This window comes from Paracoccus sp. J56 (genome assembly GCF_019633685.1).
GTDB lineage: Bacteria > Pseudomonadota > Alphaproteobacteria > Rhodobacterales > Rhodobacteraceae > Paracoccus > Paracoccus kondratievae.
In genome coordinates, this window is sequence record NZ_JAFL01000004.1 from 56,170 (window position 1) to 111,404 (window position 55,235).

Below are 55,235 nucleotides of genomic sequence, written 5' to 3' on the forward strand. Positions count from 1 at the left end.
GGCATCATCGAGGCCGGGCAGGACACTGCCGCCCCGGACTTCGGCCGCAGCCTGACCGAGCCCCTCGGAAAATCCTGAAGCGTGCCCTAGCGGCGCGGAAAGACCGGGGCGGGGCCCAACGGCACCGGGCCAAGGCTCATCTTGCCACCAGAAAGGGTCAGGGGCAGGCGCAGTTCACCCTGATTCGCCGGGGGAAACTGAAAACCGTCCTCGTCGGGCAGGGGCAGGGTGGCGATGTTTTTCAATATCGTACCAGCCAGCACGACGGCCTTTGGCGAGATCAGCCCGGCATCTGCGGCCACCTGCAACAGCGGCTCGGCATCTGCTGTGTAAAGCGCGATCTGTCCCGCCGCATAACCCTGATCATCAGCCACGATTCTGCCCATCACCCGCATCCGTAATTTACCCAGCTGAATATCGGCAGAATCCAGCCGCAGCCCGAGTGGCAGAGGTTCAGGACCCGCCGCCAGACTTGCCGGTGCGGGCAGGGCGTCGAGCCAGATCTTGCCCGCTGCGTTCAGGCTTAACCGGCCGGGAAGAGACTGGAGAGCGGCAAATCCGGGCTCCAGCTCTGCAAGGCGCAGGTCCAGATCATAGGTGGCAGCCGTGCCCTGCGGCGCATCCTGCCCGACCTTGGTCAGCCGGGCATCGGCCTGAAGGGACTTGGCTAATTCAGCGCCATCAACTGACACCGGACCAGAAGTCAGCCCGACCGAGCCAACCCCGAACCCCTGCAACGGCTTGACGCTCAGCCGCGCCGATGCGTCAGCAAGCCCCAGTTCCAGCGGCCCGGCGCCGGGGTCAAGCGCCACTTGCGGCGGCAGGGTCAGCCGCATCTCTGTCAGGCGCAGCGGGTTCAGCCACAGATCAGCCCAGGGCAGGTCCACCGTCCCGGATGCCGTGCGGAGTCTCAGATCGGATACCCGCACGCCAATCCGCCCAGCCTCGCGCAGTTCGCGGGTACCGCCCAGCTCGACCGACGGCTGCTCGGCCGCCACCTGTTCAAGCTGACGGGCCAGCAATGTTTCCCCGCCCAGCCAGATTCCGCCCAGGATCAGGGCAGACAGGGCAAGAATGACAAGCAGTCGGCGCATCCTGATCCTCATCGCAAACCGGCATCTTGGAACGCCGGCCAGCCTGTCCTAAGTCTTTTCCTCCAGAACGATCTAGCACATCGGGGGTAAAGAATGGGTGAACGGCCGGAGCATTGGGTCTTTGCCTATGGCTCACTGATGTGGGACCCGGGCTTTCCGGTAGCCGAGATGATGCCGGGCCGGCTTGAGGGCTATGCCCGCAGTTTCTGTCTGCTTTCGGTGGTTTATCGCGGTACGGTCGATGTGCCCGGGCTGGTCCTTGGCCTGGACGCCGAACCGGGCGCCCATTGCCGGGGCCTGGCACTGCGCGTGGCCGAGCCGGACTGGGACGAAACCCTTGCCGGTCTGCGCGCCCGCGAACTGACGACCAATGCCTATGCCGAACTGACCCTGCCGCTTGCACTTGATGATGGCAGGCGGGTCGAGGCTGTCACTTATGTGATCCGCCGCGATCACGACCAATATGCCGGCGTAATTGACCTGCAGGAACAGGCCCGGATCATCGCCCGCGCACATGGCGGGCGCGGGCCGAATGCCGATTACCTGTTCAACACCGCCCGCCATCTTGAGCAGATGGGAATCAAGGACCGCGCGATGGAGGAGCTGGTTCGCAACGTCCGCGATCTGCTTCAGCCGCGCCGGGAATAGTATGGCCCGCCCTTCGTGGCGCTTGGCAGCCGCGATTGCGGATTCTACAGTCGAGCCGAACGCAGCAAGGGGGTCGAACTTGTCCCGCACCGACGCCGAACCGCCCGAAGAGACGCCCGCCGAAACCCGCCGCGCCCGCGCTGCCCGGCTGGCCGCGACGCGGAGGACCGGCGAAGCAACCGGCGGTCCCGCGCAGCCGCATTTCTCGCAGCCGGTGCGACAGATCCTGCTGATGCTGATCGTGCTGGCGCTGGTCGTCGCCGGGGCATGGTTCGCCTATGGCCGGATCGTATCTATCTTTCACTCGAATGAATATCTGAACGGGGTCATCCTTGCCGTCTTTGTCATGGGCGTGCTCGGGTGCTTCTGGCAGGTGGCCGAGCTGGTCAAATCGGTCAGCTGGATCGAGCGGTTTGCCGCCCGCCGCCGCAATGCGACCGGCAAGGGGGTCGAGACGCAGGACCCCGAAGGCCCGGATGACGCGCCGCGCCTGCTCGCCCCTTTGGCATCGCTGCTGGGGCAACGCGGGCCGGTTGGCGGGGTGATTTCGACCGAATCGTCACGCTCGATCCTCGAATCGGTGGGCACACGCATCGACGAGGTGCGCGATATCACCCGCTACCTTGCCAACCTGCTGATTTTCCTTGGTCTTCTTGGGACTTTCTACGGACTTGCCACCACGGTCCCGGCAGTGGTCGATACCATCCGCGCCCTTGCCCCTAAGGAAGGCGAGACGGGGATCGAGGTCTTTAACAAGCTGATGACCGGGCTTGAGTCGCAGCTTGGCGGCATGGGCACAGCCTTTTCCAGCTCGCTTCTTGGGCTGGCGGGTTCTTTGGTCGTCGGGCTGCTTGAGCTGTTTGTCACCCATGGCCAGAACCGCTTTTACCGCGAGCTTGAGGAATGGATGTCGGGCTTTACCCGCATCGGCCTGGGTGGGACCGAGGGGCAAAGTCTCGGCGAGGCCGCCCTTGTCAGTTTCCTTGAACGGTTCGAGACGCAGCTGACCGGGTTGCAGCAGTTTTACCACCAGCGCGACGAATTGCGCGATCAGGAGGCCTCGGCCGCTGATCGCCGCTCGCTCGCGCTGGCACAAGAGGTCGAGCGACTGACAGGGCTGCTGGGCTCTGACCGCGACCAGCTTAGCGCCACCCTTGCCGCGGAACGCGAGACCGCGGCGCAAGCACTTGCCGGGGTTGAGCGCGCGATAGTGGGGCTAAACGAGGGGCAGGCGAAACTGTTCGAGGCTCCGTGCCACGATCCGGCCCTGTTGCCCGCGCTTGAGCGTCTCGCCGATGGGCAGGCGCGGTTGATCGCCCTTGCCGAGGCGGGTGCCCCCGATGAAACGGCCCTGCAATCGAGCCTTGAACGTCTGATTGGCGAGCAGTCGCGGCTGATCACCCTTATCGAGAGCTCCAACGAAACATCCTCTGCCATGGCTGGGCGTATGGCGACACTGAGCCAGGCGCTGGAACGCCTGGCCGAGGGGCAAAGCCGCCTGCCGGAACAGGCCGATACCGGCCGCGCGCCCCCGAGAACCACCGCCGTCGACGATCCCGAGGCACGGATGCGGTTGCGCTCGATAGACGTGCAACTGGGCCGGCTGGTCGAAGAGGCCGCCAGCGGTCGCGACGGGCTGATAGCGGAGCTGCGTAGCGATCTGGCCGCACTGACCCGCGCCATCCGCAATCTGGAGCGCGGCGATGGGACTTAGCCGGGGCAACGGCAACCGCTTCTCGGCCAACATCTGGCCGGGTTTCGTCGATGCTATGACCGCGCTGCTGATGGTCATGATGTTCGTTCTGACCATCTTTCTGCTGGTGCAATCGGTGTTGCGCGAACAGATCACCACGCAGGACAGCGAACTGGACCAGCTTGGCCGTCAGGTGGCGGAACTGACCGACGCGCTTTCGACCTCACAAGCGCGCGCCGACTCGCTTGACCGTGACCTCAGCGCCGAGCGTGCACGGCTGCGGCAGTCCGAACAGGCAGTCGCCAGCGCCCGGGCCGAGCTTGACGCCCAGGCCGAGACAGCAAGGCTTGCCGCCGCCCGGCGAGAGGCGCTTGAAGCATTGGTCGCGGATCTGCGCCAAAAAAGCTCAGAGACGCAGGAGAAACTGGACGCGACCGAAGCCGCGCGGCTTGCCGATGCCGCCGCCGTCGCAGCCCTGCGCGAGCGGCTGGCAAAGTCAGAGACCGAGCTTGACGCCGCGACACTGGAACTTGAAGCCGCGCGCAAAAAGGCCGAGGAAACCCTGACGCTGCTTGCCGCCGCTGAGGTCGCGCGCAAAGAGCTTGGCGAACAGGTCGCAACTCAGGCAAGCGAGGCCGAGAAACAGGCGGGGCTGCTGAACCTTGCGCGTCAGAAACTCTCGGAACAAGAGGCGCTGTCGGTCGAGGATCGCCGCCGTATGGAGGCGCTGAACCGGCAGGTGGCCCAGTTGAACGAACAGCTTGGCAGCCTGCGCGCTGTGCTTGAGGCCACGGGCGAAGAGCGCCGCGAAGCCGATCTGCGCGCCGGGGATCTGGGTCGGCAGCTGAATGTGGCGCTGCTGCGCGCTGCCGAAGAGGAACGCAAGCGCCGCGCCCTTGAAGAAGAGGCCCGCACCAAGGCCGAGGAAGAGGCCAAAGATCTGGCACGCTACCGCTCGGAATTCTTTGGCCGGCTGTCACAGATCCTTGCAGGGCGCGAGGGTGTGCAGGTGGTGGGCGACCGTTTTGTCTTTTCCTCAGAGGTGCTGTTTGCGCCGGGCGAGGCCACGCTTTCGCCTGATGGCCGCACTCAGGTCACGCGCGTCGCCGAGATGCTGCGCCAGATCGCGAATGAAATCCCGACCGAGATTGACTGGATGATCCGCGTGGACGGCCATACCGACAATGTGCCGCTATCCGGGCTGGGACGCTACCGCGATAACTGGGAACTGAGTCAGGCGCGCGCGCTGGCGGTGGTGCGCTATCTGGTCGATGACCTTGGCTTTCCGGCAAATCGCCTTGCCCCTGCAGGCTTTGCCGATACCCGCCCGGTGGCTCAGGGCGACACGGCCGAGGCCCGTGCCCAGAACCGCCGGATTGAGCTGAAACTGACCGAACGCTAGGGCAGGGCGGTGATGCCCCGCCACAAAAGCGGTTTTTCTGGGGGGCTTAGTCTTCTGTGGCAGCAGTTTCGCGCGGCGGCCGGCCGATGATGTCGCGCAGCGCATCCAGTTCGATGAAATTGTCGGCCTGACGGCGCAGTTCATCGGCAATCATCGGGGGTTGGCTGCGCATGGTCGACACAACCGAGACCCGAACACCCTGACGTTGCAACGCCTCGACCAGCGGGCGAAAATCGCCATCGCCTGAAAACAGCACGGCATGATCAAGCCGGGGCGCCAGTTCCATGGCGTTCACGACCAGCTCGACATCCATGTTGCCCTTGACCTTGCGGCGACCCAGCCCGTCGATATACTCGCGCGCAGGTTTCGTCACCATGGAATAGCCGTTGTAATGCAGCCAATCAACCAGGGGGCGAATCGGTGAGTAATCATCATTCTCCAGCAGGGCCGTGTAATAATAGGCACGGACAAGCTTACCCCGCCGCTCGAACTCCTGCCGCAGCAGCTTATAATCAATGTCAAAGCCCAGCGACTTTGCCGCAGCATAAAGATTCGACCCGTCGATGAACAACGCCAGCCGGTCATCCTTGTAAAACACGATGCCCCCGAAATGAACCATAACTCTACTAGAAACACGAACTTAGTTCTTGTGGCACTGGGTGCAAACCTTCCCAGCTCGGTAGGGGCGCCCGGTGACAGCTTGAAATTCGCGCTGAATAAGGTCCTGAACTTACCACAAGTTGTGCCGGTGTCCATCAGTCGATTCTGGCAAACGCCCGCTGTGCCGTCAGGTTCTGGTCCCGATTACGTGAACGCAGCGATGGCTTTTCACTGTCCGCTGCCACCCGACGAGCTGCTTGCCCACCTGCACGGGATCGAGGCAGAGCTGGGCCGGACGCGTGATGGCGGGCGCTGGCAGGCGCGGGGAATCGACCTTGATCTGATCGCCGTCGGGGACATGGTTCTGCCTGATGCGGCAGGGCAGGATGAGTGGCGCAGCCTGCCCCCCGCAGAACAACCTTTGCGTGCACCCGACCGGCTGATCCTGCCGCACCCCCGTCTGCAGGATCGCGGCTTTGTGTTGGTGCCTTTGGCCGAGGTGGCCCCCGACTGGATGCACCCGCGCCTGCGCCTTACTGTCGCGCAAATGCTTGCTGCCCTGCCTCCCGGGGCGCTGAGGAGGATGGTGCCGGCAAGTTCTTGACATTTCCGTCGTCAAGGCCCAAATATCCGGCTCCGCCCCTGCACCCCGATTCCAGCTGATAAGGTGACCGATGGCCCGCGTTACAGTCGAAGATTGCGTCGACAAGGTTCCGAACCGTTTTGACCTGGTGATGCTGGCAGCCCATCGCGCGCGCGAAATCGCGTCGGGTAGCCCTCTGACCATTGATCGCGACAACGACAAGAACCCCGTCGTCGCCCTGCGCGAGATTGCCGATGAAACCCAGCCCGTGGACGAGCTGCGTGAGCGCATGATCGAAGGTCATCAGACCCAGATCGAGGTCGATGAGCCCGAAGAAGACGCGATGGCGCTGCTGCTGGGTGTTGAAATGGACCGCCCGAAACCCGCCGACGAAGAATCGGAAGAGCGCATGCTGCGCATGATGCTGGAAGCTCAGGGCAGAAACTGACGCAAAGGGTCTTCGGCACATCATGATCGACGTCGAAGACCTCATTGCACTTATCCGCAATTACAACCCGCGAACCAATGCCGAACTGGTCCGTGACGCCTACGAGTATGGGCGCCGCATGCACGAAGGCCAGTTCCGCCATTCAGGCGAACCCTATTTTACCCATCCGGTCGCGGTGGCCGCCATTCTGACCGAGATGCGGCTTGATGATGCCACCATCATCACCGCACTTTTGCATGACACGATCGAGGATACGCGCTCGACCTGGAATGAGGTGGCGCAGATCTTTGGACGCGAAATCGCCGATCTGGTCGATGGCGTCACCAAACTGACCAACCTCGAACTTTCCGGCGCGCATTCCAAACAGGCCGAAAACTTTCGCAAGCTTTTCATGGCGATGTCGCGCGATCTTCGCGTGATCCTTATCAAGCTGGCCGACCGCCTGCACAACATGCGCACCATCAAGCATATGCGCGCAGAAAAGCAGCTGCAAAAGGCGCGCGAAACCATGGATATCTTTGCGCCTCTGGCTGGGCGTATGGGTATGCAATGGATGCGCGAAGAGCTTGAGGACCTTGCCTTCAAGGTCATCAATCCCGAAGCCCGCAACTCGATCATCCGTCGCTTTGTCAGCCTGCAGCGCGAAAGCGGCGATATCATCCCCAAGATTACCGCCGATATCCGCGCCGAGCTTGAGCGCGAGGGGATCGAGGCCGATGTCTACGGCCGTGCCAAAAAGCCCTTCAGCATCTGGCGCAAGATGCAGGAAAAGCAGCTCAGCTTTTCGCGCCTGTCAGATATCTATGGGTTCCGTATCATCACCCGGACCGAAGCGGACTGCTATCGCACCCTTGGCGTGATCCACCACCGCTGGCGTGCCGTGCCGGGGCGGTTCAAGGATTACATCAGCCAGCCCAAGGCAAACGGCTATCGCTCGATCCACACCACCGTATCGGGGCGCGATGGCAAGCGGGTCGAGGTGCAGATCCGCACCCGCCAGATGCATGAAGTCGCCGAGGCCGGCGTCGCCGCCCATTGGGCCTATCGGGACGGCGTGCGCACCGCAAACCCCTTTGCCGTCGATCCGGGCGAGTGGATTGCCAGCCTGACCGAGCGTTTCGGCGAAGAGGATCACGACGAATTCCTCGAGCATGTTAAGCTCGAAATGTATTCCGATCAGGTTTTCTGCTTCTCGCCCAAGGGGGATGTGATCCCGCTGCCAAAGGGCGCAACGCCGCTGGACTTTGCCTATGCGATCCATACGCGGCTTGGCTCGTCCTGCGTCGGCGCCAAGGTGGATGGCATCCGGGTGCCGCTGTGGACCCGGCTCAAGAACGGGCAATCGGTCGAGATCATCGCCGCCTCGGGTCAACGGCCACAGGCAACCTGGCTGGATATTGTCGTCACCGGCCGCGCCAAGGCCGCAATCCGGCGCAGCCTGCGGCAAGAGGACCGGACGCGCTTTATCCGCCTTGGCTCGGAACTGGTGCGGGTGGCGTTTGAGCATGTCGGCCGCAAAGTCAGCGACAAGGCGCTGCGCACCGCAGCCAAGACCATGGCGCTGCCCGATACTGATGAGTTGCTGGCACGCATTGGCAGCGCCGAGATTTCGGCCCATGACGTACTGACCACGCTTTACCCCGAGCTTGCCGAAAAGCGCAGCGAAATCGACGCCAGGCGCGCCGTTGCCGGGCTGGAGGCCGATCAGGAATTCACCCGCGCGCCGTGCTGCAACCCCCTGCCGGGTGAGCGGATCGTCGGCATCACCTATCGCGGCAAGGGGGTGGTGATCCACGCCATCGACTGTCCGGTGCTGGCGGAATTCGAAGAAAGCCCCGAACGCTGGGTAGATCTGCACTGGCGCGAAGGCCAGCACCCGGCCGCCTATTCGACCATGCTGTCCCTGACCATCCGCCATGACGCCGGGGTTCTGGGGCGTATCTGCACGCTGATCGGGATACAGGGGGCGAATATCTCGGATCTGGAATTCGTCGATCGCAAGCCAGATTTCTATCGCCTGCGCATCGAGGTCGAGCTGCGCGACAGGGAGCACCTGCACGCACTGCTGACTGCGCTTGATGCCGAAAGCGACGTGGCACAGGTCTCGCGCATCCGGGACCCCTTGGCCCATGTCACCTGAAAACGTGACCTGAGGCCCGGCCCACATGTTCAAAAGACGCAAGCCGCTGAGCTATGCTCAGATGTGGACCGAAATGTTCTATCCACGCTCTGGCTGGCGGCGGGCGTCGAAATATGTGCTGCACCGGTTGCGGCGTTTGCCGGACCAGCCGCATCGCGTGGCGCGCGGCTGGGCCTGTGGGATCTTCATTTCGTTCACGCCCTTTTTCGGCTTTCACTTCATGGGCGCGGCGGCGTTGGCCTGGCTGATCCGCGGCAATATCCTTGCCGCTTTGTTGGGGACCTTTGTCGGCAACCCGCTGACCACTCCTTTTATCGCGCTAACCTCGGTCGGACTTGGCCGTTGGATGCTTGGGGTTGAGGGCAAGTTCACCCCGCATCTGATCTTTGACGAATTCACCCGCGCAGGCAGCGAGTTGTGGAACAACCTGCTTGCCCCGCTGAGCGCCGAACGCACGGCCCATTGGGATCAATTGCAGCAGTTCAACGAACAGATCTTTCTGCCCTATGCGGTCGGGGGGATTCTGCCCGGGCTCGCCGTTTCGGTCGCGGCGCATTACATGACCGTGCCGCTGATCCGCGCCTATCACCGTCACCGCGCGAAACAGATGGCCGAGCGTATCGCCCGGGCTAAGGCCCGGCGCGAGCTTGAACTGGCCACAAAAGCCGCTGCTGAAAAACAGCCGTCTGGGCCGGAAAGCTAAAATCCCAGCCGGTCGCGCAGGGAATACCAACTCATTCCCGCGACAAGCAGCGGCCAGCGCAGCGCAGCCCCACCGGGGAAGGGGGGCGAGGGCAGGGCAGCCATGGTATCGAAACCTTCGCTCTGTCCCTGAACTGCCTTGGCCATCAGCCTGCCAGCAAGCGTCGCCAGTGCCAGCCCGTGCCCGGAATAGCCGCTGGCCGAAAGACAATTCGGCGCTGGCCGGGCAAAGCAGGGCATACGGTTCATCGTGATCGCCAGCGTGCCGCCCCAGGCATGGGTCAGCTTTACATCAGCAAGGTCGGGATAAATCTCAAGCAACGGCTTGCGCACCTTGGCGGCAATATCCGGGGGGAAACGGTAACTGACATTCTCGCCCCCGCCAAAGATCAGTCGCCCTTCGGTATCTAACCGCCAGTAATTCACCACGAATTTCGTATCATGCACGCCGATGGGGCGGGTCAGGACCCCGGCCTGACGCGCGCCCAAGGGCTCGGTCGCGACGATGAAATTGTTGATCGGCATGACGCGGGCCGCGACATGGTTATCAAGGTTGCCCAGATAGCCATTGGCGGCCAGAATCACATGGTCGCAGATCACGCGGCCCCTGGCGGTCTGAACCACGGTCTTTTCGCCAGCCCGGATCGCATGGCGGATATGGTGGACATGGCTCAGCTCGCGGATTTTTGCCCCTGCGGCATCGGCCAGCCGCGCCATGCCGATGGCAAGGTTAAGCGGGTGCAGATGGCCCGCACCGTGATCAAGCTCGCCCGCGATATAGCGGTCCGAAGGCACTAAAGCACGGAATGCCCCGCGTTCCATCAGCTCGATCCGGTCATAGCCATAGTCGCGAGCAAGCCTCTCGATCATCGCGCGGGCATGATCGAATTCCGCTGGTTTGCGAAAGGCATGGGCGATACCATCGGCGACCGGAACCCCGGCGCGCGAGGCCAGGTCGCGGGTCAGGCGTTTGGCCTCTTCGGCCATATCCCAAAGCCGGCGGGCCGCTTCGCGCCCGGCCATTCTTTCCAGCTCATCAACCTCAAGCCGCTGGCCGGAACCAATCTGGCCACCATTGCGCCCCGAGGCGCCAAAGCCGACGCGATGCGCCTCAAGCACCACGACATCGCGCCCGGCCTCGGCCAAATGCAAGGCCGCCGAAAGGCCGGTATAGCCTGCACCGACCACCACGACATCGGCCCGTTCTTCGCCCAGTTGTGCGGGAAAGGGGGGCAGGGTGTCCCGGGTCTCGGCATAAAGGCTCGGGGGGTATTCCCCGAGACGGTCGTTCGAAAACAAGAGGTTCATGGCCTGCGCCCTTACCGTTCCTTGCCATCCCCGGCCCGGATGATGCGCGGGCCGGGCCCCGGATCACACGTTCAGCAACAGGTGCTCACGCTCCCATGGGCTGATGACCTGCAGGAACTCTTTGTATTCATTGCGTTTAACGGCTTGATAAACGGCTATGAATTCGGCCCCCAGCACCTCGCGCATGGCGGCGCTTTCCTCCATCAGGTCCAGCGCATCGCCAAGGTTATAGGGCAGCTCATCTTCGGACATATAGGCATCGCCCAGGCATTCTGCGCGCGGGTTCTCGGCCTCGATCAGGCCCAGATAGCCGCAGGCAAGGCTGGCCGCGAGGCCAAGATAGGGGTTGCAATCCATGCCTGCCAGCCGGTTTTCGACCCGCCGTGCCTCGGGTTTCGAGATCGGCACCCGCAAGCCGGTGGTACGGTTGTCGCGCCCCCATTCAAGGTTAATTGGCGCAGCAAAATCAGGGACATAGCGGCGATAACTGTTGACATAGGGCGCCAGCAGCGCAATCGCCGCTGGCAGGTGCTTTTGCATGCCAGCGATGAAATGCATAAAGGCCGGCGTCTCGCGTCCCTGTTCGTCCGAAAAGATATTGCACCCGTCACTGGTCGCGATCACCGAATGGTGAATGTGCATGGCGCTGCCCGGTTCACCTTCGATGGGCTTGGCCATGAAGGTCGCGAAACAGTCATGGCGCAGCGCCGCTTCGCGGATCAGGCGCTTGAAGTAAAAGATCTGGTCGGCGAGGACCACCGGATCGCCGTGGTTAAGATTGATCTCGACCTGACCGGCACCGCCTTCCTGCAGGATGCCGTCGATCTCGAACCCCTGCGCCTCGGCAAAATCATAGATATCGTCGATGACCTTGCCGTATTCGTCCACCGCCGACATGGAATAGGCCTGTTTGGCGGCGGCGCGGCGGCCTGTGCGCCCCATGGGCGGCATGATCGGCTGGTTCGGGTCGATGTTGCGCGCGACCAGAAAAAACTCCATCTCGGGCGCAACGATCGGCTTCCAGCCTTTTTGGCGGTAAAGATCGACCACCCGCTTAAGCACGTTGCGCGGCGCGATCGGTACCGGGTTGCCAGACTGGTCCGAGACGTCATGAATGACCTGCAAGGTCACATCCGCCGTCCATGGCGCTGCGGTTGCGGTCGAGAAATCCGGGGTCAGGATCATGTCCGGCTCGGTAAACGCGCCCGAAGGGTTGTCGGCCCAATCGCCGGTAATCGTCTGCAAAAAGATCGAGTTCGGCAGGTAGAAACGCTCTTGATGAGCGAATTTCGAGGCAGGCATTGCCTTGCCCCGCGCCACGCCGGCGATATCGGCGACGATACATTCCACCTCATCAAGCCGCCGCCCGGCAACATAGTCCTGAGCCGCCTGAGGTGTTTCTTCGATCCAATGCGATTTCATGCGGCCCCCTGCCTGACCTGTTCGCGGTAAGCGCGTGGTGCCTTGAAAAATGCCTCGATCCGGTCGGCGATGCTGGCCGATTGCCGGGTGCCGCCCATGCGGGCGCGGGCCTGTTCCAGCAGCGGCTCGGGCACCGTGCCTTTGGCGCGATGCGCAATCAGCCCCTCGACAAAGCTGTCGTCAAACTCGGGATGTGCCTGCACGGTCAACGCGCGGTCGTCATAGACAAGCGCGGCGTTTTCGCAAAACGGGTTGCTGGCCAGCACCTCGGCACCTTCGGGCCGGTGCACCACCTGATCCTGATGCCAGGCGTTCAACGTGACCTTTTGCCCATTAAAGTCATAATCCTGTGCGCCGACTGCCCAGCCTTCGGGGTGCTTTACCACCTTTCCGCCAAGCGCCTGCGCGATAATCTGGTGGCCAAAGCAGATGCCGACCATAGGCACATGTTCGCCGTAGGCCTTGCGGATGAACTCTTCGAGCGGGGGGATAAAGGGATGATCCTCATAGACGCCATGGCGCGAGCCGGTCAAAAGCCAGCCTTGCGCAGCATGAACGCTGTCAGGAAATTCCATGTTTTCCACGTGATAGCTGGTAAATTCAAAGCCCCGTCCAGCCAGGAGCCGCTCGAACATGGTGTCATAGTCGCCCTTGTCGCCGCGAAGCTCCTGAGGCGACTGGCCACATTTGAGAATGCCGATACGCATGATAATTGGCCTGTCGATTGTCCTGACCAAAGCTAGTCGGGCGCGGCGCGGCGGGCAAGGGGGCTCACGGAACCGCGTTGCGGGGCGCAGAGGGCGCAATGGTCGCATCCCCCCTTGGCAGGGCTGGTTGTCGGACCGCCGCCGCGCTAGGCTTTGCCACAAAGGATCAGCAGAAAAGGACGCCGCCATGGCCGGACTTCGCCCCGATGTGGACCCCGATGGGTTGCAGGAATTCTCGGTCGTCTTTACCGACCGCTCGCTTAACCACATGTCGCAGAAGTTTCAGGGCGTGATGCGCGACATCTCTGCCACGCTGCGCGAGGTGTATGGCGCCGAGGCCGTGGCGCTGGTTCCCGGCGGCGGCACCTGCGCGATGGAGGCAGTTGCCCGCCAGTTTGGCCGCGACGCCCATGCGCTGATCGTGCGAAACGGCTTTTTCAGCTATCGGTGGAGCCAGATCTTGGAGGCAGGGGGCTTTGCCCGCCAGACCACGGTGATGATGGCGCGGCCGCAAGGCAATACGCCCCAGCCGCCCTTTGCACCCGCACCCATCGAAGAAGTGGTGGCCCGCATCCGCGAAGCCCGCCCCGATGCCGTCTTTGCGCCCCATGTCGAGACCGCAGCAGGGATGATCCTGCCCGACGATTATATCAAGGCGCTGGCCCAGGCCGCCCATGAGGCCGGCGCGATCATGGTACTGGACTGCATCGCCTCGGGCGCGATCTGGGTCGATATGAAGGCGACCGGGGTCGATGTGCTGATCTCGGCCCCGCAAAAGGGCTGGTCGGCTTCGCCCTCGGCGGGGATGGTGATGCTGTCGCCTCGCGCAATCGAACGGCTGGAGACGACGGTCAGCGACAGCTTTGCGCTGGATCTCAAGAAATGGCGCGCGATCATGCAGGCTTATGAACAGGGCGGCCATGCCTATCATGCTACGCTGCCGACCGACGCCCTGCTGGGTCTGCGCGATGCGATGAACGAGACGCGCGCGTTCGGCTTTGAAGCCGCGCGCGAGGCCCAGTGGCAGCTTGGCGATGCCGTACGGGCTGAGCTTGCACGGCGCGGCCTACGCTCGGTCGCGGGTGAGGGCTTTGCCGCGCCCGGCGTCGTGGTCTGCTATACTGATGATCCCGAGGTTCAAAGCGGCCGCCGCTTTCTTGCCGAGGGCTATCAGATTGCGGCGGGCGTCCCCTTGCAGGTGAACGAAGGCGAGGGGTTCCGCAGCTTTCGTATCGGTTTGTTCGGACTTGATAAACTCAAGGATGTCGAGGGAACGCTGGCCCGGCTGATCCCGGCTTTTGACGCGGTGCTGTGAGACAGTTTGACCAAAAGTCGCAGGCGATCCGGGAACAATTCCCGGGCTGAACGGTTGGTTTTGCGAAACCAGTTGCAGCCCTTTGAAAGGACGATGACATGGCCAAACGTGAACTTACCGCCGAAGAACTGAAAGCTCAGGCCCGCGACGCTGCGGACGAAGTGGGCCGCCATGCCCGCCGTGCCGCGGACGAAGCGAGCGAAGCCTATGAAAGCGCAAAAGAGCATGGCGCGGACCTTTATGAAACTGCCCGCGAAAAGGGCGCAGAGTTTGTCGAGACGGCCAGGCGCCGCGGCGCGGAATATGCCGAGGCCGTACGGGAGCAAGGTCACGAATATGCCGGACGCGCACGGGATGAGGCGCGCCGCCTTTATCGTCAGGGTCAGCGCCGCGCTCAGGACGTCGCCGTTCATGCCGAGGAATATTACGACGAATTCTCGGGCATGGTGCGTCGCAATCCCGCGCAAGCTCTCGGGATCGCCGCCGGTGTCGGCTTCCTGCTGGGGCTGATCGTTGCGCGCCGCTGAGGAAGCCGATGTTTGACTATACCAGGAACCTGCAACTTGCCGTCTCTGACAAGTTGCGCCGCGCCGGTCTGAGCGCCGGGGCAGGGGTCGCGCTGCTGATCGGCGCCGGCTTCCTGCTGGCGGCCTTGTGGACCTGGCTTGCATATCATCTGGGCTGGGGCGCGCTTGGCGCCTCGCTCACCCTCGGGATCGCCTTTGTCCTTATCGGGCTGGTGGCGATGCTGATTGCCCGCAAGGAGCGCCACCCGCTGCCCACCACCGACGATCTGAAGGCCGAGGTTGAACAGCGGCTGAGGATGGCCGCCGATGTAGCCGTTGCCAAGGCGACGGGTGCGGCAGATGCGGCCATGGACCGGGCGACGGACAAGGTCGGCCGCCTGATGGAACAGGCCGGGCAACGCGTCCATTCCTTTACCGACAATCTTTCCTATAAGGCCGACCGGCTGGCCGACAGGGCCGAGGCTCGGGTGTATGGCGCTGCACGCAGGGCAGGTGAGACCGCCGCCGACCGCCTTGGCCTGCCGGCCGAGATGCTGCAACAGGCGGCCGAGCGGACCAAGCAGGCCTCGCAATCGCGCATCGGGGCAATCGTGCCACTGATCGGCGCCTTTGCAGTCGGCATGACGCTGGCTTCGCGCCTGCAGGACTGGCGCCATCGCGACGAGGCAGAGAATGGCGAAGAATGGGAGGAAGAGGGTGACTGGCCCGAAGACCCCCGAGGAACCGCCTGAAATCTTGCCCAAAATATACTGATTTGAAAGGAAAAGACCCCGCGGGTGCGGGGTCTTTTCCTTTTGCGGTCCGGTGACCCACGGTCAGGCGTTCGCCTCGCGGATACGGTTGGCGGCATCCTTGTCATAGACGACGCCGGCCTTGTCAAAGAGCTGATCCAGCTCACCCGACAGGGTCATTTCGGTGACGATGTCGCAGCCGCCGACAAACTCGCCCTTGACGTAAAGCTGGGGAATCGTCGGCCAGTCGGAAAAGTCCTTGATACCCTGACGGATACCTTCGTCAGCAAGGACGTTCACGTCCCGATACTGGACGTTCATATAATTCAACACCCCGGCGACGCGGCTTGAGAAGCCGCATTGCGGCATCTCCTTGGTTCCTTTCATGAACAGGACGACGTCATTTGCGTCGATCGTTTCCTGAATCTGCTGGCGCGCATCGGTCATTCTGCTGGTCCTTCCTGAAGCGTCGCATAGCCGCGACGCCTGCGGTTGCTTCTCAATCAGGGGCTTTCGTGGTCAGGGCAAGCGCATGCAGCGCGCCGTTCGGGCCATCCATATGGCCGCGCAGCGCAGCGTAGACGGCGCGTTGCTGTTGCACGCGGTTCTGGCCGCGGAAGCTTTCGTCGATCACTTCTGCGGCATAGTGATTTCCGTCTCCGGCTAGGTCGGTGATGGTGATCTTGGCGTGCGGAAATGCAGCGCGGATCAGGGCTTCGATATCCTGGGCTTCCATCGCCATGGCTGGTCCTTTCACTGTTCTCCATGATGTAGGGGAAGCCTGCGCGGGCCGCAAGGTCGCCGCGACCCGCATCAGAGAGATGGGGCGCCGTCAAACCGCGGAAGGGCGCGCAGACGTTGCGATGCCTGCCGGCAGCAATTACCTGATAACCAAGATTATGTAAGTTAAATCCATTCCTGAAACTCGAAATTGTGTTACATTCCCCGTGTAAATTACTGAGTTTACTTTATCCTGTGCCGTTGTCCAGCAACCTGCGGACCAGTTCGAAGCTGTTCCTCACGCCCATCTTGCGGATCATGTTTGCCCGATGCACTTCGACCGTGCGCGGCGAACAGTTCAACGACTTGGCGATCTCTTTGCTGGTAAAGCCGTTGACCAGATAACCGGCGATGCGCTTTTCAGTCGCAGTCAGCAGACTTGCCGCGCCAAGGGCCGAGTCCAAAGACGGGTCCAGCGGCCGGTATGTCCAGATCGCCAGCCGGTGCGGATCGTTTTGATCAAGGGTCCGGCCCCGACCCTCCATCCAGACGATCTGCCCCTCCTTGCGGCGCATGAAGCGCTCATCATGATAAAACGGCTGCTCTTGCATCGCGCGCCGCGCCCGCTCGCCCACCAGCTCAAAATCCGTCTCGCCGGGATAGAGGCAGCGCATGGATTGCCCCTCAAGCTCTTGCGGGCGCCAGCCAAAGACCTTTTCGACCATCATGCTGGCCCGGACGATCACCCGCTCGGCCAGCACCAGCGTCGCATCGGGTGCATTCTGAAAGCCCAGACTGTCGTAATCGCGGGCCAGGTGCTGCCAGCGGGGTTTCTGCTGCATGGGCGGATACCTATCGATATACGTATTCCTACGGATAGAGCATTAACCGTCCATGCGACAGGTTCTTCTTGACGGGGAGGAAACCATCCGCGCCCGTCGGGAGGATCAACGGATCGAGGCGCACTCATGACAGGATCAAACAAGATTTACCCCAGCGCGGCGGCGGCGCTGGACGGGTTATTGCAGGACGGAATGTTCATCGCGGCCGGCGGTTTCGGGCTTTGCGGCATCCCTGAACTGCTTATCGAGGCGATCTTGCAGGCCGGGACCAAGGACCTGACGATTGCCAGCAACAACTGCGGCGTGGACGGGTTTGGCCTCGGTAAGCTATTGGATTCGCGGCAGATTCGCAAGATGATCTCATCCTATGTCGGCGAGAATGCCGAGTTCATGCGCCAGTATCTTTCCGGCGAGCTGGAGCTTGAGTTCAACCCGCAGGGCACCTTGGCCGAGCGCATGCGCGCCGGCGGCGCTGGCATTCCCGGTTTCTACACCCGCACTGGCGTCGGCACTGTTGTTGCCGAGGGCAAAGAGCATAAGGAATTTGACGGCGAGACCTATATCCTTGAACACGCAATCGTCGCCGACCTTGCCATCGTCAAGGGCTGGAAAGCGGATGAGTCGGGCAATGTGATCTTTCGCAAGACGGCGCGGAACTTCAACGTGCCGGCGGCGAAATGTGGCCGCATCTGCATCTGCGAGGTCGAGGAAATCGTGCCGACCGGCAGCCTTGACCCCGACCACATCCACCTGCCCGGCATCTATGTGCACCGCCTGATTCAGGGCCAGCACGAAAAACGCATCGAGCAACGCACGACTCGCAAGAAGGAGACCGCGTGATGGCCGGCGAAATCAAGGGCTGGGACCGCAACCAGATGGCTGCCCGCGCGGCAAAAGAGCTGCAGGACGGCTGGTATGTGAACCTTGGGATCGGCATTCCGACACTGGTCGCGAACTTTATTCCCGAAGGCGTACATGTGACGCTGCAATCGGAAAACGGCATGTTGGGGATCGGCCCCTTTCCCTATGAGGGCGAAGAGGACCCCGATCTGATCAACGCCGGCAAGCAGACGGTGACCGAACTGCCGCAAACCGCCTATTTCGACAGCACCGAGAGCTTTGCGATGATCCGTGGCGGCAAGATCGCCATGGCGATCCTTGGCGCGATGGAAGTGGCCGAGAACGGCGATCTGGCGAACTGGATGATCCCCGGCAAGCTGGTCAAGGGGATGGGCGGCGCGATGGACCTCGTCGCCGGGGTCGGCCGCGTGGTCGTCGTGATGGACCACACCAACAAAGCCGGTGAATCCAAGGTGCTGCGCGAATGCACCCTGCCCCTGACCGGCAAAGGGGTCGTGGACCGGATCATCACCAACCTCGGTGTGCTGGACGTGGTGCCGGGCGGGCTGAAGCTGGTCGAACTGGCCGATGGCGTCAGCGAGGCCGATCTTCGCGCAGCGACCGAGGCGACCATCATCGACTGAACAACAGCCGTGGCGGTCCGGATCACCCGGGCCGTCCCCTGCCCCTGCTTACGGACGCAGGCTCAATCGGCAAGGTGGTTGATAAATCGCTGAAACAGCTCGCCCTGACTGGAGATCCCCAGCCGGCGATAGATGTTTGAACGGTGAATCTTGACCGTGCCCTCGGTGATGCCAAGGTTTTCGGCAATCGACAGGCTGCTGTGGCCGCGCAGGATCAGCTTGGCCACTGCATATTGCGCGGGCGTCAGCTGATCTCCGAAAACCTCATGAAAGACCCGCTCGGCGACCGGACGCGCCGGCAGGCCCGCCATGCCACCCGCCCCGCCAGAGATCAGCGCCCAATGCTGGCGCAGACTGGCGGCAAGGATGGGTAGCATGGCGCGCAACCGCTGAAACTCTGCCGCGTCAAAGGGCTGGCCTCCGCGATTGCGCATCAGCGAATAGGTCGCGCCGAAACCGTCGGGCAGCGGGATGACAAAGCCGATTTCCTCGACCAGCGTGCCCGCCTCATCCGAGATGCAGGGATGGACCTCGCGCGACCAGGCGAAATCGGAATCATAGAACTGGTCCGGGGCCAGCTCGCGCATACGCCATAGCCCCTCGGCCCCGGCCGAAACGCTGGCCTGATAGAACGGGTCCAGCAGATAGGCCCCGCGCAGATAGCTGCGCAGCGCGCGCCGGTCCACCGTTTCGGAATAACCGTCATGGATGACCACCGGCGCATGGCCGGTACTAAAGGCAAAGGCGCAGCTCATGTCGAAACCGGCCGCGCAAGAGGCCAGCCGGTCCAGCGCCGTGCCATAATCCGCAACGCCCGCCTTTTCGATCAGGCCGGCAACGGCACCGGAAAATTGCTCTGCGATCACCGGCCTGCCCCGGCGCGTATAACTTTCGCCATATGGAAAATCATCCCCGGCGTCCTAGGCTCTCCCTATCCGGCCAAGGAGGAGGCCGGACCCATAAGCTTTATTGACGCAGAAACAGGCCGGACAGGCAAGTCCCGGCCAAGGAGGATCATGTGACGCGACGATTGACAGGCAAGGTTGCCCTGATCACCGGAGGAGCCGGAGGCTGCGGGCTGGCCGCATCCGAGCTTTTCGCCGCCGAGGGTGCAAAGGTCGGCATCGTCGATCTGCCGCAAAGTCAGGGTGAGGCCGTGGCACAGCAGCTGCGTGATCAGGGGTATGAGGCGATCTTTGCGCCCGCCGATGTCTCGGACGCGGCGCAGGTGCAGCGCGCGGTTGGAACGGTCGAAGCCGCTTTCGGCGCGATTACCGTCCTGATGAATCACGCCGGCATTCTGGCCGCCCTGCCCTTTCTTGAGACCAGCGAAGAAGAATGGGACCGCATCATGGCGGTGAACGTGAAAAGCATGTTCCTCGTCACCAAGGCGGTGCTGCCCGGCATGATCGCAGCGGGCGGAGGCAGCGTGATCTGTACCTCGTCGATCTCGGCAGTGGTCGGCACGCCGATGGAGGTGCTCTATTGCACCAGCAAGGGCGCCTGCCACATGTTTGCCCGTGCCCTTGCGGTCGAGTTCCGCGACAGAAACATCCGCTCGAACGCCGTCTGCCCGGGCTTTATCGCCACCGCCCATGGCCTGCGCGAGATCGACTTGCTGAAACAACACGGCGTCGATGTCTCGGAAGAGGCGATTGCCGCGGCGCAGGGACGGCTGTGCCGTCCTGATGAGGTCGCCAAGGCGGCACTGTTCCTGGCGAGCGACGACTCAAGCTTTGTGAACGGCGCACATATCTTTGCCGACAATGCCTATACCGCAATATGAACCAAAAAACGACAGGGAAACAACAGGATGACACATACCTCATCGCATGGAATGACCGTCAACGATTTCGGGCTCGACCATGCGCATTGGCGCAACTGGGTTGGCAACCAATCCTGCGTCCGTGCCGCCCGCGCAGCCCCGACAAGCGAGGATGAACTTTGCGCCCTGATCGCCGAGGCTGCAGGCAAGGGTATGAATGTGCGTGTCGCGGGTTCGGGCCATAGCTTTACCCCCGTCGCCCTGACCAGCGGTCTGCATCTGACGCTGGCCAATATGAAGGGCGTCAAACATATCGACCATGACAAGCGCCGCGTCACCGCCGCCGCCGGCACCACGATCAACGAGCTGGTCAAGGTGCTGAAGGCCGAGGGCCTGTCGATGATCAACCAGGGTGATATCGACAGTCAGGCGCTGGCGGGGGCGCTGACCACCGGTACGCATGGCACTGGTGCGCGGCTGCCTGTCCTTGCCGATGCAATCGTCGGGATGAAACTTGTGCAACCGGATGGTTCGATCCTGACGGTTGACGAAAGCACGCCCGACCTGCTGCTTGCCTCACGCGTGTCGCTGGGGGTGCTGGGCGCGATTTCGGAAATGACGCTGCAACTTCGCGACAGCTACAACCTGCGCGAAAGGATCTGGCGCGAAGATTTCGAAGCCGCGATGGATATGCATGACGAGCTGGCCGAAAAGCATCGTCATTTCAGCTTTTTCTGGTGCCCCTATGAGGAAAGCCGGCATTGCTATTGCCTGCCCGACACCTCGGCGACCTCAAAGACCGGTCGCACCACCGATGTCTGCGAGATGAAGGTTATGGATATCTCGGATGATCAGCCCTTTGAGGCCGGGTTTGAAAAGGTCGCCTATAGCTCTGACGTGTATCCCATTGAATATATCGCGAACTTTCACGAACTGGAGTATGCGGTGCCGCGTCAGCACGGCAAGGATGCCATGCGGGCGGTGCGCAGGCTGATGCTCGAATCCTTCCCCGAGGCGATCTATCCGGTCGAATACCGCTTTACCGCCGGGGACAAGGCATGGATGAGCCCGTTTTACCAGCAGGACAGCGTGACCGTCTCGGTCTCGGGCGAGCCGGGAAAGGACTACTGGGACTATCTGCGCGCGGTGGACCGCATCCTGCGCGATTACGGCGCCCGGCCGCATTGGGGAAAAATGCATTTCCTGACCGGCGAGGACGTGACCGAAATCTATCCGCGCGCCAATGAGTTTCGCGCACTGCGCCGCAAGCTGGACCCGCAGGGGATCTATCTCAACGACCATCTGAGCCAGCTTTTCCGCTGACAGCACGAACGGGCGGGAGGGGAGACCCGCCCATTCCCAAAGGGAGGGGAAAGGAAACATGGCCCATATCGGGACATTCGTCATCTACATCATCATGGCGTCGGCCGTGATCGGGGCAATCGCCTCGATCATCGACAGCGAAAGCCCGCTTGGACGGGAATTCAGCGCCGGGCTGCACGCCATCGGCCACATCTTTATTCCGGTCGCGGGGATCATGGCCTCGATCCCCTATCTGTCGGCCTTTGTGGATGCGGTGATCGGACCGGTCTTTCAGTCCGTCAACGCTGATCCGGCCATGGCTGCCACCTCGCTTATCGCGGTGGACATGGGCGGCTATCAGCTGGCCAAGGCGCTTGCCCAATCACCCGAGGGCTGGATCATGGCCTCGATCACCGGCTTTATGGCCGGGGCAACGATCATCTTCACGATCCCGGTCGGGCTGGCGATGCTCGACAAAGAGGATCACCAATACATGGCCGTCGGCATCATGTGCGGGCTCTTGTCGATCCCGGTCGGGGTGCTGACCTCATGCCTTGCGCTGGAGCTGATGCAGGTCGCCATCCGCCCCGAGATCGAGGCGACCGGCCCGGCCAGTTATCAGCTTGCGTTGGGGACCGGGCAGGTCTTGGCCAATATTGCGCCGCTTATCGTCTTTTGCGGGGTACTGGCGGCGGGGCTGAAGCTGTTTCCAGCTTTGATGATCCGGCTGTTTCTGGATTTTGGCCGGCTTATGTATGCAGCAATCACAATGGTTCTGGTGTTTTCCATCGTTGAGTATTTCACCAGCGTCTTTACCTGGCTGTTCGGCCATTGGGGCTTTGCCCCGATCATCGCCGATGCCGAGGATCAGTTCCGCGCGCTGGAAATCGCGGGCTATATCGGCATCATGCTAAGCGGCGCATTCCCGATGGTCTGGATGCTGAACCATTTCCTGCAAAAGCCCATGCAATGGGCTGGCGCACGGCTTGGCCTGTCATCGGCGGGAACGGCGGGCCTGCTGGCAGCCTCGGCCAATGTGCTGGCGATGTTCCGGCTGATCAAGGAAATGCCGCCGCGCGACAAGGTGCTGGTCATCTCATTCGCGGTCTGCGGGGCCTTCATGTTCGGTGACCATCTGGCGTTCTCGGCGAATTTCCAGCCGACGATCATCCTGCCCCTGCTTTTGGGCAAACTGGCCGGGGGGATCACCGGCTTTGCCCTGGCACTGTGGATCCTGAATTCGCAGACCCGGCAAAAGACCGTCATGAACGGGGCCAAGCCCTAAGCGGGCCCTTACGAATGCGAGCGAGGATCGACCGTCATCTGGCGGTCGATCCAGCACATCAGCAAGTCAACGATCTGCGCCTGCTCGTCGGGGCTAAGAGCCCGGCCGGGGGGAATGAGATGCCATTTCTCGAGACATGAGCGGCAGCAGCAGGCGGTCGCATGTTGGGCGACAAAGACCGGATGACCGCGCATCGGCGTCTGGCGGCCATCATTGCGCGGATGGGCGGGCGCAAGCCTTGCGGCGATGAAATCGCGGGCATGGGCGGCGATGGTGTCGCGGCCCTTGGCCTCGGCATAGGCGCGCTCTTTCTGACCAAGGCGAAAGCGGCTGCGAAACGCCGAACGGCCAAGCCGGTCAAAGATATCCTCTTTCGCCGTCATACCCACAGCCCGCAAGACGCCCGCCTAGGCCAGACGCTTGCCCAGCACCAGAAAGGTCATCATCCCCAGAGGCGGCAGGGTACGGCGCTCTTCCAGGGTCAGGCACTCCTCTCCCAGCACCGTCTCGATACGGAAATCCGAGTGCCAGCCAATCGTATTGGCCAAGGGTGCAAACAGCCGTTCAAGCCGCGCCAGAGTGCCATCTTCGCGGGCAAAGTGATTGGTGATGACGACCTGGCCGCCGGGTTTGCAGACCCGCGCAATCTCGGCCATCACGCGCTCGGGCTCAGGAACAACGGACAGGACATGCATGGCCGTCACGGTGTCGAAATGGTTGTCGGGAAAATCCAGCTTGCGCGCATCCATCTGCCGCAGTTCTTCGACCTGAGTCAGACCCTGCTGCTGCACCTTGGCGATGGCCTTGTCGAGCATGTCCTGACTAAAGTCGATGCCGGTCACCCGCATGTCACGGTTGTAATGCGGCAGGGACAGCCCGGTGCCGACGCCGACCTCAAGCACGGTCCCACCACGGCTGTTGATATATTCGACCGCACGCCGCCGCCCGATATTGGTTACGGCACCAAAGGTACGGTCATAGACCGGGGCCCAGCGGGAATATGAGGTTTGGACGGCTTCGATATCCATAGGCGTTCCTTATCGGTTTGACGGATGTTCGCAGTCGATCCAGGCCCAGATGACAATGGCGATGTAGCCAAGGCAGATCGCGATCAGCGTTTCCCATGCAAAGGTCAGCAGCGCCGCACCGACAAAGGCCACGCCGACAAGAAAAAACTTGACGTTCTCACGCGAAATCCGGGTTGTCTTGAAAGACCATGTGGGGATGCGGCTGATCAGCAAAAGGCCGATCGCAATCATGTAAAGGCAGATCAGCAAAGGTGGCAGCACGGGCCGGTCGGCAAAGGCAAACGACAGATACATGGGCAGCATGACGAGCAGCGCCCCGGCAGGCGAGGGCACGCCCTGAAAATAGGCGCTGCTGCCCTGTGTCTCTTCGGTTTTGGTCGAGACGTTGAACCGTGCCAGCCGGATCACGCAGCAGACGGCAAACAGCAGCACGCAGATCCAGCCCAGGCTGCGAAAATCCTGCAAGGCCCAGAAATACAGCAAGAGCGGCGGCGCGACGCCGAAATTCAGAAAATCGGCCAACGAATCCAGCTCGGCCCCCATCTTGCTGGCGGTGCCCAGCAGCCGGGCGATGCGTCCGTCGATGCCATCAAGAATGCCCGCCGCAAAGATCAGCAGAACGGCCAAGGTGTATTCGCCCTGCACGCCCAATCGGATGGCCGTCAGCCCCGCGCCGACCGCCGCGATGGTCAGCACATTCGGTAAAAGCTGAAACAACGAGAATTCGGCCTGCGGGCCAGAGGGCTGTTCGGTCATGCACCCCCTCCCTCACCAAAGGCGTCGAGCCTGGCGATGACCGTCTCCCCCGCGATCATGGTCTGGCCGATCTGGACCAGCGGCACGACGCCCGGCGGAAGATAGACATCCAGCCGCGAACCAAAGCGGATCAGGCCGAAACGCTCGCCCCGCTGCAACCGGTCCCCGGGCTTGACAAAACAGACGATGCGCCGCGCCACGAGGCCCGCGATCTGCACCACCGCCAGTTCGCGCCCGTCAGTCAGGCGCAGACGCAGGCTGTTTCGTTCATTATCGGCGCTGGCCTTGTCGAGCGAAGCGTTGAAGAACCTGCCCGGACGATAGGCAACAGTCAGCACCTCGCCCTCTGCCGGCGTGCGGTTCACATGGCAGTTAAAAACGCTCATGAACACACTGACACGGGTTAAAGGCGTCGCGGCCATCCCCAGTTCTGGCGGAGGCACCGCAGGTTCGATCAGCGAAACGATGCCGTCTGCCGGGCTGACCACCAGTCCGGGGCGCACGGGCGGCACCCGTTCAGGATCGCGAAAGAAGTAATAGCACCAGATGGTCAACCCGACGCCGACCCAGCCAAGCGGCCTCCACAGCAGAAAGAGCATCAGCGTTGCCACAGCAAATGTCGCGACAAAACGGATGCCCTCGCGGTGCATCGGCTTGATGACGGTGTCGCGCATCCGCATCCGGCAGCCCTCCCCCGGCTGATCCCCCGCGCCAGTCATAAAGGGATTGGCCCGGCACGCAATAGCGCAGACTGCCATAGATGCAGCCGGGCCAAAGGGCGTTTATCCCTCCAGGATGGTCAGCATCCGGCGCCCGTCGCGGACCAGTTCGACCACCAGCGGCAGGCGACCAGCGCCCAGCACCTCGGTCAGCGCCTCAAGCGTAGGCACCGGGCGGCGGTTGATTGCCAGGATCATATCGCCCGGACGGAAACCGCGTTGTTCAGCCGCACTGCCGGGAGTGACACTTTCGATCTCAAGCGCACCCGGCCCGCCCTCAAGCCGGCGTTCACGCAATTGCAGACCGGCAAGCGGCGTGCCCTCCAGCAAGGCGCTGGCCGCCTCGGCCCCGTCGCGGATGGTTGCGGTCAGCTCAAGCTCTTCGCCGTCGCGCAAAACGGTCAGGGTCATGTTGTCCCCAACCGAGAGCAGCCCGATATGGTTGCGGAAATCCGCGCCGTTGCGCAAAGCCGCGCCATCGACCGCCCGCACCACGTCCCCCGCCTGCAAGCCCGCCGCATCAGCGGCCGAGCCGGGCTCGACGCTGGCGATGACTGCGCCGCTCTGGATCACATCCTCGACCCCAAGGGCCGAGGCCAGATCCGGGGTCAGATCCTGTACGGTGACCCCCAGCAGGCCGCGACGCACCTCTCCATGCTCCAGAAGCTGCTTCATGATCGCCATGGCCATATCGGCGGGAATGGCAAAACCGATGCCGATATTGCCGCCCGCCGGGGCAAGGATCGCGGTATTCACACCGATAAGCCGACCCTTGCTGTCAACCAGCGCCCCGCCCGAGTTGCCGGGGTTGATCGAGGCATCGGTCTGGATGAAATCCTCATATCCGTCGCGGCTGATCCCGGTGCGGCCAAGCGCGCTGACCATGCCCGAGGTCACAGTCTGGCCCAGTCCGAATGGGTTACCGATCGCCATGACATAGTCGCCAACCTTTACCGCATTCGAATCGGCAATCTCGACCGCGGTCAGATCCCCGGCCTTGACCTGCAACAGCGCGATGTCCGTCGCAGGGTCGCTGCCGATCAACTCGGCCTTCAGGGTGCGGCCGTCCTTCAGTGTGACGGTGATCTCAATTCCGTCCGCGATGACATGGTGGTTGGTCAGCACATAGCCCTGGGCTGCATCGACGATGACACCAGAGCCCGCGCTCATGCGCTGACGGCGCATCGTCTCGGGCGGCAGGTTGAAAAAGCGGCGAAAGAACGGGTCGTTGTAGAGCGGGCTCACCGCCACAGCGGTTTCCGAGCGAACAGCGATATTGACCACCGCCGGCGTCACCTTCTCAAGCACCGGAGCGGCGGTCAGGACGCCGCGTTCGTCAAGCGTGAAGGCCGAACTGTCGGCCAGGCCCTTCTGCGGCGCCAGGGGGGCGGCGATCAGGGTCAGAAGGCAAAGGGCAGTGCTCAGCGCACGGCGCGTTTGCGGCATCGGACGGAAAGGCATGGTCTGTCCCTCATGGTTGCGCGAATGGGGCAGCCCCGATCCCGAAGCCGACCCGGCCGGAATTTATCGCGACTTACGCCACCAGAGTCGAGCCATCACTGTAAAATCGGTACAGGACCGGTGCCGATGATATTGCCGCAAATTACTAATATGAAACCTCACTGCCATACCGGAAAAATTGTACAAAAGGTGAATTCGATATCCGCTTTCCTTAATTGACAATGAGATAACTGCACGTCAAAACCAATTATGTCGTGTTTCCGGGCAGTTAAAGCCACGTCATATACTAACCACCACAAGCTTGTCACATCAAGGGGGCTGATAATGGCTGATCTCGACCTAAATACCATGTCGTTGAACGAGCTCAGGCAATTGCTTAAGGACGTTGACCGGGCGATTGATCAATATGACTCCCGCCGCAAGGCCGAGGCCCGCACCAGGGTCGAACAGATCGCCAAAGATTTCGGCTTTTCGCTGGGCGAACTGGTGCAGGCAGCGCAGGAAAAGTCTGTCAGCATTCCACGCTATCGTCACCCCGAGAACCCCGAGCTGACCTGGAGCGGTCGCGGCCGCAAACCGCGCTGGATCATTGAGGCTTTGAACTCAGGACAGTCGCTCGACAAATTCACGATCTGAACCGCTCCCGCTTCCGGCCGCAGGACAAGGTATTTGCGAATCAACGCCAGCACCGTCCATGATGCCGCTCATAGCCATCGGATTATGAGGCGCTGATGCCAAAGCAGTTGCATGAACCTGTCGATGCCGCTTTGGTGCCGCGTTTTGCGGGACATGCGACCTTTATGCGTCTGCCGGCCTTGACCAGCGCCGAGGGGTTGGATGTTGCCCTGATCGGCATCCCTTGGGATGGCGGTACCACCAATCGCCCCGGCGCCCGTCATGGCCCGCGCGAGGTGCGCAACCAGTCCAGCCTGATGCGTAAGGTGCATCACGTCACCGGAGTAGCCCCTTATGAGCGGCTGGCGGTGGCAGATCTGGGCGATCTGGTCGTGCAGCCCATCGACCTGATGGCGGCGCTGGAACAGATTGAGGCGGGCATCGCCGGTGTCTGCGCCGCAGGCGCCCTGCCCCTCAGCGTCGGTGGCGATCACCTGACTACATTGCCGATACTGCGCGCGATCCATAAGGCGCAGCCCGAACCCGGACCATTGGGGCTGGTACAGTTCGACGCCCATTCCGACACCAACGACAGCTATTTCGGCGACAATCCCTATACCCACGGCACCCCCTTTCGCCGCGCCATCGAAGAGGGCGTGCTGGACCCCCGGAGGGTCGTGCAAATCGGCATTCGCGGCTCGGTCTATTCGGCGGACGAACACCAATGGGCCAAGGATCAGGGCATCCGCATCATCTATATCGAGGAATGCGACCGCCGCGGCCCCGGGGATGTCATGGCCGAGGTACGTGACCTGATGGGCGATGCGCCGACCTATGTGACCTTTGACATCGACAGCATCGACCCTTCGATGGCCCCCGGCACCGGCACGCCCGAGATCGGCGGCCTGACCACGCGTGAAGCACAGGCCATGGTCCGCGGCCTTGCCGGGCTGAATATCGTTGGCGCCGATGTAGTCGAAGTCTCGCCCCCCTTCGATCAGGGCGGCATCACCGCACTGACAGGTGCGACCATGCTTTTTGAACTGCTTTGCGTCCTGGCCAGCAACCGCTGAGATATGTCACTCAGCCTTGCGGACGAAAGATGCGATGTTCGTTTTCGCGCTGATTGTGCGCAAACGCACATACCCGCACCTGTGCGAATGATACAGATTCGCGCGCTAGTAGGTTAACCAGTTCCCTGTCACCTTTTTTGACTGCGGATTTATATTTCCATAGACATTGATTACAGACTGAATTCTGCCCTGTTCCCACGTGGAACGGGGCCTTTTGCAAAGCAGGACCGTCCCCCGGCACAGGGGCGCGGTTTGCCACGGAACTGTCGGCAAGGCGTTACCTGATCGTCATGCGGCGACCCTAGTTTGCGCATGATCGCGCAACTTCAGGAATCGCCATGACCGCAACCCGTCTGCTTTCTGCTGTCTCGACACTCGCCCTTCTTGCAGGCCCTGCCCTGTCAGACAGCTTCAACCGCGTCGCATCTTTCCCCGTCACCGCCAATATGGCCGAGGGTGAGGATAAGGCTCGCACCTCTTCGGCCGAGATCATCTCGGCCTCTGCCGATGGCATGACGCTGATCTATACCGACAGCCCCTTGAGCGTGGTCGGGCTGATCGACATTACCGACCCACGCCAACCCAAACCCCTGGGCAATGTGGCGCTGAACGGAGAGCCTACTACCGCCCATATCATCGGCAGCCGTGCGGTCGTCGGGGTGAACACCTCGGAAAGCCGCGCCAACCCCTCGGGCCGGCTGGCGGTGATCGATCTGAAAAGCGCGACCGAGATCGCCTCTTGCGATCTGGGCGGCCAGCCCGATTCAGTTGCTGTCGCGCCGGATGGCAGCTTTCTTGCCGTCGCCATCGAAAATGAGCGGGACGAGGATCTGGGCGAAGGCGGCCTGCCCCAGATGCCTGCCGGTTATCTGGTGAAACTACCCTTGGCAGACGGCAGCCCCGATTGCGCCAGGCTGCAAAAAATCGACCTGACCGGCCTTGCGGACATCGCCCCCGAGGACCCCGAGCCCGAGTTCGTCGACATCAACGAAGCGGGCGAAATTGTGGTAACGTTGCAGGAAAACAACCACATCGCTGTCATCGGGGCCGATGACACGATTGCGCAGCATTTTTCGGCGGGCGAGGTCGTGCTTGAGAATGTCGATACCAGGACGGACGGGCGGCTGAGCTTTAGCGAAAAGACCGAACCGGTCCGTCGTGAACCCGACGGAGCGAAATGGATCGACGCCGATCATTTCGTCACCGCCAATGAGGGCGACTGGAAAGGCGGCTCACGCGGCTTCACCATCTGGAACAAGGATGGCACGGTGGTCTATGAATCCGGCGCTGCGCTGGAACATGCCATCGCCGAAATCGGCCACTACCCCGAGAAACGTTCGAAATCCAAAGGCGTCGAAATCGAAAGTGTCGAGTTCGCCCGCTTTGGCGACACGCCCTTGTTGTTCGTATTGTCCGAACGCGCCTCGGTCGTTGCGGTCTATGACCTGACCGACCCCGCCGCACCCAAGCTGACCCAGCTTTTACCCTCGGGCATCTCGCCCGAAGGGGCCGTTGCCATCCCTGCGCGCAACCTGTTTGTAACCGCCAATGAGGCCGATCTGGGCGAAGATGGTGCGGCGCGTGCGCATGTGATGATCTATGAACGCAGCGCCGATGAGCCGGCCTATCCTGTGCTGACCTCGGCCGGGACCGAACCTTTGATCGGCTGGGGGGCGCTTGGGGCACTTGCTGCGGCCCCGGGCCGCGAGGACCGGTTGTTTGCCGCCTCGGACAGCGTTTATGCGGCCATGCCGTCGATCTATGAAATCGACATTACCGCGAAACCGGCGCGGATCGTCACCCAGACGATCATCACCCGCGGCGGCGCTCCGGCGCAAAAGCTTGATATCGAGGGGCTGACCTCGGATGGTGAGGACGGTTTCTGGCTGGCGAACGAAGGGGATGCGAAAAAACTGGTCCCCCATGCCATCCTGCATGTGAATGCAAAGGGCGAGATCACCGAGGAAATCGCCCTGCCCGAAGAGCTGCTGCCCCATCAGACCCGCTTTGGCGCCGAGGGTATCGCAAAGGTCGGCAATACGCTGTGGCTGGCCATGCAGCGCGAATGGAGCGACGACCCGGAGGGCAAGGTCAAGCTGCTGGCCTATGACCTTGAGACCAGGGAATGGGGTGCGGTGCACTACCCGCTTGAGCCCAAAGGTCAGGGCTGGATGGGCCTGTCCGAAATCGCGGTTCGGGACGAGCACGCCTATGTCATCGAACGTGACAACCTGATCGGCGACAAGGCGGTGGTGAAAAAGATCTTCCGTGTCGCGCTGGCCGATCTGCACCCCGCAGCCCTGGAAGGGACACTGCCCACGGTCGCCAAGGAAGAGGTCCGCGACCTTATCCCCGAGATGTTGGCCCTGACCAATGGCTATGTGCTGGACAAAGTCGAAGGTCTGGCCTTCGACGCCAAGGGCAACGCCTGGGTGGTGACGGATAACGACGGCACCGATGACAGCTCGGGCGAGACGCTGTTTTGGAATCTGGGTCAGCTTTAGACCGCAAAAAAGGGGCCGGTCAGCCGGCCCCTGCCCCCAAAAGGACGGGGATGCGCTGTTCAGCCGCGAATGCCGGTTGCGAACATCGGCCCGCCACGCCAACGCGGAAACCCGTAACCATGGATTTCGACCAGATCTATATCCGCCGGCAATTGCGCAATCCCTTCCGTCAGGATCGCCTGCCCCTCGGCCGCCATTTCGGCAACCAGATGCGCGGCAATCGCATTACGTTCCATCGTTGCGACGGGGGCGATCTGACCGGCCAGCAGCTCGGTCACCGTTGACGAGGGCTGCGGCTTGCGATCGCCCGGTACGTAATCGTACCAACCACCACCGGTCTTTTGCCCTTTGCGCCCGGCGCGCACCAGAATATCGCCCAGCGTCTCGGGCACATCCTGTCCCGCCGCGCGGGCACCCTCGCGCTGCAGGTAGGCGATGTCGAGCCCGCCCAGATCCTGCGCCTCGAATGGTCCCATGGCGAAACCATATGCGCGCATGGCGGCGTCAATCTCGGCAATGGCGACGCCTTGACGCACCAGCGCCTCGGCCGCCGCGCGATAGCGTTTAAGGATGCGGTTACCGATGAAACCTTCGCAGATCCCGGCCCGGACGGGGATCTTTTTCAACAGCCGGGCAAGGGCAAAGCCGGTGGCAAGCACCTGCTCAGAGGTTTCGGGCACGGGCACGATCTCAAGCAGTTTCATCACATTGGCGGGGCTGAAGAAATGCAGCCCGATGAAACGCTCGGGTCCCGGCACCCCCGCCGCAATCTTGCGCGGGTCAAGGTAAGAGGTATTCGTTGCCAGAACCGCATCCGCCCGGCAGACCCGGCCCAGCTGTTCAAAGACAGCCTGCTTGACGCCGATTTCCTCGAACACCGCCTCGATCACCAGATCGACATCGGCCAATGCAGCATAATCGGTGGTGGCGGTAACGCCAGACACAAGCTCTTCGGCCTGCGCGGTGCCAAGCCTGCCGCGCCGTACCGCACCGTCAAAGATACCGCGAAGATTGGCGATGCCGCGGGCCACCGCATCATCGTCACGCTCGACCAGAACGACCGGCAATCCGGCCTCGCGCAGGGCGGCGGCAATGCCCGCGCCCATGGTACCACCGCCGATCACCGCAGCGCGGCGCAGGGGCAAGGGATCAACCGCACGCAGAGCGGCCGGACGTGGGGCAGTACGTTCGGCGAAAAAGACATGGCGCAGGGCGGCCGCCTGATCTGAACCGCGCAGCTCTAGAAAAGTCGCGCGTTCATACGCCATGGCCTCGGGAAACGGAGCTTCGACAGCTTTGCGCAGACAGTCAAGCGCCCGCAGCGGCGCGGCGGCACCCTTGGCCGCCTTGGTGACCGATTTTTCCTTTTCCGCCCAGAATGCCGCATCAGCCGCGGCAACCGGACGGGCCGAGACCGGTGCAGGCAGGGGGCGCGTCAGGGCCTCGCGCGCAAAGCCGACAGCGCCGTCAAGCAGATCGCCTGTGACCACCGCATCAATCAAACCGGAAACGGCCGCCTTTTGCGCGCGCATCGGGCGGCCCGAGGTGACCAGTTCGACGGCAAGCTCGGCCCCGGCAAGGCGCGGTGTGCGAACCGTGCCCGAGGCCCCGGGCACGATGCCCAGCGTCACCTCAGGCAGACCGACCGAGGCGTCAGGCAGCGCGACCCGGAAACGGCAGCCCATCGCCACCTCGAACCCGCCGCCAAGGGCCGAGCCGTGGATCGCCGCAACCCAAGGCTTGGCGGCTCCCTCGATCCGGTCCACCAGGTCGGGCAGATGCGGCGGCTGCGGTGGTTTGCCGAATTCGGTCACATCCGCGCCGGCGATAAAGGTGCGACCCGCACAGATCAGCACCACCGCCCGCACCTCCGGATCAGCGTCAAGCGTGCCGACCGCGTCCCACAATCCCTGACGCAAAGCCTGGCTCAACGCATTGACGGGCGGGTTATCCACGGTGACGACGGCGATTTCACCCTGGCGGGCGATGGTTACGGTCATGACTTCAAATCCCCAGATAGGCTTCACGGATGCGCGGATCGGCAATCAGCTCTCCGGCCGGTCCCTGCATGGTGACGCGCCCGGTTTCCATCACATAACCCCGATCCGCAATCCTAAGCGCACCAAAGGCGTTCTGTTCGACAAGCAGCACGGTCACGCCCAAAGATTTCAGCCCGCGCACCACGTCAAAGATCTGCTGCACGATGATCGGCGCAAGCCCCATCGACGGCTCGTCCAGCAGCAGGCAAGAGGGTCGGCCCATCAGCGCCCGCGCCATTGCCAGCATCTGCTGCTGACCGCCCGACAGCCCCCCGGCAGCAAGGTTGCGCTTTTCCTTAAGGATCGGGAACATCTGGAAGGCATCCTCCATATCCCGTTCAACCCGTTCATCGTTGTAAAGGAACGCACCAAGGCGCAGGTTTTCCTCAACCGTCAGATTGGTAAATATCTGCCGCCCCTCGGGCGACTGGGCCAGTCCGCGCGCCAATCGGCGAAAGGCCGGCACTGTGGTCAGCGGCTCTCCCCGAAAGGTGATCGTACCGGCCGAGACCGGCTGTACACCGGACAGGCAGCGCAAAAGCGTGGTTTTGCCAGCACCATTGGCACCAACCACGGTGACGATCTCGCCCGAATCGACATGCAGGTCGATGCCGTGCAGGACCTCGATGCGGCCATAGCGCGAACGCAAACCCTCAACCGTCAGCATCGGCAGCCTCCTCGGTTCCCAGATAGGCGGCGATCACCGCCGGGTTGCGGCTGACCTCGGCGGGCGCGCCCTCGGCGATCTTTTCGCCATGGTCCAGCACGACGATGTGGTTCGAGATGCGCATGACCATCTTCATGTCATGTTCGACCAGCAGGATGGCGACGCCCGAGGCCGCGACCTCGGCGATCAGATGGTCGATCTCTTCGGTCTCGACCGCGTTGCAGCCCGCCGCCGGCTCATCAAGCAGCAGAACCCGTGGCCGCATTGCCAACGCCCGCGCGATCTCAAGCCGCTTGAGCGAACCGTAAGAAAGGCTTGCCGCCTCGCGGTCCGCCGCACGTTCCAGCCCGACACGAGCCAGCAGCTCGCGCGCGCCTGCCTCGGCCTGCCGGGCCCGACGGCGCGATGACGGCAGGTTGAACAGATCGGCCAGCACCGTTCCGCGCTCTTGCAGATGAAAACCCGCAATGGCGTTTTCCAGCACCGTCATGTTCTGAAAGATCTGAAGGTTCTGAAAGGTGCGCGACATGCCCCGCTGGGCAAGGCGAAACGGCGCCATGCCGGTCACATCCTCGCCCTCAAGCAACACGCGGCCAGCGCCGGGCTGATAGACGCCCGAAATCATGTTGAACAGCGTGGTCTTGCCCGCGCCATTCGGCCCGATGACCGAGACGATCTCCCCCGGCTCGACCCGAAAGCTGACATCATGGACGGCCTTGATGCCGCCAAAAGCGATGCCGAGCCCTTCGACTGACAGCAGCGTCATTCGCCCCTCCCCCTCAGTCTGCGCAGGATCGAGGGCAAAAGCCCTTCGCGCAGAAAGATCATCACCAGCATCATCACAAGGCCCAGAACAAGCTGTTCATATTCGGCCAGCACCGTCAGCGCCTGCGGCAAAAGCGTCAGGATTCCCGCGCCAAAGACCGCGCCAAGAACTGAACCCGCGCCGCCCAGGACAGCCATGGTCACCATCTCGATCGAATGCATGAAGCCCGCGACATCGGGGGTGATGAACTTGTTTTGCAAAGCGACCAGTGAACCCGCGACCGAGGCATAGACCGCCGAAATGACAAAGGCCTGCAACTTGACCCGCGCGACATCGATACCGACGGTGCCCGATGCAACCTCGGAGCCATGAAGCGCACGCAGCGCCCGCCCGGTCGGACTTTGATAAAGGTTCAGCGCGATCCATGCGCCAAGAAGCAGTACTATACCGCAGAAGAAATACCAGAACTGCCCGTTCGAAAGGTTCAGCCCCCAGTCCTTGAGCACGCCCCTTAGCCCCAGCTCGGGGACGGCGATGCCATCGGGGCCGCCGGTCAGGTCGCGTTCATTGTTCAGGACCATGGACACAAGGATGCCAAAGCCCAGGGTGGCAACGGCAAGGTAATACCCCTTGAGTCGCAGAATCGGACGACCGACCAGATAGGCCAGCACAGCCGAGACCGCGGCCCCCAGCACCATGGCAAGCGCGGGGTGCAGGCCCAGATATTCGGGCGCAAGGGCACAGGCATAGCCGCCGATACCGGCAAACCCGGCATGGCCCAGGCTGATCTGTCCGGCATAGCCGGTCAGGATCACGATACCCGTCACCGCAAGCCCGTTGACAAAGATCAGCGCCCCGACCCGGTAGTAATAGCCCGAGGGAAAGAAAAAGGGCGTCACCGCGATCAATACGGCAAGCACCAGCAGCGTGGCGGATTTCACGGTCAGCTTTGGCATCACACCCGCTCCGTAGATCTGCGGCCGAACAGGCCCTGCGGCATAAAGAACAGGACCAGCAGGATGACGACAAAGGCCGCCGCCTCTTTGTAGGTCGAGGACAGATAGCCCGCCGTCAGCGCCTCGATCAGACCGATCAGGAACCCGCCCGCCAGCGCGCCCTTGGGGTTGCCCATCCCGCCCAGCATCGCCCCGGCAAAACCCTTGAGCGCAAAGCCGATACCGACGTTATAGGCGGTCAGCGTGATCGGCGTCGCAAGGACCCCGGCCAGCGCCCCGATCCCCGCCGACAGGGCAAAGGACAGGGTCATGACAAAGCTGGTGTTGATCCCGACCAGTTGCGCCGCCAGCCGGTTGTTCGAGGTCGCCAGCACCGCGCGCCCCAGCAAGGTGCGGGTAAAGAACAGCCACAAGCCGACGAATACAACCAGCGCGCCCCCGATCACCCACAGGCTTTGCGGCTGGATCGTCGCGCCGCCAAAGCGCAGCGGCGTATCCCCCGAAAAGGCCGGAAAACTGTGGATCTGCTTGTCAAAGACAAGCTGCGCCGCGCCTTGCAGAAAGACCGAGGCGCCGATGGTGATGATGATCAGCGAAACGACCGGGGCCCCCCGGGCCGGCCCGATCGCCAGCTTGTTGATCGCGACCCCCAGCGCGGCGGTGGCAATGATGGCAACCAGCGCCGCCAGCGGCAGGGGCAGCCCGGCGGCATGGGAAAACCATGTAATCATACCGCCCAGCATGACGAATTCGCCTTGCGCGAAATTCACCACATCCGATGCGTTATAGATGATCGTAAAGCCAAGGGCGACCAGCGCGTAGACCGCGCCCACCGTCAGCCCTGAAAACAGGAATTGCAGAAATTCAGACATGCCGTGGCTCTCTCGCTGGCTCTCCCGAGCGGGCGGAAACGGTCCCCGCATAGGCAGGGACCGCGCGGGATCATTCGACCATGGACCAGCTGCCGTCCTTGACCTCAAGCATACGGAAGGCCGACAGGTCGAGGCCAAGGTGATCTTCGGCCGACATGGTATAGATGCCCGTGGTTCCGGCCAGACCCTGGGTCGCCTCAAGCGCGTCACGGATCGCCGCAGGCTCGGACGAACCAGCGCGCGTCACCGCATCAACAAGCAGTGCAAACCCGTCATGGGCATAGCCGCCGAAAGTGCCGACCGGCTCTTTGAACTTGCCTTCATAGGCCGCCTTGTAAGCAGTCACGGCCGGTTTTTGCGGATCGTCATCGGCCAACAGGCCGGCGACCAGCAGCGCCGTACCGGGCAGGCGCACACCCTCGGCGGCCTCCTTGCCGGCCAGTTCGATGAACCCGTCCGAGGCAACACCGTGCGACTGGTAAAGCGGCAGCTCAATACCAAGCTGGCGATAGTTGCGCGTCACAATCGAGGGACCCTGACCAAAGCCCGGGTTCAGCACCGCCTGCACGCCTTCGGTGTTGCGGATCTTGGTCAGCTGCGCCGTCATATCGGCATCCTTGGGATCGTAGGTTTCGTCCGCGGTGATTTCGATGCCAAATTCGCCTGCCACGTCCTTGCATTGCGCCTGCATCGAGGCTCCGAACCCGTCAGTTCCCGAGATCATGCCGATCTTGCTGAAGCCGTTTTTCTGCATGTCCTCAAAAATCTTCTGACAGGCCATGCGGTCGGTATGCGGGGTCTTGAAGGTCCAGGGCTTGACCGGCTGGATGATGTCGATAGCCCCGGCCAGCGAGATAAAGGGAATCTCGGCATCCTCCGCCACCGACAGGATCGACATGGAAGTGCCGGTCGTTGTGCCGCCGATGATGGCCTGCACCTCGTCATCCTCGATCAGCCGGGTCGCAAAGGTGCGCGCCTTGTTGGCATCGCCGCCGTCATCATAAAGCACCAGCTCGATCTCTTCACCGTTGATGCCGCCTTTGGCATTCAGCTCTTCGACCAGCATTTGCAGGGTCTTGGCCTCGGGGTCACCAAGGAACGCGGCGGGACCGGTCGCCGAGACCGAAGCGCCGATCTTGATTTCGGCACTGGCCACCGAGGCGAGGCCAAGCGCGATCAGCGCGGCCGGAACGGTCGTCGTCAGGGTCTTTTTCATATGATGTCTCCTCCCAGAAACCTGTTGGTGGTTCAGCTTGTCAGCAGTTCAGGCCGCCACGGGCCGCCGCCACATGGCGCGACGGAACCGGCTGGCGACAAAGGCAGTGTCAGTCAGGCTGGCGTTCCCCGCCGGGTTGGCCCCGGTGACGTGGAAATCACTGAAGGCGGCCGATTGATTGACGTAGATATTGCCGGTCAGGTTAACCGACAGATTGACACCCGCCGCAGCAAAGGCCCTGGCGGCACGTTCGATGCGCGCCTCGTCCCGATCATATAGCGCCGCGGTGATCGCGCCTTTGCACCGCGCCAGATCGGTCGCCCGCTCCAGCGCCGTATCGGCATCCCTGACCGCGATGACAAAGGCGATGGGGCCAAAGCATTCCTGTTCGCAAATCGGATCACCGTCACGCAGCGCCAATAGCAGCGGGGTCGCAGTCCGCCCCTGCCCCAGCGGAGCCGAGGCACGCAGCACCCGGCCCAGCCCCCGCACCTGCTCGACCCGCTCCAGCGTCGCAGGGTTGGCAATGGCGCCGCAGATCCCGGCTCCTCGGGCAGGATCGGACAGCAGGTCGTCGATTGCCGCAGCCAGTGCCCGGCCGACCTCATCAAAGCTCTTGTGACCCTGATCGGTGTCTATGCCCCCTTCGGGCACATAGATGTTTTGCGGCGCGGTGCACATCTGCCCCGAATAAAGCGCCAGCGAGAAAGCCAGATTGGCGCAAAGCCCGGCAAAATCATCGGTTCCGGCAATGGTAACGGTGTTGACCCCTGCCTCTTCGGTAAAGATCCGGGCTTGCGTCGCATGGGCGCGCAACCACCCCCCGAAAGCGTTCGAGCCGGTATAGTCGATCAGCCGCACCGCCGGATTCATGGCAAGATCACGCGTGATCTCGGCCCCTGCCTCATCCACGGCCAGCAGGACCGAATCAGCGGGCAGTCCGGCCTCGGCCAGAACGTCACGCAGAACGCGCACTGTCAGAGCAAGGGGCAGGATCGCCCCCGGATGCGGCTTGACGATGACCGGGTTGCCGGTCGCAAGGCTGGCAAAGATGCCAGCATAGCTGTTCCAAGTCGGGAAGGTGTTGCAACCGATCGCCAAAGACAACCCCGCCGGCACGATCGACCAGTATTTTTCCAGCACGATCGGTGCGGCTTTGCCCTGCGGCTTTTCCCAACGTGCCTGTGGGACGAAACGGGTCATCTCATCCCAGGCCATGGCGACAGCCTCAAGCCCGCGGTCCTGCGCGTGCGGTCCGCCCGCCTGAAAGGCCATGGCGAATGCCTGTCCCGTGGTGTGCATGGTCGCATGGCCCATGAGAAAGCTCATGCGGTTAAGCCGCACCAGCGCCTCAAGGCAAACACCGACCCGGGCTTCGGGTCCAGCCTCGGCAAGCGCCCCTTGCGCGCGCCCGGCGGCGGCAATCAACTCTGCTGCATCAGCCGAGGGATAACGAATCCCCAGCGCACCACCATGGGGCGATATCTCTGCTCCGCGCAGCGCCTGATTCGGATGACCCGGCAGATCAAAGGCTTGCCCGCGCAGGGCCTGAAAGGCGGCCTCGCCCTCTTGCCGGGCGGTTTCGCCATAGAACTTGCCGCTTGGAATTTCGGGAAACGGGCTCCAGAATCCGCGATCACGCAGCGCCTGCAACGCAGCATCCAACAGCGGCCGATGACGGTCGAAAAGCTCTGTCACGGTGGTTCCCCCTCACCTGGTGAGATTATCATTGACCGGCCGGTCGGTTTATGCAACAAAAATTTTCAGGGAACCCCGGGACCGGGGCAAGGGAGTTTATCACATGACGGAAACCGTCCTGGCGGCCTTGGCCGACGGCGTGCTGACGCTGACACTCAATCGTCCCGACAAGCTGAATGCCTTTAACGAAGAAATGCACCTGGCCCTGCGTGCCGGGTTCCAGCGAGCCCATGATGACGCGGGTGTCCGCGCCGTCCTGTTGACGGGTGCGGGGCGTGGCTTTTGCGCCGGGCAGGATCTTGGCGACCGCGACCCGCGCAAAGGCGGCCCCGCCCCCGATCTGGGCCACACGCTTGAAACCTTTTACAACCCGACGCTGCGGCTGATCCGGTCCCTGGAAAAGCCGGTAGTCTGCGCGGTAAACGGCGTTGCCGCGGGGGCCGGGGCGAATATCGCCATCGCCTGTGACATCGTTCTGGCGGGGAAATCGGCCCGCTTTATCCAGGCTTTTGCCAGGATCGGTCTGGTGCCGGATGCAGGCGGCTCATGGTCGCTGGCCCGTATCCTGGGTGAACCGCGCGCCAAGGCGCTGGCCCTGACGGCCGAACCTCTGGGTGCCGAAAAGGCTGCCGAATGGGGGCTGATCTGGAAAGCGGTCGAGGATGAGGCGCTGATGGACGAAGCGCTGGCGCTGGCCAGATCGCTGGCTGCCGGGCCGACGCTGGGGTTGGGCCTGACCAAACGGCTGATTCAGGCGGCGGCAGTAAACAGCCTCGATCAGCAGCTTGATCAAGAGCGCGACTGCCAGCGAGAGGCCGGCCGCAGCACTGACTATGCCGAAGGCGTCACCGCCTTTCTTGAAAAGCGCAAACCGGAGTTCAGGGGCCAATGACCGACGCCGCCAAACCCGTCTCGCAGATGACCCCGCAAGAAATCGCCGAGGCCTCGGCCCGTGCGATGTGGAATGACGATTCTGCCAGCCAGCGGCTGGGTATGAGCCTTGACCATATCGCGCCGGGCGAAGCGACGCTTTCGATGACCATCACCGAAGCCATGTCGAACGGCCACGGCAATTGCCACGGCGGCTATATGTTCACGCTGGCCGACAGCGCCTTTGCCTTTGCCTGCAACAGCTACAACCAGCTTGTCGTCGCCCAGCACTGTTCGATCACCTATCTCGAACCGGGACGCATCGGCGACCGGCTGACTGCGGTGGCGCGCGAGGTTTCACGCCGCGGCCGCTCAGGCATCTACGATATCCGCATCACCAATCAGGACGGTGTGCATGTGGCCGAGTTCCGCGGCCATTCCCGCACCGTCAAGGGCACCCACCTGCCGGTCGAGCCCTGACCGCAACCTAATTCCCGAGGGGAGGAACAATGCAACCACTGGCGCCAGAAAAAAAGGAACTGGACCCGATCGAAACCGCCTCGCGCGATGAGATCGAAGCCCTGCAGTTCCACCGCATGAAGCGGTCATTGAAACACGCTTTCGAAAACTCGCCTTTCTATCGCAAGCGGTTCATCGAACATGACGCGCATCCCGAGGATCTGAAATCGCTCGCGGATATCGCCAGGTTCCCCTTTACCACCAAACAGGACCTGCGTGACACCTATCCCTTTGGAATGTTCGCGGTTCCGCAGTCCAGGCTGGTGCGTATCCACGGCTCGTCCGGGACTACGGGCAAGCCGACCGTGGTGGGCTATACCCAGGCCGATATCGACCATTGGGCGAATCTGATCGCGCGCTCGATCCGCGCAGCTGGCGGGCGGCGGGGCGATATCCTGCACAACGCCTATGGCTACGGGCTGTTCACCGGTGGCCTTGGTGCGCATTACGGAGCCGAGCGGCTGGGCTGCACCGTCGTCCCGATCTCGGGCGGCATGACCGAGCGGCAGGTGACGCTGATCAACGACTTCCGTCCGCGCATCATCATGGTGACCCCCAGCTACATGCTGTCGATCCTTGATGAATTCCGCCGGCAGGGCCTTGATCCGCGCGAATCCTCGCTTGAGATCGGGATCTTCGGCGCCGAACCCTGGACCAACTCCATGCGGCAAGAGATCGAAGAAGCCTTCGACATGCATGCCGTCGATATCTACGGCCTTTCCGAAGTCATGGGCCCGGGCGTCGCCATGGAGTGCGTCGAGACCAAGGACGGGCTGCATTTCTGGGAAGACCATTTCTACCCCGAGATCATCGACCCCACGACCGGCGAGGTCCTGCCCGATGGTGAGATGGGTGAACTGGTCATCACCACGCTGACCAAGGAAGGTTTGCCGATGGTGCGCTATCGCACCCGCGACCTGACCCGCCTGCTGCCCGGCACGGCGCGCAGTATGCGCCGGATCGAAAAGATCACAGGGCGCAGTGACGACATGATCATCCTGCGCGGCGTTAACGTTTTTCCGACCCAGATCGAGGAACAGATCCTGAAATGCACCGGCCTTGCCCCGCATTTCCAGATCGAGCTCAGCCGTTCGGGCCGGATGGACAGCATGATCGTCCATGTTGAATGCGCCCCCGGCCGCACCGACGATGCGGCCCGTACCCAGTCGGCCAAAGAGCTTGCCCACCACATCAAAAGCGTGGTCGGCGTCTCGACCAGGATCGAGGTTTGCGATCCGGGCAGCGTTGCCCGTTCGGAAGGCAAGGCCAAGCGGGTGGTTGACAACCGCCCCAGGACATGATGCCGCACCGCGTCATCGACATGACATGCGGTAACAAAGGCGCTAAGGCGTCGGGGGGCTAAGGCTCCCCGGTTTTCCCGCCCCAGAAAGCGGGCGGATGAATGACAAGAGGATGGCATGGCGCGGACACGGGCAGCCGATTTCGAGGAAAAGCAGCGCGTTCTTTTGGACAAGGCCGCCGAGGTCTTTGCCGATCTGGGAATGGAAAAAGCGTCGATGGCGCAGATCGCGGCGCATAGCCAGGTCTCCAAGGCCCTGCTTTACCATTACTACCCCAGCAAGGACGCGCTGATCTTCGCCATCATCATCACCCACCTCGAAGAGCTGGATGCCGCCATCGAGGACGCCGACGACGCCGATCTGCCGCCGCGGCAGCGTCTGCGCCAGCTGGTCGGCACTGTCCTTGACCGCTATCGCGGCGCGGATAACCAGCACAAGGTCCAGCTGAACGCGACCTCAGCCCTGCCGGATGAGCAAAAGGCCGAAATCCTCGCGGTTGAACGCCGTATCGTGCGCCGCTTTGCCATGGTCCTGCGCGAAATCAACCCCAGCCTCGACAACCCCGAGCGCCCGTTGCTGACCCCGGTGACCATGTCGCTGTTTGGCATGATGAACTGGGTCTATATGTGGTTCCGCGACGGTGGCCGCATCACGCGCGAGGATTATGCCGACGTCGCCACCACCCTGATCCTTGAAGGCATCAAGGCGGTGAAGTGACAACGGATCGGGTATCCATTTGACCGGATTGGCGCTAGGGTCGCCAGGTCTTCCCGCCGTCCCCAAGCCCAGGCCATGCCTGCATCGACCGCCTCTATCAGCCTTGCCGACAACAGCGATCTGGACTGGCTGATCAGGCAGCACGAGACGATCTATGCCAAGGAATTCGGCTTTGGCCCCAGCTTTCGCGACAGCATCGCGGAAAAAGTCGCAGCTTTTATCAAAAACAGCACCGATTTCAGCCGCATCTGGATTGCCGGGACAGACGGGCAACATGCTGCCTCGATTGCGATTTCCGAACGCCCCGAACGCTCTGCCTTCCTCAACTTCGTGCTGGTTCTGCCCGCATTCCGCGGCCATGGCCTTGCCCGCAGGATGGTCGCAACCGCCCTTACCCATGCGCGAAATCACGACATGACCGAAGTGCGGCTGGAAACCTATGACTGCCTGCAAGAGGCGCGGCGCCTCTATGCGCGGCTGGGGTTCGAACTGACCGAAGCCACCCCCGGCGTGATAGCCTGTGGTCAGACATTCACACGCGAATTCTGGGCGCTGAAGCTCTGATATCGGTAAGTGCCGGGCGACCCCAAAGCATCGCCCGGCTCAGTTCTGTTATTCCGCGGCTTCTGGCAGCGGCCATTCCTTGGCCACCATGGTCAGCACGTCATATTGCGCCACGACCTCGTCCTTTTGATTGGTCACGCGGCAATCCCAACGCACCTCGCCATGACCGGCGTTTTCGCGCGGATTGATCTCTTTGCAGGTCAACCGCACCTGCAACGTGTCGCCAAAGTAAACCGGGGTCAGAAAGCGCAGGTTGTCGACGCCGTAATTGGCCAGCACCGGGCCGGGGTTCGGCTCAACAAAAAGACCGGCGGCAAAGCTGGCGATCAGATAGCCATGCGCCACCCGGTCGTCAAAGAACGGGTTCGCCTTGGCCGAGGCCTCGTCCATATGGGCATAGAACGTGTCGCCGGTGAAATGGGCGAAGTGCTCGACATCCTCGCGGGTGATGGTGCGGGTCGCCGTGACCAGCTGGTCACCGATTTGCAGCTCGGCCAGCGATTTGCGGAAAGGATGGACGCCCTGTTGCGCCTCGGCCCCTTCGATCCAGCGCCCGGTCACTGCGGACAAAAGCCGTGGCGTGCCCTGAACGGCGGTGCGCTGCATGTAATGCTTGACGCCGCGGATGCCGCCCATCTCTTCACCGCCGCCAGCGCGGCCCGGACCGCCATGCACCAGCGGCGCCAGCGGAGAGCCATGCCCGGTCGAGCTTTTGGCCGAAGCGCGGTTGCCGATCAGCACCCGGCCATGGAAGGGAGCGACGCCCAGAACGACCTCTTCGGCGACTTTCGGATCATCGGTAAAGACCGAGGACACCAGCGAGCCGCGGCCCATCTGTGCCAGCACCACCGCCTCGTCCAGATCATCATAGGGCATGACGGTCGAAACCGGGCCGAAAGCCTCGACCTCATGCACCGCTGCGGCCTCAAAGGGTTTCGCGGCATGAAGCAGAACCGGGTTCATAAAGGCCCCCTGCCCCGCGTCCCCCGAGGTCAGGCGTACATCGTCAGGATCGCCCGCGACGATCTCGGCCGCCGCTTGCAGGTCGCGGATGCGGGCGCGGACCTCGTCGCGCTGATCAAGGCTTGCAAGCGCCCCCATACGCGTACCCTCATCGCCCGGCAGGCCGACGGCGGTACCCGCCAGCCGCTCGCCCAGGGCGGCGACGAGCGCGTCGATCTGGCCGCGCGGCACGATGACCCGGCGGATGGCGGTGCATTTCTGCCCGGCCTTCACCGTCATCTCACGCGCAACCTCGCGCACGAACAGATCGAACTCGGGCGTACCAGCCACTGCATCAGGGCCAAGGATCGCGGCGTTCAGACTGTCCGCCTCCATGGTAAAGCGGACAGAGTTGGCGATGACCGCCGGATGGGTCCTGAGCTTGCGCCCCGTCGCCGCCGAGCCGGTAAAGGTCACCGCATCCTGTTCGGTGACATGATCCAAAAGATCCCCGACCGAGCCGCAGATAAGTTGCAGCGCCCCTTCGGGCAGGATGCCGGTCCCGACAATGCGGCGCACCATCAACTCGGTCAGATAGGCGGTCTGCGAGGCAGGTTTGACCACGCAGGGCATCCCCGCCAGCAGCGTCGGCGCAATCTTTTCCAGCATCCCCCAGATCGGAAAGTTGAAGGCGTTGATATGAACCGCCACCCCCTGCAGAGGCGTCAGGATATGCTGGGCGCTGAAGCTTGTGTCGCGCGACAGCGGCTCGACCTCGCCATCAGTCAGAACCCGGGCGTTCGGCAATTCCCGCCGCCCTTTCGAGGCATAGGTCAGCATGGTGCCGATCCCGCCCTCGATATCGACCCAACCATCGGCTCGGGTCGCGCCGGTGTGCAGGCTTTCGGCGTAGAATTCCTCTTTCTGCGCCATCAGCGCCAGACCAAGCGCCTTGAGCATGGAGGCGCGCTCATGAAAGGTCATGGCGCGCAGCTTTGGCCCCGCCGCCTCGCGCCCATGGGCAAGTACGGCGGCGAAATCCAGGCCGGCAGAGTCGATCACGGCAACGGGCTCGCCGGTTGCGGCATCGCGCAGGGTCTGGCCCTGGCCGCTGCCCGGGGTCCAGCGTCCGCAGACATAGCTTTCAAGACGGCGCGGGTTGGTCATGGCGTTTCCTTAAGTCATTCGTCAAAGGGCCAGGGCCGCGCAGTCACCTTGTGGCGGACAGGCGGCCCAGGCCGGTTACAGGCCGAAAGCGGCCAGATGTTCAGAGGCCAGCGCCTCCCACCGCGGCAGCAGCGCCGCGTTGGGACTGTGGCGCAGGCCAAAGCGCGCCAAAGTGTCATAGCGGTCCGATTGCGTCAGGCCGAATCCTGCAGCCACCCGGGGCCGCCAATAGGCGACGGCGGCACGCGCTTCGGCGCGCCCCTCTTCGGTCGCGGCAATCTGGGCCAGACCCTCCAGCCCCAGTTCGGCATGACGCGCCTCACGCGGGGCGATTTCGCGAAAGACCTCGGCCAGCGGACCATATGAGACCCGGGTCAGTTCGGTCATCTGCACGCCGGTCGCCAGACCCTGCAGCACATTCATCACCACCGCATCGGTCCAGCCAGTGATCGGATAGTGAAAGACTGACAGCCGCATATCGCCCGGGCGGCGGGCCGCGCCCAGATCGGCCTCGCGCGGGACCCGGGCGGACCAGTCATGGCTGGCCTGATAGCGCGCCATATCGGTGCCAAAATCGCCCATCACCCGCAGAACCCGTTCGGCATGATCGGCTTTTTCAAGGGTGATGCGGCTGGCAGCGATGCGCTCTTTGATGCCGGGGGCAAAGTTGATCGCATTCGCAAACCCGGCAGAGGCAGCCAGTTCGCTGTCCACAAAAGACGACATCAGCCGCAAAAGCTCGCCGCGATAACGGGGCGGGACGTTGCCCGGTGCGGTCATGATGCCGCCCTGGGCAAGGTAGTCCTCGATATTCATGGTGTCGGACATTGTTTCCTCCCTGCCCTGCGGATCATTCGTCGTAGCTGACGACGACGCGGTCGCTGATCGGGTGGGCCTGACAGCTAAGGACATAGCCGGCGCGGACCTCGTAATCCTCAAGCGCGTGGTTCACCATCATCTCGACCTCGCCCTCAAGCACTTTGCAGCGGCAGGTCGAACAGACGCCGGCCTTGCAGGAATAGGGCGCGTCCATGTCATTGGCGAGCGCGGCGTCCAGGATCGTCTCGCCCTCGCGCGCGATCTGGAAACTGCGCGTCACCCCGTCGAGCGTCACCGTCCCCGCGACACCGTTGCCATCGGCACCCGAGGCCCCGCGCGACACCACCCGCGCCTTGGCCCGGCCCGGCTGGCTGCTGGCAAAAAGCTCGAACCTGATCTGATCGTCCCGCAGACCATGGTCGCGCAGCGAGGCGGCAACGGTCAGCATCATCCCCTCTGGCCCGCAGATGAACGCGGTGTCCAGCGCCTTGGGGTCGATCCAGTGCCTGAACAGCGCCGCCATCTTTTCGGCATCAATACGACCCGAGAACAGCTCGATCTCTTGCGATTCGGCCTTAAGCACATGCAGCACCGACAACCGGCCCAGATAGAGGTTCTTGAGATCCTCCAGCTCCTCGCGGAACATGATCGAGCTGGCCTGACGGTTGGCATAGATCAGCGTGAACTGCGATTTCGGTTCGCGCGCCAGCACCGTCTTGATGATCGACAGGATCGGCGTGATGCCCGAACCCGCAGCGACGGCGAGGTAGCTGCGCTCGGCCACGGGGTTCAGTTCGGTATTGAACTTGCCCATCGGCGGCATCGCCTCGATTTCGACGCCGGGGACCAGGTTCTCATTCGCCCAGGTGCTGAAGGCGCCGCCTTCGACGCGCTTGATCCCGACCTTCAGGCAGCCGTCGTCAACGCCGGCACAGATCGAATAACTGCGGCGCAGCTCTTCGCCATCAAAATCGCGGCGAAAGGTCAGGTATTGGCCCTGAACAAAACCGAACAGCGCACGATCCTCATCACGTGGCGCCAGGGTGACGACCACCGCGTCGCGCGTTTCGCGGCGCACGTCGGTGACCTTCAGCGGATGGAAGCGTGCCATGGGGGTATCCTTCCTGAAGCGGGGCGCATTCTCAGATGCATTTGAAATAGTCAAAGGGTTCCAGACAGTCCTTGCAGCGATAGCTCGCCTTGCAGGGGGTCGAGCCGAACTGGCTGATCCTTTCAGTATGGGTCGAGCCGCAGCGCGGGCAGGCGATCTTGAGGTTCGTGCCGGTCATCCGGGCGATGCGCCCGGCCAGTACCCCATCCGCCGCCGTCCCGTCCACGGGCGGTGCAATGCCATAGGCGCGCAGCTTTTCCCGGCCCTCGGGGCTGATCCAGTCGGTGGTCCAGGGCGGGGTAAGCTGGCGTTCCAGCCGCAGCTTTTCGATGCCGTGGCGGCGCAGCGCGGTTTCGATATCCAGGTTGATGACACTGGTCGCGGGGCAGCCGGAATAGGTCGGCGTGACCCGGACGACCAGCGTATCGCCCTGCCATTCCACGCCGCGGATAATGCCCAGATCAGTCAGGCTGATCACCGGGATTTCCGGGTCGGGCACCTCCGAGAGCCAGCCCCAGACCTCTTCGACGCCGGGTTGGGTCTGCGCGGCCATGGGCTTACCAGCTTGCACCGGGATAGGCGCGCTGCAGGAACTGCATCTCGGACAGGATATAGCCCAGATGCTCGGTGTGGATGCCCTGTTTGCCACCTTTATGCGCGAAACTGCCTTCGGGGATCTGCAAGGTCGCCTCGGTCAGCACGTGCTGTAGCGTCTGATCCCATGCCGCACGCAGGCTGGAGGGATCGGGCGCAATGCCACGCGCCGCCACTTCGGCATCCTTGGCATCACCGATGAACATCTCGCCCGCATAAGACCACAGATCATCAAGCGCCTCTTGCATGCGGCGGTGGCTTTCCTCGGTCCCATCGCCAAGCCGCACGACCAGATCGGAAGAGCGTTCGAGGTGATAGGCCACCTCCTTGCCCGCCTTGGCCGCGATTTCGGCGACACGCGGATCGGACGATGCCGCAAGTGCCTTGAGCAGTTCATGATGCCAGGCGTCGAACAGGAACTGACGCATCAGCGTATGGCCGAAATCGCCGTTCGGACGCTCGCAGATCAGCAGGTTACGAAAATCCCAGGCGTCCCGCAGATAGGCCAGATCGTCAGCCGAGCGGCCCTTGCCCTCGACCTCGCCGGCAAGGCTCAGCCACAGCTGGGTCTGGCCGATCAGGTCCAGCGCCACGTTCGCCAGCGCGATATCCTCTTCCAGCGCCGGAGAGTGGCCGCACCATTCCGAGATGCGGTGGCCAAGGATCAGCGTGCTGTCGCCAAGGCGTAGCAGCATCTCGGAAAAGGCCTCCTGCCCGGCGTCGGGCTGGGGTACCGCAGGATGGGCCGAGGCAGTCTGCGCCGCCTCTCGCGCCAGATCAGCCACATTGGGCGTGGTCATATCGGGCAGCGACGGCATCACATATGCCCCACTTCTTCGGGGATGTCGAAAAAGGTCGGGTGGCGATAGACCTTGCTGTTCGAGGGCTCGAACAGCGGCCCCTTGTCCGAGGGGCTGGAGGCGGTGATCTCGGACGAACGCACCACCCAGATCGAAACCCCCTCGTTGCGGCGGGTATAGACGTCGCGGGCGTTCATGATCGCCATTTCGGCGTCAGGCGCATGCAGACTGCCGACGTGGCGGTGGTTCAGCCCGTGCTGGCCCCGGATGAAAACCTCCCAGAGCGGCCATTCCTTGGACATTGTTCTCTCCCTAAATCTGGCTTGCGCGCATTGCTGGCCAAAGGGCCGGTTACTCGGCGGCGACGGGCGCGCGGCGCGCGGCCTGTTTCTCGGCATGGGCCATCAGCCCCTCGCGGAACCATGCGCCATCCTCCCAGGCCCTGACCCGGGCGCCCAGCCGGTCCTTGTTGCAGGGGCCGTTGCCGGCGATGACCTCAAAAAACTCGGACCAGTCCGGCTCGCTGAAGTCATAGCCGCCCTTGTCCTCGTTCCACTTCAGATCGGGGTCGGGGACGGTCAGGCCCAGATATTCCGCCTGCGGCACGGTCTGATCGACGAATTTCTGCCGCAGTTCGTCATTGGTGTTGATCTTGATCTTCCACGCCATGGACTGGGCCGAATGCACCGAGTCCTTGTCCGAGGGACCAAACATCATCAGCGCCGGATACCAGAAGCGGTTCAGCGCATCCTGCGCCATCCGCTTTTGTTCGGGCGTACCCTGCGCCATCTTCATCATGATGGCGTAGCCCTGACGCTGGTGAAAGGATTCCTCTTTGCAGATACGGATCATCGCACGGGAATAAGGACCAAAAGAGGTGCGTTGCAGCGGCACCTGGTTCATGATCGCCGCGCCATCAACCAGCCAGCCCACCGCGCCAATATCGGCCCAGGTCAGGGTCGGATAGTTAAAGATCGAGGAGTATTTCATCTTACCGGCGTGCAAAAGCTCCATCAGCTCGTCACGCGACACGCCCAGCGTCTCGGCCGCCGAATAAAGATAAAGCCCGTGCCCGGCCTCGTCCTGCACCTTGGCCAGCAGGATCGCCTTGCGTTCCAGCGTGGGCGCGCGGGTGATCCAGTTCCCTTCGGGCAGCTGGCCGACGATCTCACTATGCGCGTGCTGGCCGATCTGGCGGATCAGGGTCTTGCGATACCCCTCGGGCATCCACTCCTTGGGCTCGATCTTTTCGCCGCGGTCAATGCGTTCCTGAAAGGCGATCTCCTCGGGGGACATCTCCTCGCGGGCTTTCATCCCTTCGGATTTGACAAGCTGGGCATACATGCTGGTTTCTCCCCCTTGGTCACACGCGTTCGATAATGACGGCGATGCCCTGTCCGACACCAATGCACATGGTGCAAAGCGCATAGCGCCCGCCCGTGCGATGCAGATGATACATCGCCGTCGTCACAAGCCGGGCCCCCGACATGCCAAGCGGATGGCCTATCGCGATGGCACCGCCGTTCGGGTTCACATGGGCAGCGTCATCGGGCAGACCAAGATCCCGCAGCGTTGCCAGCGCCTGACTGGCGAAGGCCTCGTTCAATTCTATCACATCCATCTGGTCAATGGTCAGTCCCGCGCGCGCCAGCACCTTTTTCGCTGCCGGAGCTGGTCCGATACCCATGATGCGCGGCTCAACACCTGCAGCCGCCATGGCGACGATGCGCGCCCTGGGCGTCAGCCCATGCCGCTCTGCCGCAGCACCCGACAGGATCGCCAGCGCCGCAGCGCCGTCATTCACGCCCGAGGCATTGCCGGCCGTCACTGTCAGATCAGGTCCGTTGACGCCTTTAAGCCTGGCCAACGTCTCGGCCGTGGTGCCGGGGCGCGGATGTTCGTCAGTGTCAAAGACGACCGGCTCACCCTTTTTCTGCGGGATAGTGACGGGAATAATCTCATCGCGGAAGGCGCCTGCCTTTTGCGCGGCCTCCCAACGGGCCTGGCTGCGCGCGGCAAAGGCGTCCTGATCCTCGCGGCTGATGCCGAAATCGGCCGCGACATTATCGGCAGTCTGCGGCATCGAGTCGGTGCCAAACTGCGCCTTCATCCTGGGGTTCACAAAGCGCCAACCGATGGTCGTGTCATAGACCGCATTGCTGCGCGAAAAAGCGGTTTCCGCCTTGGGCATCACAAAGGGGGCGCGGGTCATGCTTTCGACGCCGCCAGCAATGACGAAATCGCAATCGCCCGCCTTGATCGCCCGCGCGGCCATACCGACCGCATCCATCCCCGAGCCGCAAAGCCGGTTCACCGTGGTCGCCGGTACGCCGACGGGCATCCCCGACAGCAGGACCGCCATACGCGCGACGTTGCGGTTATCTTCACCCGCCTGGTTGGCACAGCCAAAGATCAGGTCATCAACCGCCGACCAGTCCACGCCCGGATTGCGCTCCATCAGCGCTTTCAGCGGCAGCGCGGCCAGATCATCAGCCCGAACCGAGGCCAGCGCCCCGCCATAGCGGCCAATCGGCGTGCGCACCGCATCACAGATGAAGGCGTCCTGCATGCTCTCTCCCATTTTCACGAAAGACCGGCGATTCTCCAATTCGCCGACCGATTGGTCAGTTTATACACCCCAAAACATCACAAAGAAAGAGGTTTATTGGAGAATCGTGTAATGTTTCTGGGCGGGAAAAATATTATTCCGGATCATGCACTTACACCTGACAGGTCGTTAAGACGCGCCTCGGTTTCAGTGGTCTGAGCGGACAGAAAGCCCTCGCTGCCCTCAAAATGAGTGCCGATCCAGCGCTCGGCTGCCGGGGTAAGTTGACGATAAAGGCTGCGAAACAGCGCCCGCGCCTCTTGTCCCTTCCAGTCGGGCGGCAAGGCGGCTTGCGGTAAGCGCGGATCGCGCAACAACACGCCGCGATAGTCATGGACCAACAGCAGTCGCGCGATCAGGGCCATCTCATCCGAAAGCGTTGCGGCAGCCTTGGCCAAGGGCGCGAAACGGGCAAGCAGGTCCCGATAACGCTGATGCAGCGACGAGAGGTCCCAAAAGCGGCCCAGCCCCTCAAGCTCTGACGGATCGGCGGCGCGAAACAGCAGCGCACCCTCGGGCACCGGCTGGCCGCGGTCGGGACGGATGAACACCGCCCCGCCCATATGACCCATGCGCTGACGGCGGGCCTCATCCTCGCCCAGATCGGGGGCATAGAGGATCTGCCAGCCCTGCGGCGGCACCTCGGGCCGATAAAGCAGCCCGGCAGCCTGATCGAATTCGCGCTGTGCCGAGGCATCCAGCCGGTAATAGCTGCGCCGTCCCATCCGCTCGCCTCGCAACCGATGGGCGGCGACCAGACGTGAAACAGCGGTGCGCACCAATGATTCGCTGATGCCGACCCGGTCGCAAACCTCGATCAGCGTGCCGGTCCACAGCACACCACCGCGCGGCACCACCACATCGCCATAGACGGTGACGATGAACCCCGCCGAGCGCAGGGCCATCCCCTCAAGAATATTGTCAATCAGCCGCCGTTCGGCCGCCCCGTCCTGCCGCATGTTTCCCCGCTGTCTGCCATTGGCGCCATAGAAGCCGGGAAACGGCGCAGGCGCAATGCGGCTTGTCCCTGCCGACCGGCGCCCATGTCAGCTGCCTTTACCGTTTGCAGCGGATTTCAGCGCGGGATATGGATCGGGCGATGCACGAACCTTTGCTTTCCCCGCCCGCTTTCTTGTCCCGCCCGGGCCTGCCGGGTGCATCCTGACATGGCGGATGCGATGTTCGGGCTTGACGCCTTTCATTTCTGGATCGCTGTGGCGATCACGCTGTTTTCCGGCTTTGTCAAAGGGGCGATCGGCTTTGCCATGCCGATGATCATGCTGGCGGCGCTCGGCTCATTTTTACCGGCCCAGCAGGCGGTGGCGGCGGTGATCCTGCCGGTGCTGATCACCAATATACGCCAGGCGCTGCGCCAGGGCTGGGGACCGGCATGGCAGACGACTGTGGCCTGGCGCTGGCATGTCGGCATGGTGGTGCTGTTCATTCCCATCAGTGCGTTTTTCGCCACCCGCATCCCGCAATGGCTGATGTATGCGCTTATCGGTCTGCCGATCACCGCCTTTGCCCTGTGGCAGATCATGGGCCGCAGCCTTGCCCTGCCGGTGCATCATCGCCGCGTGATGGAGATCGTGACCGGCGCAATCGGCGGCCTTATCGGCGGGATTTCGGGCATCTGGGGACCGCCTTTGCTGGTCCTGCTTTTGTCGCTGCATGTCCCCAAGGACGAACAGATGCGCGCGCAGGGGGTGGTGTTCTTTATCGGTGCGATCGCATTGACGGGCGCGCACCTGCAATCTGGGCTTTTGAATGCGCAGACCCTGCCCTTTTCCGCCATTCTGGTCATCCCGGCGCTGATTGGCATGTGGCTGGGCTATCTGGCACATGATCGGCTGGACGTGAATCAGTTCCGCCGCTGGACGCTGATCCTTCTGGTGCTGACCGGGGCAAACCTGCTGCGGCGCGCGCTGGAGCTTGCAGGCCCGGCGATGTAACCACAGTCCAAAAGCGAAAGGCCCCGCCATGACGACGATCCCCGACCCCGCCCGTTTGACCGCCGACCTGATCCGCTGTCCCTCGGTCACGCCTGATGAGGGCGGCGCGCTGACCCTTTTGGCCGGGGTGTTGAGCAAGGCAGGTTTCACCTGCCAGCGGGTGGATCGTGAGGGGGTGCCAAACCTTTTTGCCCGCTGGGGAAAAAAGGGCGCGGCGCGCAGCTTTGGCTTTAACGGTCACACTGATGTGGTGCCTCCGGGCGATCTGGCCAGCTGGACCCACCCGCCGTTTTCCGGACACGAAGAGGATGGCTGGATCTGGGGGCGGGGCGCCACCGACATGAAATCGGGCGTTGCGGCCTTTGCCGCCGCCGCCATCGCCTTTGTGACCCAAACCCCGCCTAAGGACGGGTCGATTATCCTGACGATCACCGGCGATGAAGAAGGACCGGGCAGGCACGGCACCCGTGCGCTGCTCGACTGGATGCAGGCCAATGATGAACGCATGGACGTCTGCATCGTCGGCGAACCCTCGAACCCCGACCGTATGGGCGAGATGATCAAAATCGGCAGACGAGGCTCGATGACCCTGCGGATCGAGGCGCAAGGCGTTCAGGGCCACGCCGCCTATCCCCATCGCGCCCGCAACCCGATCCACGCGCTGGTGCGGCTGCTGCATGGGCTGACTTCGACACCGCTTGATCACGGGACCGAGCATTTCGATCCTTCGGGCCTTCAGGTTACGACGGTCGATTGCGGCAACCCGGCCTCGAACGTGATCCCCGAACGGGCGCAGGCGACGATCAACATCCGCTTCAACGACGCCCATGACTCGGGCAGCCTTGACAGGATGATCCGCGCGCGGGCCGAGGCGATTTCGGCCGAGACCGGCATCAGCTTTGCCATCTCGGCCGAGGTGTCGGGCGAAAGCTTCCTGACCCGGCCCGGCCCCTTTGTCGATCTGGTCACGGGTGTCGTGCGCGAGGAAACCGGGATTGATCCGGTGCTGTCCACCTCGGGCGGCACCTCGGATGCGCGGTTCATAAAAGATCACTGTCCGGTCCTTGAATTCGGACTGGTCGGACATTTCATGCATCAGGTTGATGAACGTGTCCCCGCCGATCAGGTACGCCAGCTTGCCCGTATCTATCGCCGTGTTCTGGAGAGCTATTTCTCATGATCGAAAAGACCACCGATCTTGACACCTGTCGCGACATCCGCCGCGAAGTCTTTATCCTCGAACAGAACGTGTCCGAAGATGAAGAGTGGGACGGGCGCGACGACGAGGCGCTACACCTGCTTGCCCGCGATGCACAGAACCGCGCAATTGGCACCGCCCGCATCCTGATCGAGGGAAAGACCGGCAAGATCGGCCGCGTCGCGGTGCGGAAATCTGCCCGCGGCACAGGGATAGGCGCGGCACTGATCCGCGCGGCGCTTGAGGAATTGCGCACACTGCCCGGCATTACTCGCGCCAAGCTGGGCGCCCAGACCCATGCCATCGGCTTTTACGAAAAGCTGGGCTTTGTCGCCTATGGGCCGGAATATGATGACGCCGGCATTCCCCATCGGGACATGGTCCTGGATCTGGAATGATCCGGCCCGAACTAGCCGAAAAACTGCGCCCCTGGGCCGAAACCGGCGCTGCCCTGCTTGCCACCGCCTTTGGTCTCTGGGTCTTTTCGTTGGGCGGGTGGCTCTTTTGGCCCTTGGGCGCGGGATTGGCGGGGGCTTCAGCTCTTTGGGCGCTCGATGCGCGGCGCCGAATGCGTTTTCGTCATGCCACGCTGGGACCCGGCGTGGTCGAGCTTGACGAAGGCGCGATCCGTTACATGTCCCCCAACCCGCTGCTCGGTGGCGAAATAGCACTGCGCGAACTGAACGAGATCCGGCTGACCCGTCTGAGCAGCCGCCTGCACTGGCGGCTGAAAAGCGCGGATGGGCAGGCGCTGCTGATCCCGGTCGATGCAGCCGGGGCCGAAGATCTGGCCGGTGCCTTCTCGACCCTGCCGGGGATCGAGATGGGCCGGCTTGCTGCCGCGCTCGGGCCGGAAAGTCCAACAATCCAGACCGTTTGGACGAGGCCGGCTCGCACCCGCTTGACTTGAGACGCGGCACTTGCCACCTGTGACACGCAAAGGCAAACGAGAGGCCACCGATGTCCATTCCCCAACAGGGCGGCG

At 62.7% G+C, this 55,235-nt stretch carries 58 protein-coding genes and 1 pseudogene (2 of these 59 only partly in view); 29 read left to right on the forward strand and 30 right to left on the reverse strand.

What is annotated here, in order from left to right; translation table 11 throughout:
- Positions 1-78, forward strand: the 3' portion of a protein-coding gene (locus M511_RS04120; RefSeq protein ID WP_085501434.1) for a prephenate/arogenate dehydrogenase family protein. It extends 858 nt beyond the left edge of the window; the window shows 78 of its 936 coding nt (coding positions 859-936); its start codon lies beyond the left edge, outside the window; its stop codon occupies positions 76-78.
- 8 nt (positions 79-86) lie between these two features.
- Here M511_RS04120 and M511_RS04125 read toward each other — a convergent pair whose 3' ends face one another.
- Positions 87-1,094: a DUF2125 domain-containing protein gene (locus M511_RS04125; RefSeq protein WP_010393877.1), complete on the reverse strand. Its 1,008-nt coding sequence runs from the start codon at positions 1,092-1,094 to the stop codon at positions 87-89.
- A 93-nt stretch (positions 1,095-1,187) separates the two neighbouring features.
- Between M511_RS04125 and M511_RS04130 the strand changes: the two genes are divergently transcribed.
- The 3 genes and pseudogenes from M511_RS04130 (at position 1,188) to M511_RS04140 (ending at position 4,837) form a co-directional block, all read left to right on the forward strand.
- Entirely contained in the window at positions 1,188-1,742 is a 555-nt protein-coding gene (locus tag M511_RS04130) for a gamma-glutamylcyclotransferase (protein ID WP_010393879.1), read from the forward strand.
- A gap of 232 nt (positions 1,743-1,974) precedes the next feature.
- Positions 1,975-2,748 (forward strand): annotated as a pseudogene (locus tag M511_RS19635) (hypothetical protein); the annotation flags it as partial.
- 697 nt (positions 2,749-3,445) lie between these two features.
- The gene (locus M511_RS04140) at positions 3,446-4,837 is read left to right on the forward strand and encodes a peptidoglycan -binding protein (protein ID WP_010393884.1); all 1,392 of its coding nucleotides are present in this window, start codon (positions 3,446-3,448) and stop codon (positions 4,835-4,837) included.
- A 46-nt stretch (positions 4,838-4,883) separates the two neighbouring features.
- Here the strand turns inward: M511_RS04140 and M511_RS04145 are convergent, their stop codons facing one another.
- A complete protein-coding gene (locus M511_RS04145) occupies positions 4,884-5,435 on the reverse strand; it encodes a LabA-like NYN domain-containing protein (RefSeq protein ID WP_029371569.1) in 552 nt (183 codons plus the stop codon).
- Positions 5,436-5,447: 12 nt separating this feature from the next.
- Here M511_RS04145 and folK point away from each other — a divergent pair, with 12 nt between their 5' ends.
- From folK to M511_RS04165, 4 genes are all read left to right on the forward strand, one after another.
- Positions 5,448-6,041 (forward strand): 2-amino-4-hydroxy-6-hydroxymethyldihydropteridine diphosphokinase, encoded by a 594-nt coding sequence (gene folK, locus M511_RS04150; RefSeq protein WP_085501436.1) that lies wholly within the window; start codon positions 5,448-5,450, stop codon positions 6,039-6,041.
- Positions 6,042-6,111: 70 nt separating this feature from the next.
- A complete protein-coding gene (gene rpoZ / locus M511_RS04155; protein ID WP_010393890.1) occupies positions 6,112-6,468 on the forward strand; it encodes a DNA-directed RNA polymerase subunit omega in 357 nt (118 codons plus the stop codon).
- A gap of 22 nt (positions 6,469-6,490) precedes the next feature.
- On the forward strand, positions 6,491-8,608 hold the full coding sequence (locus tag M511_RS04160; protein ID WP_085501437.1) for a RelA/SpoT family protein: 2,118 nt from the start codon (positions 6,491-6,493) through the stop codon (positions 8,606-8,608).
- A 25-nt stretch (positions 8,609-8,633) separates the two neighbouring features.
- Complete coding sequence (locus M511_RS04165; RefSeq protein ID WP_010393894.1) at positions 8,634-9,311, forward strand: DUF2062 domain-containing protein; 678 nt, start codon at positions 8,634-8,636, stop codon at positions 9,309-9,311.
- On the opposite strand, the gene M511_RS04170 is transcribed toward M511_RS04165, so the two are convergent.
- The 3 genes from M511_RS04170 to M511_RS04180 all read right to left on the reverse strand — a co-directional run bounded on the left by M511_RS04170 (position 9,308) and on the right by M511_RS04180 (position 12,747).
- Positions 9,308-10,618: an NAD(P)/FAD-dependent oxidoreductase gene (locus tag M511_RS04170; RefSeq protein ID WP_085501438.1), complete on the reverse strand. Its 1,311-nt coding sequence runs from the start codon at positions 10,616-10,618 to the stop codon at positions 9,308-9,310. The two genes, M511_RS04165 and M511_RS04170, sit on opposite strands and share 4 nt — an antisense overlap.
- A gap of 63 nt (positions 10,619-10,681) precedes the next feature.
- The gene (locus tag M511_RS04175) at positions 10,682-12,040 is read right to left on the reverse strand and encodes a glutamine synthetase family protein (RefSeq protein ID WP_010393899.1); all 1,359 of its coding nucleotides are present in this window, start codon (positions 12,038-12,040) and stop codon (positions 10,682-10,684) included.
- Complete coding sequence (locus tag M511_RS04180) at positions 12,037-12,747, reverse strand: type 1 glutamine amidotransferase (RefSeq protein ID WP_010393902.1); 711 nt, start codon at positions 12,745-12,747, stop codon at positions 12,037-12,039. Before M511_RS04180 ends, M511_RS04175 begins: the two co-directional genes overlap by 4 nt.
- A 187-nt stretch (positions 12,748-12,934) precedes the next feature.
- Between M511_RS04180 and M511_RS04185 the strand changes: the two genes are divergently transcribed.
- The 3 genes from M511_RS04185 (at position 12,935) to M511_RS04195 (ending at position 15,320) form a co-directional block, all read left to right on the forward strand.
- Positions 12,935-14,062: an aminotransferase class V-fold PLP-dependent enzyme gene (locus M511_RS04185; protein ID WP_010393905.1), complete on the forward strand. Its 1,128-nt coding sequence runs from the start codon at positions 12,935-12,937 to the stop codon at positions 14,060-14,062.
- A 98-nt stretch (positions 14,063-14,160) separates the two neighbouring features.
- Complete coding sequence (locus M511_RS04190; protein WP_010393906.1) at positions 14,161-14,589, forward strand: ElaB/YgaM/YqjD family protein; 429 nt, start codon at positions 14,161-14,163, stop codon at positions 14,587-14,589.
- 8 nt (positions 14,590-14,597) lie between these two features.
- On the forward strand, positions 14,598-15,320 hold the full coding sequence (locus tag M511_RS04195) for a phage holin family protein (RefSeq protein WP_085501439.1): 723 nt from the start codon (positions 14,598-14,600) through the stop codon (positions 15,318-15,320).
- 84 nt (positions 15,321-15,404) lie between these two features.
- Here the strand turns inward: M511_RS04195 and grxD are convergent, their stop codons facing one another.
- The 3 genes from grxD to M511_RS04210 all read right to left on the reverse strand — a co-directional run bounded on the left by grxD (position 15,405) and on the right by M511_RS04210 (position 16,882).
- Positions 15,405-15,767 (reverse strand): Grx4 family monothiol glutaredoxin, encoded by a 363-nt coding sequence (gene grxD / locus M511_RS04200; RefSeq protein WP_010393910.1) that lies wholly within the window; start codon positions 15,765-15,767, stop codon positions 15,405-15,407.
- Positions 15,768-15,819: 52 nt separating this feature from the next.
- Complete coding sequence (locus M511_RS04205) at positions 15,820-16,062, reverse strand: BolA/IbaG family iron-sulfur metabolism protein (protein ID WP_010393912.1); 243 nt, start codon at positions 16,060-16,062, stop codon at positions 15,820-15,822.
- 226 nt (positions 16,063-16,288) lie between these two features.
- On the reverse strand, positions 16,289-16,882 hold the full coding sequence (locus tag M511_RS04210) for a helix-turn-helix transcriptional regulator (protein WP_010393917.1): 594 nt from the start codon (positions 16,880-16,882) through the stop codon (positions 16,289-16,291).
- A gap of 126 nt (positions 16,883-17,008) precedes the next feature.
- On the opposite strand from M511_RS04210, the gene M511_RS04215 reads away from it, so the two are divergent.
- Positions 17,009-17,722: a CoA transferase subunit A gene (locus tag M511_RS04215; protein WP_085501440.1), complete on the forward strand. Its 714-nt coding sequence runs from the start codon at positions 17,009-17,011 to the stop codon at positions 17,720-17,722.
- Complete coding sequence (locus M511_RS04220; RefSeq protein WP_085501441.1) at positions 17,722-18,366, forward strand: 3-oxoacid CoA-transferase subunit B; 645 nt, start codon at positions 17,722-17,724, stop codon at positions 18,364-18,366. Before M511_RS04215 ends, M511_RS04220 begins: the two co-directional genes overlap by 1 nt.
- A 62-nt stretch (positions 18,367-18,428) precedes the next feature.
- On the opposite strand, the gene M511_RS04225 is transcribed toward M511_RS04220, so the two are convergent.
- Positions 18,429-19,232, reverse strand: coding sequence for a helix-turn-helix transcriptional regulator (locus M511_RS04225; protein ID WP_085501442.1), 804 nt, complete (start codon positions 19,230-19,232; stop codon positions 18,429-18,431).
- Positions 19,233-19,384: 152 nt separating this feature from the next.
- On the opposite strand from M511_RS04225, the gene M511_RS04230 reads away from it, so the two are divergent.
- Genes M511_RS04230 through eutH form a run of 3 tightly spaced genes read left to right on the forward strand, consistent with a single transcriptional unit; the run spans position 19,385 to position 22,718 of the window.
- A complete protein-coding gene (locus M511_RS04230) occupies positions 19,385-20,152 on the forward strand; it encodes an SDR family NAD(P)-dependent oxidoreductase (protein ID WP_085501443.1) in 768 nt (255 codons plus the stop codon).
- Positions 20,153-20,179: 27 nt separating this feature from the next.
- Complete coding sequence (locus M511_RS04235) at positions 20,180-21,454, forward strand: D-arabinono-1,4-lactone oxidase (RefSeq protein ID WP_050804161.1); 1,275 nt, start codon at positions 20,180-20,182, stop codon at positions 21,452-21,454.
- A gap of 58 nt (positions 21,455-21,512) precedes the next feature.
- Entirely contained in the window at positions 21,513-22,718 is a 1,206-nt protein-coding gene (eutH, locus tag M511_RS04240; protein WP_085501444.1) for an ethanolamine utilization protein EutH, read from the forward strand.
- An 8-nt stretch (positions 22,719-22,726) separates the two neighbouring features.
- Here the strand turns inward: eutH and M511_RS04245 are convergent, their stop codons facing one another.
- The 5 genes from M511_RS04245 to M511_RS04265 form a co-directional block, all read right to left on the reverse strand.
- On the reverse strand, positions 22,727-23,101 hold the full coding sequence (locus M511_RS04245) for a DUF4186 domain-containing protein (protein WP_085501445.1): 375 nt from the start codon (positions 23,099-23,101) through the stop codon (positions 22,727-22,729).
- A gap of 24 nt (positions 23,102-23,125) precedes the next feature.
- The gene (locus tag M511_RS04250) at positions 23,126-23,746 is read right to left on the reverse strand and encodes a class I SAM-dependent methyltransferase (RefSeq protein WP_085501446.1); all 621 of its coding nucleotides are present in this window, start codon (positions 23,744-23,746) and stop codon (positions 23,126-23,128) included.
- Between the two features lie 9 nt (positions 23,747-23,755).
- Positions 23,756-24,502 carry a CDP-diacylglycerol--serine O-phosphatidyltransferase gene (pssA, locus tag M511_RS04255; RefSeq protein ID WP_085501447.1) on the reverse strand — a complete coding sequence of 249 codons (747 nt, stop codon included), beginning with the start codon at positions 24,500-24,502 and terminating at the stop codon, positions 23,756-23,758.
- Positions 24,499-25,182 (reverse strand): phosphatidylserine decarboxylase, encoded by a 684-nt coding sequence (locus M511_RS04260; protein WP_085501448.1) that lies wholly within the window; start codon positions 25,180-25,182, stop codon positions 24,499-24,501. Before M511_RS04260 ends, pssA begins: the two co-directional genes overlap by 4 nt.
- A 102-nt stretch (positions 25,183-25,284) precedes the next feature.
- A complete protein-coding gene (locus tag M511_RS04265; protein ID WP_010393944.1) occupies positions 25,285-26,682 on the reverse strand; it encodes a DegQ family serine endoprotease in 1,398 nt (465 codons plus the stop codon).
- A 324-nt stretch (positions 26,683-27,006) separates the two neighbouring features.
- Here M511_RS04265 and M511_RS04270 point away from each other — a divergent pair, with 324 nt between their 5' ends.
- The 3 genes from M511_RS04270 to M511_RS04280 all read left to right on the forward strand — a co-directional run bounded on the left by M511_RS04270 (position 27,007) and on the right by M511_RS04280 (position 30,874).
- Complete coding sequence (locus tag M511_RS04270; protein WP_010393946.1) at positions 27,007-27,318, forward strand: H-NS histone family protein; 312 nt, start codon at positions 27,007-27,009, stop codon at positions 27,316-27,318.
- A gap of 95 nt (positions 27,319-27,413) precedes the next feature.
- Positions 27,414-28,370 carry an agmatinase gene (gene speB / locus M511_RS04275; protein ID WP_029371573.1) on the forward strand — a complete coding sequence of 319 codons (957 nt, stop codon included), beginning with the start codon at positions 27,414-27,416 and terminating at the stop codon, positions 28,368-28,370.
- A gap of 338 nt (positions 28,371-28,708) precedes the next feature.
- Complete coding sequence (locus M511_RS04280) at positions 28,709-30,874, forward strand: esterase-like activity of phytase family protein (RefSeq protein ID WP_085501449.1); 2,166 nt, start codon at positions 28,709-28,711, stop codon at positions 30,872-30,874.
- Between the two features lie 59 nt (positions 30,875-30,933).
- Here the strand turns inward: M511_RS04280 and M511_RS04285 are convergent, their stop codons facing one another.
- From M511_RS04285 to paaN, 7 genes are all read right to left on the reverse strand, one after another.
- Positions 30,934-32,874 carry a 3-hydroxyacyl-CoA dehydrogenase NAD-binding domain-containing protein gene (locus M511_RS04285; RefSeq protein ID WP_085501506.1) on the reverse strand — a complete coding sequence of 647 codons (1,941 nt, stop codon included), beginning with the start codon at positions 32,872-32,874 and terminating at the stop codon, positions 30,934-30,936.
- Positions 32,875-32,878: 4 nt separating this feature from the next.
- Entirely contained in the window at positions 32,879-33,580 is a 702-nt protein-coding gene (locus M511_RS04290; protein WP_010393955.1) for an ABC transporter ATP-binding protein, read from the reverse strand.
- Positions 33,567-34,346, reverse strand: a complete 780-nt coding sequence (locus M511_RS04295) for an ABC transporter ATP-binding protein (RefSeq protein ID WP_010393957.1) — start codon at positions 34,344-34,346, stop codon at positions 33,567-33,569. The genes M511_RS04290 and M511_RS04295 overlap by 14 nt, the downstream gene beginning before the upstream one ends.
- Positions 34,343-35,302: a branched-chain amino acid ABC transporter permease gene (locus M511_RS04300; protein ID WP_085501450.1), complete on the reverse strand. Its 960-nt coding sequence runs from the start codon at positions 35,300-35,302 to the stop codon at positions 34,343-34,345. Before M511_RS04300 ends, M511_RS04295 begins: the two co-directional genes overlap by 4 nt.
- Entirely contained in the window at positions 35,302-36,174 is an 873-nt protein-coding gene (locus M511_RS04305) for a branched-chain amino acid ABC transporter permease (protein ID WP_010393960.1), read from the reverse strand. Before M511_RS04305 ends, M511_RS04300 begins: the two co-directional genes overlap by 1 nt.
- 70 nt (positions 36,175-36,244) lie before the next feature.
- Entirely contained in the window at positions 36,245-37,390 is a 1,146-nt protein-coding gene (locus M511_RS04310) for an ABC transporter substrate-binding protein (RefSeq protein ID WP_085501451.1), read from the reverse strand.
- A 48-nt stretch (positions 37,391-37,438) separates the two neighbouring features.
- Entirely contained in the window at positions 37,439-39,088 is a 1,650-nt protein-coding gene (gene paaN / locus M511_RS04315; RefSeq protein WP_085501452.1) for a phenylacetic acid degradation protein PaaN, read from the reverse strand.
- Between the two features lie 103 nt (positions 39,089-39,191).
- On the opposite strand from paaN, the gene paaG reads away from it, so the two are divergent.
- From paaG to M511_RS04340, 5 genes are all read left to right on the forward strand, one after another.
- Complete coding sequence (gene paaG, locus M511_RS04320) at positions 39,192-39,980, forward strand: 2-(1,2-epoxy-1,2-dihydrophenyl)acetyl-CoA isomerase PaaG (RefSeq protein ID WP_085501453.1); 789 nt, start codon at positions 39,192-39,194, stop codon at positions 39,978-39,980.
- Positions 39,977-40,438, forward strand: coding sequence for a hydroxyphenylacetyl-CoA thioesterase PaaI (gene paaI, locus M511_RS04325; RefSeq protein ID WP_085501454.1), 462 nt, complete (start codon positions 39,977-39,979; stop codon positions 40,436-40,438). Before paaG ends, paaI begins: the two co-directional genes overlap by 4 nt.
- 29 nt (positions 40,439-40,467) lie before the next feature.
- Positions 40,468-41,778, forward strand: a complete 1,311-nt coding sequence (paaK, locus tag M511_RS04330) for a phenylacetate--CoA ligase PaaK (RefSeq protein WP_010393972.1) — start codon at positions 40,468-40,470, stop codon at positions 41,776-41,778.
- A gap of 117 nt (positions 41,779-41,895) precedes the next feature.
- Positions 41,896-42,495 carry a TetR/AcrR family transcriptional regulator gene (locus tag M511_RS04335; protein WP_010393975.1) on the forward strand — a complete coding sequence of 200 codons (600 nt, stop codon included), beginning with the start codon at positions 41,896-41,898 and terminating at the stop codon, positions 42,493-42,495.
- 75 nt (positions 42,496-42,570) lie between these two features.
- Entirely contained in the window at positions 42,571-43,059 is a 489-nt protein-coding gene (locus M511_RS04340) for a GNAT family N-acetyltransferase (RefSeq protein WP_085501455.1), read from the forward strand.
- 48 nt (positions 43,060-43,107) lie between these two features.
- Here the strand turns inward: M511_RS04340 and paaZ are convergent, their stop codons facing one another.
- The 9 genes from paaZ to M511_RS04385 all read right to left on the reverse strand — a co-directional run bounded on the left by paaZ (position 43,108) and on the right by M511_RS04385 (position 52,059).
- Complete coding sequence (paaZ, locus tag M511_RS04345) at positions 43,108-45,168, reverse strand: phenylacetic acid degradation bifunctional protein PaaZ (RefSeq protein ID WP_085501456.1); 2,061 nt, start codon at positions 45,166-45,168, stop codon at positions 43,108-43,110.
- A 75-nt stretch (positions 45,169-45,243) separates the two neighbouring features.
- Positions 45,244-45,996, reverse strand: coding sequence for a Phenylacetic acid catabolic protein (locus M511_RS04350; RefSeq protein ID WP_085501457.1), 753 nt, complete (start codon positions 45,994-45,996; stop codon positions 45,244-45,246).
- A gap of 22 nt (positions 45,997-46,018) precedes the next feature.
- Entirely contained in the window at positions 46,019-47,098 is a 1,080-nt protein-coding gene (gene paaE / locus M511_RS04355) for a 1,2-phenylacetyl-CoA epoxidase subunit PaaE (protein ID WP_010393985.1), read from the reverse strand.
- 31 nt (positions 47,099-47,129) lie between these two features.
- Positions 47,130-47,651 (reverse strand): 1,2-phenylacetyl-CoA epoxidase subunit PaaD, encoded by a 522-nt coding sequence (gene paaD / locus M511_RS04360; protein ID WP_085501458.1) that lies wholly within the window; start codon positions 47,649-47,651, stop codon positions 47,130-47,132.
- 4 nt (positions 47,652-47,655) lie between these two features.
- The gene (gene paaC / locus M511_RS04365) at positions 47,656-48,510 is read right to left on the reverse strand and encodes a 1,2-phenylacetyl-CoA epoxidase subunit PaaC (RefSeq protein WP_010393992.1); all 855 of its coding nucleotides are present in this window, start codon (positions 48,508-48,510) and stop codon (positions 47,656-47,658) included.
- A complete protein-coding gene (gene paaB, locus M511_RS04370; protein ID WP_010393994.1) occupies positions 48,510-48,794 on the reverse strand; it encodes a 1,2-phenylacetyl-CoA epoxidase subunit PaaB in 285 nt (94 codons plus the stop codon). The genes paaC and paaB overlap by 1 nt, the downstream gene beginning before the upstream one ends.
- A 49-nt stretch (positions 48,795-48,843) precedes the next feature.
- Complete coding sequence (gene paaA / locus M511_RS04375; protein ID WP_085501459.1) at positions 48,844-49,836, reverse strand: 1,2-phenylacetyl-CoA epoxidase subunit PaaA; 993 nt, start codon at positions 49,834-49,836, stop codon at positions 48,844-48,846.
- A gap of 19 nt (positions 49,837-49,855) precedes the next feature.
- Positions 49,856-51,061, reverse strand: a complete 1,206-nt coding sequence (pcaF, locus tag M511_RS04380) for a 3-oxoadipyl-CoA thiolase (protein WP_010393998.1) — start codon at positions 51,059-51,061, stop codon at positions 49,856-49,858.
- 143 nt (positions 51,062-51,204) lie between these two features.
- The gene (locus tag M511_RS04385) at positions 51,205-52,059 is read right to left on the reverse strand and encodes a PaaX family transcriptional regulator C-terminal domain-containing protein (protein ID WP_085501460.1); all 855 of its coding nucleotides are present in this window, start codon (positions 52,057-52,059) and stop codon (positions 51,205-51,207) included.
- Between the two features lie 219 nt (positions 52,060-52,278).
- Here M511_RS04385 and M511_RS04390 point away from each other — a divergent pair, with 219 nt between their 5' ends.
- The 5 genes in view from M511_RS04390 to M511_RS04410 are tightly spaced (at most 50 nt apart) and all read left to right on the forward strand, a layout consistent with a single transcriptional unit that may run on beyond the window.
- On the forward strand, positions 52,279-53,052 hold the full coding sequence (locus tag M511_RS04390; protein WP_085501507.1) for a sulfite exporter TauE/SafE family protein: 774 nt from the start codon (positions 52,279-52,281) through the stop codon (positions 53,050-53,052).
- 28 nt (positions 53,053-53,080) lie between these two features.
- Positions 53,081-54,232, forward strand: coding sequence for a succinyl-diaminopimelate desuccinylase (gene dapE, locus M511_RS04395; protein WP_010394005.1), 1,152 nt, complete (start codon positions 53,081-53,083; stop codon positions 54,230-54,232).
- A complete protein-coding gene (locus M511_RS04400; RefSeq protein ID WP_085501461.1) occupies positions 54,229-54,648 on the forward strand; it encodes a GNAT family N-acetyltransferase in 420 nt (139 codons plus the stop codon). The genes dapE and M511_RS04400 overlap by 4 nt, the downstream gene beginning before the upstream one ends.
- Positions 54,645-55,160 carry a hypothetical protein gene (locus tag M511_RS04405; protein WP_085501462.1) on the forward strand — a complete coding sequence of 172 codons (516 nt, stop codon included), beginning with the start codon at positions 54,645-54,647 and terminating at the stop codon, positions 55,158-55,160. The genes M511_RS04400 and M511_RS04405 overlap by 4 nt, the downstream gene beginning before the upstream one ends.
- Positions 55,161-55,210: 50 nt before the next feature.
- Positions 55,211-55,235 carry the start of a glutamate--cysteine ligase gene (locus M511_RS04410; RefSeq protein WP_010394011.1) on the forward strand. 1,355 nt of this gene lie beyond the right edge of the window, so the window shows 25 of its 1,380 coding nt (coding positions 1-25); its start codon is at positions 55,211-55,213; the stop codon falls past the right edge of the window.

What these genes read in the sequence shown, in the direction of transcription:
- M511_RS04160 (WP_085501437.1), top strand. Translation starts at nt 6,491, where the DNA reads ATGATCGACGTCGAAGACCTCATTGCACTTATCCGCAATTACAACCCG.
- pcaF (WP_010393998.1), bottom strand. Translation starts at nt 51,061, where the DNA reads ATGCAGGACGCCTTCATCTGTGATGCGGTGCGCACGCCGATTGGCCGC.
- paaA (WP_085501459.1), bottom strand. Translation starts at nt 49,836, where the DNA reads ATGTATGCCCAGCTTGTCAAATCCGAAGGGATGAAAGCCCGCGAGGAG.
- M511_RS04385 (WP_085501460.1), bottom strand. Translation starts at nt 52,059, where the DNA reads ATGCGGCAGGACGGGGCGGCCGAACGGCGGCTGATTGACAATATTCTT.
- M511_RS04130 (WP_010393879.1), top strand. Translation starts at nt 1,188, where the DNA reads ATGGGTGAACGGCCGGAGCATTGGGTCTTTGCCTATGGCTCACTGATG.
- M511_RS04215 (WP_085501440.1), top strand. Translation starts at nt 17,009, where the DNA reads ATGACAGGATCAAACAAGATTTACCCCAGCGCGGCGGCGGCGCTGGAC.
- M511_RS04205 (WP_010393912.1), bottom strand. Translation starts at nt 16,062, where the DNA reads ATGGCGATGGAAGCCCAGGATATCGAAGCCCTGATCCGCGCTGCATTT.
- paaG (WP_085501453.1), top strand. Translation starts at nt 39,192, where the DNA reads ATGACGGAAACCGTCCTGGCGGCCTTGGCCGACGGCGTGCTGACGCTG.
- M511_RS04125 (WP_010393877.1), bottom strand. Translation starts at nt 1,094, where the DNA reads ATGCGCCGACTGCTTGTCATTCTTGCCCTGTCTGCCCTGATCCTGGGC.
- M511_RS04210 (WP_010393917.1), bottom strand. Translation starts at nt 16,882, where the DNA reads ATGCAGCAGAAACCCCGCTGGCAGCACCTGGCCCGCGATTACGACAGT.
- M511_RS04180 (WP_010393902.1), bottom strand. Translation starts at nt 12,747, where the DNA reads ATGCGTATCGGCATTCTCAAATGTGGCCAGTCGCCTCAGGAGCTTCGC.
- M511_RS04270 (WP_010393946.1), top strand. Translation starts at nt 27,007, where the DNA reads ATGGCTGATCTCGACCTAAATACCATGTCGTTGAACGAGCTCAGGCAA.
- pssA (WP_085501447.1), bottom strand. Translation starts at nt 24,502, where the DNA reads ATGACCGAACAGCCCTCTGGCCCGCAGGCCGAATTCTCGTTGTTTCAG.
- M511_RS04285 (WP_085501506.1), bottom strand. Translation starts at nt 32,874, where the DNA reads ATGACCGTAACCATCGCCCGCCAGGGTGAAATCGCCGTCGTCACCGTG.
- M511_RS04310 (WP_085501451.1), bottom strand. Translation starts at nt 37,390, where the DNA reads ATGAAAAAGACCCTGACGACGACCGTTCCGGCCGCGCTGATCGCGCTT.
- M511_RS04195 (WP_085501439.1), top strand. Translation starts at nt 14,598, where the DNA reads ATGTTTGACTATACCAGGAACCTGCAACTTGCCGTCTCTGACAAGTTG.
- M511_RS04235 (WP_050804161.1), top strand. Translation starts at nt 20,180, where the DNA reads ATGACACATACCTCATCGCATGGAATGACCGTCAACGATTTCGGGCTC.
- paaI (WP_085501454.1), top strand. Translation starts at nt 39,977, where the DNA reads ATGACCGACGCCGCCAAACCCGTCTCGCAGATGACCCCGCAAGAAATC.
- folK (WP_085501436.1), top strand. Translation starts at nt 5,448, where the DNA reads ATGAACCATAACTCTACTAGAAACACGAACTTAGTTCTTGTGGCACTG.
- eutH (WP_085501444.1), top strand. Translation starts at nt 21,513, where the DNA reads ATGGCCCATATCGGGACATTCGTCATCTACATCATCATGGCGTCGGCC.
- M511_RS04175 (WP_010393899.1), bottom strand. Translation starts at nt 12,040, where the DNA reads ATGAAATCGCATTGGATCGAAGAAACACCTCAGGCGGCTCAGGACTAT.
- M511_RS04400 (WP_085501461.1), top strand. Translation starts at nt 54,229, where the DNA reads ATGATCGAAAAGACCACCGATCTTGACACCTGTCGCGACATCCGCCGC.
- M511_RS04335 (WP_010393975.1), top strand. Translation starts at nt 41,896, where the DNA reads ATGGCGCGGACACGGGCAGCCGATTTCGAGGAAAAGCAGCGCGTTCTT.
- paaZ (WP_085501456.1), bottom strand. Translation starts at nt 45,168, where the DNA reads ATGACCAACCCGCGCCGTCTTGAAAGCTATGTCTGCGGACGCTGGACC.
- M511_RS04305 (WP_010393960.1), bottom strand. Translation starts at nt 36,174, where the DNA reads ATGTCTGAATTTCTGCAATTCCTGTTTTCAGGGCTGACGGTGGGCGCG.
- M511_RS04245 (WP_085501445.1), bottom strand. Translation starts at nt 23,101, where the DNA reads ATGACGGCGAAAGAGGATATCTTTGACCGGCTTGGCCGTTCGGCGTTT.
- paaC (WP_010393992.1), bottom strand. Translation starts at nt 48,510, where the DNA reads ATGCCGTCGCTGCCCGATATGACCACGCCCAATGTGGCTGATCTGGCG.
- paaE (WP_010393985.1), bottom strand. Translation starts at nt 47,098, where the DNA reads ATGGCACGCTTCCATCCGCTGAAGGTCACCGACGTGCGCCGCGAAACG.
- M511_RS04390 (WP_085501507.1), top strand. Translation starts at nt 52,279, where the DNA reads ATGTTCGGGCTTGACGCCTTTCATTTCTGGATCGCTGTGGCGATCACG.
- M511_RS04265 (WP_010393944.1), bottom strand. Translation starts at nt 26,682, where the DNA reads ATGCCTTTCCGTCCGATGCCGCAAACGCGCCGTGCGCTGAGCACTGCC.
- M511_RS04290 (WP_010393955.1), bottom strand. Translation starts at nt 33,580, where the DNA reads ATGCTGACGGTTGAGGGTTTGCGTTCGCGCTATGGCCGCATCGAGGTC.
- M511_RS04250 (WP_085501446.1), bottom strand. Translation starts at nt 23,746, where the DNA reads ATGGATATCGAAGCCGTCCAAACCTCATATTCCCGCTGGGCCCCGGTC.
- M511_RS04405 (WP_085501462.1), top strand. Translation starts at nt 54,645, where the DNA reads ATGATCCGGCCCGAACTAGCCGAAAAACTGCGCCCCTGGGCCGAAACC.
- M511_RS04350 (WP_085501457.1), bottom strand. Translation starts at nt 45,996, where the DNA reads ATGTCCGACACCATGAATATCGAGGACTACCTTGCCCAGGGCGGCATC.
- paaD (WP_085501458.1), bottom strand. Translation starts at nt 47,651, where the DNA reads ATGGCCGCGCAGACCCAACCCGGCGTCGAAGAGGTCTGGGGCTGGCTC.
- M511_RS04295 (WP_010393957.1), bottom strand. Translation starts at nt 34,346, where the DNA reads ATGACGCTGCTGTCAGTCGAAGGGCTCGGCATCGCTTTTGGCGGCATC.
- M511_RS04165 (WP_010393894.1), top strand. Translation starts at nt 8,634, where the DNA reads ATGTTCAAAAGACGCAAGCCGCTGAGCTATGCTCAGATGTGGACCGAA.
- rpoZ (WP_010393890.1), top strand. Translation starts at nt 6,112, where the DNA reads ATGGCCCGCGTTACAGTCGAAGATTGCGTCGACAAGGTTCCGAACCGT.
- grxD (WP_010393910.1), bottom strand. Translation starts at nt 15,767, where the DNA reads ATGACCGATGCGCGCCAGCAGATTCAGGAAACGATCGACGCAAATGAC.
- M511_RS04260 (WP_085501448.1), bottom strand. Translation starts at nt 25,182, where the DNA reads ATGCGGATGCGCGACACCGTCATCAAGCCGATGCACCGCGAGGGCATC.
- dapE (WP_010394005.1), top strand. Translation starts at nt 53,081, where the DNA reads ATGACGACGATCCCCGACCCCGCCCGTTTGACCGCCGACCTGATCCGC.
- speB (WP_029371573.1), top strand. Translation starts at nt 27,414, where the DNA reads ATGCCAAAGCAGTTGCATGAACCTGTCGATGCCGCTTTGGTGCCGCGT.
- paaB (WP_010393994.1), bottom strand. Translation starts at nt 48,794, where the DNA reads ATGTCCAAGGAATGGCCGCTCTGGGAGGTTTTCATCCGGGGCCAGCAC.
- M511_RS04340 (WP_085501455.1), top strand. Translation starts at nt 42,571, where the DNA reads ATGCCTGCATCGACCGCCTCTATCAGCCTTGCCGACAACAGCGATCTG.
- M511_RS04190 (WP_010393906.1), top strand. Translation starts at nt 14,161, where the DNA reads ATGGCCAAACGTGAACTTACCGCCGAAGAACTGAAAGCTCAGGCCCGC.
- M511_RS04140 (WP_010393884.1), top strand. Translation starts at nt 3,446, where the DNA reads ATGGGACTTAGCCGGGGCAACGGCAACCGCTTCTCGGCCAACATCTGG.
- M511_RS04300 (WP_085501450.1), bottom strand. Translation starts at nt 35,302, where the DNA reads ATGCCAAAGCTGACCGTGAAATCCGCCACGCTGCTGGTGCTTGCCGTA.
- M511_RS04170 (WP_085501438.1), bottom strand. Translation starts at nt 10,618, where the DNA reads ATGAACCTCTTGTTTTCGAACGACCGTCTCGGGGAATACCCCCCGAGC.
- paaK (WP_010393972.1), top strand. Translation starts at nt 40,468, where the DNA reads ATGCAACCACTGGCGCCAGAAAAAAAGGAACTGGACCCGATCGAAACC.
- M511_RS04280 (WP_085501449.1), top strand. Translation starts at nt 28,709, where the DNA reads ATGACCGCAACCCGTCTGCTTTCTGCTGTCTCGACACTCGCCCTTCTT.
- M511_RS04185 (WP_010393905.1), top strand. Translation starts at nt 12,935, where the DNA reads ATGGCCGGACTTCGCCCCGATGTGGACCCCGATGGGTTGCAGGAATTC.
- M511_RS04220 (WP_085501441.1), top strand. Translation starts at nt 17,722, where the DNA reads ATGGCCGGCGAAATCAAGGGCTGGGACCGCAACCAGATGGCTGCCCGC.